The sequence below is a fragment of the Pseudomonas fluorescens genome (assembly GCF_902497995.1).
Lineage (GTDB): Bacteria > Pseudomonadota > Gammaproteobacteria > Pseudomonadales > Pseudomonadaceae > Aquipseudomonas > Aquipseudomonas fluorescens_BK.
Window position 1 is genome coordinate 1 of sequence record NZ_CABVII010000008.1, and the last position, 57,671, is coordinate 57,671.

28 protein-coding genes (1 of these 28 running past the window's edge) are annotated in these 57,671 nt (G+C 62.3%); 13 read left to right on the forward strand and 15 right to left on the reverse strand.

Annotation, left to right across the window (positions count from 1 at the left end; genetic code table 11):
• Positions 1-207: 207 nt before the first annotated feature.
• Positions 208-609: a lysozyme inhibitor LprI family protein gene (locus F8N80_RS11315; RefSeq protein WP_150783874.1), complete on the reverse strand. Its 402-nt coding sequence runs from the start codon at positions 607-609 to the stop codon at positions 208-210.
• A gap of 226 nt (positions 610-835) precedes the next feature.
• Between F8N80_RS11315 and F8N80_RS11320 the strand changes: the two genes are divergently transcribed.
• The gene (locus F8N80_RS11320) at positions 836-1,324 is read left to right on the forward strand and encodes an SRPBCC family protein (RefSeq protein WP_150745385.1); all 489 of its coding nucleotides are present in this window, start codon (positions 836-838) and stop codon (positions 1,322-1,324) included.
• Between the two features lie 640 nt (positions 1,325-1,964).
• On the opposite strand, the gene inhA is transcribed toward F8N80_RS11320, so the two are convergent.
• Complete coding sequence (gene inhA, locus F8N80_RS11330) at positions 1,965-2,660, reverse strand: isonitrile hydratase (protein WP_150783876.1); 696 nt, start codon at positions 2,658-2,660, stop codon at positions 1,965-1,967.
• A 91-nt stretch (positions 2,661-2,751) separates the two neighbouring features.
• Between inhA and F8N80_RS11335 the strand changes: the two genes are divergently transcribed.
• Positions 2,752-3,729: a GlxA family transcriptional regulator gene (locus F8N80_RS11335; protein ID WP_150783877.1), complete on the forward strand. Its 978-nt coding sequence runs from the start codon at positions 2,752-2,754 to the stop codon at positions 3,727-3,729.
• A 324-nt stretch (positions 3,730-4,053) separates the two neighbouring features.
• On the opposite strand, the gene F8N80_RS11345 is transcribed toward F8N80_RS11335, so the two are convergent.
• The 4 genes from F8N80_RS11345 to idi form a co-directional block, all read right to left on the reverse strand.
• Complete coding sequence (locus F8N80_RS11345) at positions 4,054-5,880, reverse strand: glycoside hydrolase family 15 protein (RefSeq protein ID WP_150783879.1); 1,827 nt, start codon at positions 5,878-5,880, stop codon at positions 4,054-4,056.
• A complete protein-coding gene (locus F8N80_RS11350; RefSeq protein WP_150783880.1) occupies positions 5,873-6,673 on the reverse strand; it encodes a glucose 1-dehydrogenase in 801 nt (266 codons plus the stop codon). Before F8N80_RS11350 ends, F8N80_RS11345 begins: the two co-directional genes overlap by 8 nt.
• A gap of 140 nt (positions 6,674-6,813) precedes the next feature.
• A complete protein-coding gene (locus tag F8N80_RS11355; RefSeq protein WP_150783881.1) occupies positions 6,814-7,797 on the reverse strand; it encodes a terpene synthase family protein in 984 nt (327 codons plus the stop codon).
• A gap of 161 nt (positions 7,798-7,958) precedes the next feature.
• Positions 7,959-8,522 carry an isopentenyl-diphosphate Delta-isomerase gene (gene idi / locus F8N80_RS11360; RefSeq protein ID WP_150745378.1) on the reverse strand — a complete coding sequence of 188 codons (564 nt, stop codon included), beginning with the start codon at positions 8,520-8,522 and terminating at the stop codon, positions 7,959-7,961.
• A gap of 388 nt (positions 8,523-8,910) precedes the next feature.
• On the opposite strand from idi, the gene F8N80_RS11365 reads away from it, so the two are divergent.
• The 6 genes from F8N80_RS11365 (at position 8,911) to F8N80_RS11395 (ending at position 36,192) form a co-directional block, all read left to right on the forward strand.
• Positions 8,911-10,083 carry an MFS transporter gene (locus tag F8N80_RS11365; RefSeq protein WP_150783882.1) on the forward strand — a complete coding sequence of 391 codons (1,173 nt, stop codon included), beginning with the start codon at positions 8,911-8,913 and terminating at the stop codon, positions 10,081-10,083.
• A 186-nt stretch (positions 10,084-10,269) separates the two neighbouring features.
• Positions 10,270-11,004, forward strand: coding sequence for a thioesterase II family protein (locus F8N80_RS11375; RefSeq protein ID WP_150745376.1), 735 nt, complete (start codon positions 10,270-10,272; stop codon positions 11,002-11,004).
• Positions 11,005-11,261: 257 nt separating this feature from the next.
• Complete coding sequence (locus tag F8N80_RS11380) at positions 11,262-22,274, forward strand: non-ribosomal peptide synthase/polyketide synthase (protein WP_150783883.1); 11,013 nt, start codon at positions 11,262-11,264, stop codon at positions 22,272-22,274.
• A complete protein-coding gene (locus F8N80_RS11385) occupies positions 22,274-34,036 on the forward strand; it encodes a non-ribosomal peptide synthase/polyketide synthase (RefSeq protein WP_150783884.1) in 11,763 nt (3,920 codons plus the stop codon). The genes F8N80_RS11380 and F8N80_RS11385 overlap by 1 nt, the downstream gene beginning before the upstream one ends.
• Positions 34,037-34,215: 179 nt before the next feature.
• Complete coding sequence (locus F8N80_RS11390; RefSeq protein ID WP_150783885.1) at positions 34,216-35,172, forward strand: alpha/beta hydrolase; 957 nt, start codon at positions 34,216-34,218, stop codon at positions 35,170-35,172.
• A 660-nt stretch (positions 35,173-35,832) separates the two neighbouring features.
• Complete coding sequence (locus F8N80_RS11395) at positions 35,833-36,192, forward strand: DUF6124 family protein (RefSeq protein WP_150745372.1); 360 nt, start codon at positions 35,833-35,835, stop codon at positions 36,190-36,192.
• Positions 36,193-36,430: 238 nt separating this feature from the next.
• Here F8N80_RS11395 and F8N80_RS11400 read toward each other — a convergent pair whose 3' ends face one another.
• The 6 genes from F8N80_RS11400 to pvdM all read right to left on the reverse strand — a co-directional run bounded on the left by F8N80_RS11400 (position 36,431) and on the right by pvdM (position 45,202).
• Positions 36,431-38,899 carry a TonB-dependent siderophore receptor gene (locus tag F8N80_RS11400; RefSeq protein WP_150745371.1) on the reverse strand — a complete coding sequence of 823 codons (2,469 nt, stop codon included), beginning with the start codon at positions 38,897-38,899 and terminating at the stop codon, positions 36,431-36,433.
• Positions 38,900-39,337: 438 nt separating this feature from the next.
• Positions 39,338-40,987 carry a cyclic peptide export ABC transporter gene (locus F8N80_RS11405; RefSeq protein ID WP_150783886.1) on the reverse strand — a complete coding sequence of 550 codons (1,650 nt, stop codon included), beginning with the start codon at positions 40,985-40,987 and terminating at the stop codon, positions 39,338-39,340.
• Between the two features lie 58 nt (positions 40,988-41,045).
• Positions 41,046-41,462, reverse strand: coding sequence for a hypothetical protein (locus F8N80_RS11410; protein WP_150783887.1), 417 nt, complete (start codon positions 41,460-41,462; stop codon positions 41,046-41,048).
• Positions 41,463-41,510: 48 nt separating this feature from the next.
• Positions 41,511-42,389 (reverse strand): dihydropyoverdine dehydrogenase, encoded by an 879-nt coding sequence (gene pvdO, locus F8N80_RS11415; protein ID WP_150783888.1) that lies wholly within the window; start codon positions 42,387-42,389, stop codon positions 41,511-41,513.
• Positions 42,390-42,542: 153 nt separating this feature from the next.
• Positions 42,543-43,823, reverse strand: a complete 1,281-nt coding sequence (gene pvdN, locus F8N80_RS11420) for a pyoverdine-tailoring periplasmic protein PvdN (RefSeq protein ID WP_150783889.1) — start codon at positions 43,821-43,823, stop codon at positions 42,543-42,545.
• A 29-nt stretch (positions 43,824-43,852) separates the two neighbouring features.
• Positions 43,853-45,202, reverse strand: coding sequence for a pyoverdine-tailoring dipeptidase-like protein PvdM (pvdM, locus tag F8N80_RS11425; RefSeq protein WP_150783890.1), 1,350 nt, complete (start codon positions 45,200-45,202; stop codon positions 43,853-43,855).
• Positions 45,203-45,415: 213 nt separating this feature from the next.
• Between pvdM and pvdP the strand changes: the two genes are divergently transcribed.
• Positions 45,416-47,044, forward strand: coding sequence for a pyoverdine maturation tyrosinase PvdP (gene pvdP / locus F8N80_RS11430; RefSeq protein ID WP_150745368.1), 1,629 nt, complete (start codon positions 45,416-45,418; stop codon positions 47,042-47,044).
• Positions 47,045-47,364: 320 nt separating this feature from the next.
• Here pvdP and F8N80_RS11435 read toward each other — a convergent pair whose 3' ends face one another.
• From F8N80_RS11435 to F8N80_RS11445, 3 genes are read right to left on the reverse strand one after another with little or no spacing between them, the layout of a single operon-like run.
• On the reverse strand, positions 47,365-48,759 hold the full coding sequence (locus F8N80_RS11435) for an efflux transporter outer membrane subunit (protein WP_150783891.1): 1,395 nt from the start codon (positions 48,757-48,759) through the stop codon (positions 47,365-47,367).
• Positions 48,760-48,766: 7 nt separating this feature from the next.
• Positions 48,767-50,740 carry a MacB family efflux pump subunit gene (locus F8N80_RS11440; RefSeq protein WP_150749110.1) on the reverse strand — a complete coding sequence of 658 codons (1,974 nt, stop codon included), beginning with the start codon at positions 50,738-50,740 and terminating at the stop codon, positions 48,767-48,769.
• The gene (locus F8N80_RS11445; RefSeq protein WP_150783892.1) at positions 50,741-51,913 is read right to left on the reverse strand and encodes an efflux RND transporter periplasmic adaptor subunit; all 1,173 of its coding nucleotides are present in this window, start codon (positions 51,911-51,913) and stop codon (positions 50,741-50,743) included.
• A 320-nt stretch (positions 51,914-52,233) separates the two neighbouring features.
• Here F8N80_RS11445 and F8N80_RS11450 point away from each other — a divergent pair, with 320 nt between their 5' ends.
• The 4 genes from F8N80_RS11450 to F8N80_RS11465 form a co-directional block, all read left to right on the forward strand.
• A complete protein-coding gene (locus tag F8N80_RS11450) occupies positions 52,234-52,716 on the forward strand; it encodes a sigma-70 family RNA polymerase sigma factor (protein WP_150749112.1) in 483 nt (160 codons plus the stop codon).
• Positions 52,717-52,864: 148 nt separating this feature from the next.
• Positions 52,865-54,202: a lysine N(6)-hydroxylase/L-ornithine N(5)-oxygenase family protein gene (locus F8N80_RS11455; RefSeq protein WP_150783893.1), complete on the forward strand. Its 1,338-nt coding sequence runs from the start codon at positions 52,865-52,867 to the stop codon at positions 54,200-54,202.
• A gap of 501 nt (positions 54,203-54,703) precedes the next feature.
• Positions 54,704-55,339 carry a response regulator transcription factor gene (locus F8N80_RS11460; protein WP_150747336.1) on the forward strand — a complete coding sequence of 212 codons (636 nt, stop codon included), beginning with the start codon at positions 54,704-54,706 and terminating at the stop codon, positions 55,337-55,339.
• Positions 55,340-57,671 carry the 5' portion of a transporter substrate-binding domain-containing protein gene (locus F8N80_RS11465; protein WP_150783894.1) on the forward strand. 782 nt of this gene lie beyond the right edge of the window, so only the first 2,332 of its 3,114 coding nucleotides appear in the window; its start codon is at positions 55,340-55,342; its stop codon lies off the right edge, out of view.

Below are 57,671 nucleotides of genomic sequence, written 5' to 3' on the forward strand. Positions count from 1 at the left end.
ACCACGCAAGCACTGGTGATACTGGCTCGCAAACTCGCTCGAATCGTATTCGCCCTACTGAAAGGGCAGAGCGAATACCAACCGAAAGCAGGTTGAGGCTTCCCCTCAACCATAGAATCTCCCACAGGGTATGAGTTGTTCAAACGAACACCGATAACCTGTGGGAGCGGGCTTGCCCGCGATGATGCCCTGACAGACGCTAGAGAATCAGGCCCCCGGCACCGGACAACTCAAATCCCCCTCCTGACACTTCAAGTAATTCTTGAACGTCTCCACCCGCGCCTTGGTCAGGTCAGTGATGCAATTGCTGAAGATCAGCGGATACACACTGCCACCCCCCACCCCGGACGCCGAGAACTTGCACTCGGCATCCCGAAAAGCGATCCACGCGCGCTGAGCACTGACCATGAGTTTTTTGCTATCCGGATTGGCCGTCAAGCGCGCAGTGATCTGCTGGTACAGCGCATTCAATTCCTTGTCCGCCGCCTTGTGCTGCTGCGCCGCGCACTGGTTCATCGTCGCCTGATCCGCGGCATTGTCGCAGTCCACGGCATGGGCAAGGGAGGTGAGCAGCAAAGGCGACAACGCCAGAAGAACGCGTGGGTGCATGGAGATTCTCGCTGCGGGCATGGACATAGAGGGCAGTGTAGCCAAGCAGGTGGCCAACCCCTAGTTTCCCCCCTGTGCTGTAATGAGAAGTGCAAGGAAATTGCGAACTTACCGCCGTAAATGCAGCCAAATACTACAGACAGGGTTGCTTGCGCAGCCCGATTGATACAACTTAGGGTTGGTCTTGTGGTCTTACAGGCCTACTGTTCAGTACAGGAGGTGACTTATGAATCCAGCATCAGATCGCATCGAAAGGAAGATCCTGCTCAAATCGCCGCGTTCGCACGTGTGGCGTGTGCTGGCCAATGCCGAAGCGTTCGGCCAGTGGTTTGGCGTAGCGTTGGAAGGCAAGCGTTTTGTCGCCGGTGAGTGGACCCAGGGGCAGATCACATACCCAGGTTACGAGCACTTGCTGTGGAATGTACTGGTGGAGCGGGTCGAGCCGGAGCGGGTGTTTTCGTTTCGCTGGCACCCGTATGCCGTGGAGCCGGAAGTCGATTACTCCCAGGAACCCACCACGCTGGTGAAGTTTGAACTCGAGGACATGGATGAGGGCACCTTGCTCAAGGTCACCGAGTCCGGGTTTGATCACATACCGCAGTCGCGCAGGCTCAAGGCATTCCGTATGGACAGCCGTGGCTGGGATGAGCAAATGAGCAATATCGAAGAGTTTCTGAAAGTCAGCGCCAAGGCTCGCGAGCATCAGCAAGAGTGAGGGCGAAATGTCCGGACCCCAGGCTGGCCGATCCGCGGGTATAGCGAATGTCCTACACGCGATAGTAACGATATCGTCTATCAAGGATTGGATCCGAAGCGTAATATCACCTCATCAACTGAAGCACAGGAAGTGCTTCAGGATCATGGATGATCGGCCATCAGCAAGGATTCGCTATCGACAGGGAGTCGACGATGGTCTTGGGAAAAACCCGCTTCGGCGGGTTTTTTGTCGTCTGCCGAAAATGCGGGATCACCGTCCCTGTAGGAGCGAGGCTTGCCCGCGAAGAACGATAACGCGGTCGCTCTGATACACCGCATTGCCTGCTTCGCGAGCAGGCTCGCACACATGGGTCGCGGGCGATTCAGGTCCCGGATGGTCAATCGCTTACACCAGAGCGCTGGTATGTCCTCTGTTTATGCTTCATCCAAGCGCTTATTCTGGACCCATCAACTGAGTAGCAGGATGCACTCAGGATCACGGATGATCGACCATAGGCCTGGATGGCCGCAGACAGGATGTCGCCATGGTCTTGAGAAACCCGCTTCGGCGGGTTTTTTTGTCGGCGATGGAAAGTCCGCTTTGCATCGCTCTGGCCCAAGAGCGCCGACAGCCATGACTGACTGCCGGCCGGAATGGATCAGCGTGCCGACATCCGATCGAGCTTCGCGGCTGCTCGCGCAGTGATTTCGCAGCGTAATTTCAACGAACCGGCCGCCCGTTGCCGGGCTTGCTCCAGCACGCTGCCCGGAGCGGTTTCGGGACTACCGCAAGCGAACGGCGGTGCCGGCGCGTATTCCAGCTGCAGTTGCACCAGCTGCGCCGTGTCCTTATCGAACAACTCAGCCGCCAGGGTCAGGGCAAAATCGATCCCCGCGGTAATTCCGCCACCGGTCAACAGATTGCCGTCGCGCACGACCCGATCCTTCACCGCGATTGCGCCCAGTGGCTCAAGCAGCTCGTGATAAGCCCAGTGAGTGGTGGCGCGCTTGCCTTTCAACAGGCCTGCGGCGCCGAGCACCAGTGCGCCGGTGCACACCGACGTGACATAACGCGCATTAGCCGCCTGGGTCCTGATGAACGCCAGCGTTTCGTCATCCTCCATCAACGGCCCGACGCCACTGCCGCCGGGAACGCAGATCACATCCAGTGCCGGGCAATCGTCGAAGGTCACGGTCGGTTTCAGCACCAGGCCGGTGCTCGCGGTGACCGGCATCAGGTCCTTCCAGATCAAATGCACCTTCACGTCCGGCAGCGAGGCCAGTACGTCGTAAGGGCCGGTCAGGTCCAGTTGCTGAACCTGGGGAAACAACAGAAAACCGATCTGCAACGTCATGGTGTTTTTTCTCATGAAGTGGGTGGACGGCTTAAATTTAGGCTCGTAGGATTTGGCGCATACGCCAATCAACCCACGAATTACGCCAGACATGCCTAAAGCCATTCATGTGCTTGCCTTCGCCGACGTGCAACTGCTCGATGTGACCGGGCCGTTGCAGGTATTCGCCTCGGCCAACGACATCGCCCGCCACAAAGGCATGGCGCTGCCTTATGCGCCGACGGTGATCGCCAGCGGCGGTGGAGCGGTGATGTCGTCGGCGGGGTTGGCGTTGCTGGCCGAGCCGTTACCGGAGGAGGCCAGTGACACCTTGATCATCGCCGGTGGCTGGGGTGTGTATGCAGCGGCGCAAGATACGTCGCTGGTGGCGTGGGTGCGTGAGCATGCGAAGGGATGTCGCCGGGTGGCATCGGTGTGCACCGGGGCGTTTTTGCTGGCAGCCAGCGGCTGGCTCGATGACCGGCGAGTGGTGACCCACTGGACCCGCTGCGAGCAGTTGGCGCAGCAACATCCACGCCTGCGGGTCGAGCCCAATCCGATTTTCATCAACGACGGTCCGGTATGGACCTCGGCCGGCGTCACTGCCGGTATCGACCTGGCGCTGGCCATGGTCGAAGAAGACCTCGGTCGCACTATGGCGCTGGAAGTCGCCCGGCAACTGGTGGTGTTTCTCAAGCGTCCGGGCGGTCAGTCACAGTTCAGCGTGACCTTGTCCTTGCAGAAGGAAGGCAACCGTTTCGACGATCTTCACGCCTGGATCAGCGAAAACCTCAGCATGGACCTCGGCATCCCGACCCTGGCCTTGCAGGCCGGCATGAGCGAGCGCAGCTTTGTCCGCCACTACCGCGCCGACACCGGCCAGACCCCGGCGCGGGCGATCGAACTGATTCGGGTCGAGACCGCCCGACGGTTGCTCAGCGATACCGGACTGCCGATCAAACGAGTGGCGGTGCAATGCGGGTTCGGTAGCGAAGAGACGCTTCGGCGCAGTTTCCTGCGCGCCATGGGCGTGACGCCGCAAGCCTATCGCGAGCGGTTTTGCGTCAGCCCTTCAACCGATCCGGCGTAAAGGTCACCACCATTTTGGTCCTGGAACAGATCAATGCCCGATCTTCACTCAGATCAATATCCAGATCCTCCCCACGAAACCCCTGCCATTGGGCGAGGTACTTGAGGGAGCCGTATTTTTTCGAGTTTCCTACAAGCCGCGTCGTAAAAAGCGACGTTTCTGGCACGTTTTAGCGGACAGTGGCATTCAGTTGGTTTTCTGTTGAGGCTGATGGCCTCTTCGCGGGCAAGCCATGCTCCCACAGGGTTTGTGTCGAACACGCTATGTGCGAACGACGTAAAACCTGTGGGAGCGTGGCTTGCCCGCGAAGGGGGCACCTCGGTCTCACGGCTGCCAGTAATTCTTCACCCCACTCAATTTCCGATCCAGAAAACACGCCGCGCTGATCAGCGCCAGATGCGTCAGCGCTTGTGGTGTGTTGCCCAAGTGCCGGGCATGGCTGTCGAATTCTTCGGCATACAACCCCAGCGGATTGGCAAACCGCAGCAGTTGTTCAAATTCCAGATGGGCCTTCTCCACCTGTCCGGCGCGGGCCAGGCATTCGACGTACCAGAAGGAGCAGGCGGCGAAGGCGCCTTCGGTGCCGGCGAGGCCGTCGATCTGGCTGTCTTCGTTGCGGTAGCGATAGACCATGCCGTCGCGCACCAGGGTTTTTTCGATGGCTTGCAGGGTCGACAGCCAACGCGGATCCTTGGCGCTGACGAAGCGCACCAGGGGCATCAGCAGCATCGAGCCGTCGAGGGCGGTGCCACCGATGTGCTGGACGAAATGCCCACGTTCCTCGTTCCAGAAATTTTCCCAGATGTCGGCGTAGATTGCCTGTCGGGTCTGGTCCCAGCGGGCGAACGGGGCCGGCAACGAGCGTTTGGACGCGAGGCGAATCGCGCGGTCCAGCGCAACCCAGCACATCAGTCGCGAGTGCAGGAAGTGATGTTGTTCGCCACGCATTTCCCAGATGCCGACATCCTTTTGGTCCCAGGTCCCGCAGACTTGATCGACCACTTCCACGGCGTGTTTCCAGCCCTCGTGGGAGATGGCGTCGCCGTATTTGTTGACCAGGTACACCGCGTCCATCAGTTCGCCGAAGATGTCGAGCTGGATTTGATCATAAGCTTGATTACCGATGCGCACCGGCACCGCGCCGCCATGGCCGGACAGGTGCGGCAGTTCGGTTTCCGGCAATTGCTGGCGACCGTCGATGGCGTAGAGGATGTTGATTTTCATCGGCTTGCCCTGGCAATCGCTGACCCGCCCGCGCAACCAGCGCATATAGTCGTTGGCTTCCTGGACGAAGCCCAGGCGCATGAAGGCGTAGACCGTGAATGACGCATCGCGGATCCAGGTGTAGCGATAGTCCCAGTTGCGTTCGCCGCCGGGCGTTTCCGGCAAGCCGAAGGTAGCGGCAGCGAGGATCGCCCCGTGTTTGCGTGAGGTCAGCAGCTTCAGCGCCAGGGCCGAGCGATTGACCATTTCTCGCCAGCGACCTCGGTAACTGGATTGAGCTGACCAGTCGCGCCAGTACTTCAGGGTCCGTTCCAGGCACAGAGTGGCGCCGCCTTCCTTGAAGCGCGGATCGTCGATGCCGCCGAGCAGGAACTCGGCACTCTGGCCCTGTTCGAGGCTGAACTCGGCCACCGCTGCGTTGCCGTCGATACGTAAAACCTGATCCGAAGACAGGCGCAGGGATGGCTGGTCGGCAGCCTCGAAGGTGACGTGTTTGTCATCCATGCGCGCGCGGGTCCGGGCGCGCGCGTAGTCGTGCCGCACGGCGCAACGCATATGAAGGGTGACCCGGCCACTGACTACCCGCACTCGCCGCATCAACACCGGTAGATCATCCTCGCTGTCGCCGATGGGTAGCAGGTCGGTGACTTCCACCACCGCGCGGTCGCTGAGCCAGCGGGTTTGCAGCACGTTGGTGTCGGGCAGGTAAATCTGTTCGCAGCGGGCGTCGGGCAGGTCCGGCGCCAGTTGGAAAATGCCGGCCTCGGGCGTATCCAGCAGCGAGCAGAAGATCGAAGGGCTGTCGAACTCCGGCCAGCAGAAAAAGTCCACGCTGCCCTTGTCGTTGACCAGCGCCGCGCTGCGCATGTCGCCAATGATGCCGTGGGCGTCGATGGCGCTTTGTCGTTCAAGATGATGATCAGCCATTGCCGCGAAACTCCGGGTAGAGGCTCATGCCGCCGTCGATGAACAGGGTGGTGCCGACGATATAGTCGGAGGCATCGGAGGCGAGAAACACCACCGCGTTGGCGATGTCCTCGACCTCGCCGACCCGGCCGTAGGGGATGAGTCTGAGCAGTTCCTGCTCGGCGCCGCCTGCAGTTTCGCAACGGTTGATCGCGGTGCGAATCGCCCCCGGCGCGATGCCGTTGACGCGGATGCGCTGGTGGCTGACTTCCTGGGCGAGGGTTTGCATCAGCATGTCGACGCCGCCCTTGGACGCGGCGTAATTGACGTGACCGGCCCAGGGGATTCGCTGGTGCACCGAACTCATGTGGATGATCTTGCCGGCGGCCCGGGACACGCCTTCGCGGATACCTTGTCGATTGAAAATCCGTAGCGCGGCGCGGGCGCAGAGGAACTGCCCGGTCAAGTTGACGCCGATCACCTGGTTCCAGTCGGCGAGGGTCATGTCCATGGTGGCGGCGTCTTTCTGCATCCCGGAATTGGCCACCAGAATGTCCAGACAACCGAAGGCGTCGAGGGTTTGTGCAAACAGCCGTTCGACGTCCTCCTCTTTGGAAACGTCAGCACCGATGGCGATGGCGCGACCGCCTTCATGATTGATCTGCCGGGCCAGTTCTTCGGCAGGTTCGGCCTGGGAATGGTAGTTGATCACCACCGCGGCACCGGCGGTGGCCAACGCTTTGGCAGCCGCGGCGCCGATGCCGGAGCTGGCGCCGGTGATCAGGGCGATTTGTCGGTCGAGGGAAATCCGCATGAGCATTGCGCCTTGAACTGAGGGCCTAACTAGCTGACTGGCGAGCTGCAGACAGAGTTCAGGTCGAAAAATGAAAAGATTTTCAGTGGCCGATGTCTGCAAACCACAATAGCCCCTCCCGAGCGGGCGCTCGATGCCGATCAGCGCTCGGTGCGATTCAGTGGAATCGGTTCAACCTGGTATCGCGCGCTGTGTTTGTGCCATTCCCAGTTCCCAGCGATCCATGCTTTCAGGCCCGTGAGGTAGCGTTTGAGCAAGGGCGTTGCGCTGATCAGCAGTGTGCGCTCTGCGGCTTCGTAATCGCACATGACATCGTCGTGAATATCGGCAATGTGATCGATCGCCTGTTGCAGGGTGCAATTGTGTCGGGTGGCAAGCAGGTAAGGCAGCTTGAACTCTCCCACCTCGTTCGCGTGTTCCTTATAGGCAGAGTAAAGGTCGTTGACCAGTGTCGTCGCGAGGGACGCCAGTGCGGTGATGCGGTGGACCTCGGGTTGTGAATACAGGTTGGCCGGTACCTCGTACCCGCCAATCGAATCGATCAATACCAGGCAAGGCCAAAAGCTGTTGACCTGTCTGCTGGCCAGATATTCCGCAATTGTCGGTTTGGTGCCGTAGATGCGCCAGGCACCTTCGGCGGCCATGGTCACAAACATGGCGATGCTTATCTGGCGAACCCGCGCGACCTGTGATGGCGTGCAGAACTGTTCAACGCGCTTCATGTAAGCGCGCAGCCCCACCAGAACCGGGTCGCTATCGAGTTGGCGATCCAGGTCCGTGTCGAATGGGCGAGGCAGGTAGACCGGGTCCATGGCTGCGATGGCAAACGAAAGGCGAGGGGCGACCGTTTCGGGGCTACAGCCGAGCGAACGGTCATCGCAAAAATGATCATCGACCGCGAACAGCGCCGCGAGGCACTGGCCCTGCAGCAAGAGTCGCTCAGGATCGTCCGTATCCGCATGACAAAGCATGGCGTAGCGACCGAAGTCCGAATCACGGATTTTATCGAGCTTGCCGGCAAAGATCCCGATGCCCTTGACCCAGGACATCAGTCGATCATTGACCTCCTTTCCGAGTGCTTCATCGATTCGCAGCGGGGGCGGACAGCGCAGCGGGCGCACCACAAAAGGTGCAAGCGTCAGCGCGGGAGCGCCTGCCACCAGGGTCGGCTGATGAGTCATGGGGATCTCCTTTCTTCAGCGGCAGTCTGTATGAGTCACCAGGTTCAAAGTGTTGGTGTGAGTTGCGGTGAATATCGTGTCGGGTATTCGCCGCGCGCAAACGATTAGTTATCGCAGCCGGATTTAAGCGCCGTCTGTGCCAATCGCTTCCAGCCCTTTAAATCGGCAGGACTGGTGGTTTCAAATATCCGGCGGAACCAGATGCTGAACGTGTCGGGGGCAGCCGCAATGCGGGCAGGAATTTGCGAGAGCTCCAACCATTGCCAGCTGTGAGCCTCTTCGGGATTGGCTATGGGGTCGGTATGACTGATGCCGGCGAAGACATGGTCGTACTCATGCTCGATGAGCTGGTTTGACACCTGTTCGTGATAGAGCAACGTGGCAACTTCGTGCAGGGGACAGGTCAGGCCCATCTCCTCCTGCAGACGACGTTGCGCGGCCGCCATCGTCCGTTCGCCAGGCCGGGGATGGCCGCAACAGGCATTCGTCCACAGCCCTTGAGAATGGTACTTGCCCAAAGCGCGTTGTTGCAGCAGGACGCGGTCGTCCTGATCAAAAATGAAAATGGAAAAAGCGCGATGCAGCAGGCCTTGCTGGTGAACCTGCAGCTTGGGGGCGTAGCCCCGTTTTCGATCGTGCGTATCGACCAGAATGAGTAACTCTTCCATAGCTGGACTCCGTTGTGTCTTCGCTACTGGGTGTTACTGCTGACCGACTGCGTAGTGAAAATAAGATAGGTCTCGGGCAAAAAATTAGTTGTAGATGTTCGAGAAATCAAGCGTCTACTTAGATTGTTTGGATGTTGAGTGAGGCCATTTTTCGCTTCTACGAATTTATGTAATTTGTAGAGTTCTAGGGGAAGTTGCTCGCATTGCTTTTTAAATGCTTGAAAGTACTGGGCGGTCATTGCCGTGCATAGGTCAGGTGTGCATCGCAACGCCAGCGTTCGGGGCTGACACGGTGCGGGCGTGCCATTAACAGTCAACCAACAATTACCTGCTTTCCCCTTGATCAACCCTATGGCAACTTGCAGGCCCTTGATGAGAGCTGCAACCTATGCCAAACCCCTATAGCCAGCTGTTCAACGCCCCAGGCGCCCGGGCTTTTGTGCTGGCGGGCATGATCGCGCGCATGCCCATCTCCATGACCGGCATCGGCCTGATCACCATGCTTTCACAGTTGCAGGGTGGCTACGGGTTGGCCGGTGCGGTGGCCGCCACGTTTGCCTTGGCCACGGCATTTTGCGCGCCGCAGGTTTCGCGTCTGGTGGACCGTTTCGGGCAGCGGCGCATTTTGCCGATCTCGGCGCTGGTCGGTGGCGGGGCGTTGTTGCTGGTGTTGCTCTGCACCCGCCTGCAGGCACCGAACTGGACCTTGTTCCTGTTCGCCGCGCTGGCCGGTTGCATGCCGAGCATGTCGGCGATGGTGCGGGCCCGCTGGACCGAGTTGTATCGTGGCCAGCCTGAGCTGCAAACCGCCTATGCCCTGGAGTCGGTGCTCGACGAGGTCTGCTTTATCGTCGGGCCGCCGCTGTCGGTGGGCTTGTGCGTGGTGGCGTTTCCCGAAGCCGGGCCGTTGGCGGCGTTGCTGATGCTGGCGATCGGCGTCACCGCGTTTGTGTTGCAACGCGACACCGAGCCGCCCGTGCATCCCCATGAAGCACATCATCAAGGTTCGATCATTCGTTCCAGCGAGATTCAATGGCTGGTGCTGTTGATGGTCGCCATGGGCACCATCGTTGGTGTGATCGATGTGGTCAGCGTCGCCTTCGCCCAGCAGCAGGGCCAACCGGCGGCGGCGAGCATTGTGCTGTCGGTGTACGCGATTGGCTCGTGTATGGCGGGATTGGCTTTCGGGGCGTTGCGTTCGAAGGTGCCGTTGCCTCGGTTGTTTCTGTACGGCGGGGTGGCGACGGCGGTAACCACCTTGCCGTTGCTGCTGGCGGCGAACATTCTTGGCTTGTCGCTGGCGGTGTTCGTGGCCGGGCTGTTTTTTGCGCCGACCTTGATCGTTGCGATGGCCCTGGTGGAGCAAATCGTCCCGCCGGCCAAGCTCACCGAAGGCCTGACCTGGTTGGTGACCGGGTTGAGTATCGGCGTGGCGATCGGCGCGGCCAGTTCGGGGTGGCTGGTAGATGCCTTTGGCGCCCGTAGCGGGTTTTGGGTGGCGATTGCGGCCGGCGCCGTGGTGCTTGGTTCGGCGGTGCAAAGCTTTCGCCACTTGAAATAGAGATCAAATTGTGGGAGCGGGCTTGCTCGCGAAGGCGGTGGGTCAGTCGATACCAGTGTCGACTGACCCACCGCCTTCGCGAGCAAGTCGGATCGCCGCACCGCCGCTCCCACATTTGGATCTTCGACTAATTCAAGTCCTGCCTCATCCGTTCTCCTATACAGACAACTTTTTGAGGTAAGCCCGGTGACCCAGCTGACATTGCTGTGCCTGCCCTATTCAGGCGCGAGCGCCATGGTCTACAGCCGCTGGCGGCGCAAACTGCCGGAGTGGCTGAAACTGCAGCCGGTAGAGTTGCCCGGGCGTGGTGCGCGGTTTGGCGAACCCTTGCACACCGACATGCGGCGCCTGGCGCTGCAACTGGCCCATGAACAAAAAGCCACACTCAGGGCACCCTACGCTTTGTTCGGTCACAGTCTGGGCGCGTTGCTGGCTTGTGAAATGGCCCACGCCTTGCGCTCGCTGGGCTGTCCGGAGCCGGTGGCGCTGTTCGCTTCGGGCACGGCCGCGCCGACGATGCGTGCCGACTACGATCGGGGCTTCGCCGAACCGAAAACCGATGCCGAGCTGATCGAGCAATTGCGTACCCTCAACGGCACCAGCGAAGAAGTGCTGGCCAACGAAGAGCTGATGAGCCTGACGCTGCCGGTGCTGCGGGCGGACTTTCTTCTCTGCGGTCGATTCGAGCCCATTCAGCGACCCTCGCTCAAGTGCCCGGTCCACGTGCTCGGCGGTACGACTGACCGGGCCACTACCGAGCAGTTGATCGGCTGGAGCAAGGAAACCCGCGGCAGTTTTTCCGTGGACATGCTGGCCGGCGGGCACTTTTTCATCCATGAGCACGAGGCCAAGGTGTTGCGGGTGATCAAGGACCAGCTGGAAGGTCATCATCGGCGGCATGCCATGCCCGCCAGCGCCTGACCCAAAATTTCGAACATCACTCAACCCCTGTGGGAGCGGGCTTGCCCGCGATAGCGGTCTGTCAGTCAGATGCATATTGAATGTGCCGCCGCTATCGCGGGCAAGCCCGCTCCCACAATGTTTTTTTATCGGCTGTTTTTCCTCGTTTTACCCTCCTTTCTGATACTTGTTCTCATTCGCTAATTTTTCCGGTCTGCATTCGTTTTATAGGGACGACGTGCCTTTGTGCTTCCCGCCACTGATCCGGATACCAAGAAATGAACGCTGAAGACTCCTTGAAACTTGCTCGCCGGTTTATCGGGTTGCCCCTGGAAAAGCGCCAGATGTTCCTTGGGGCCTTGCACAAGGAGGGCGTTGATTTCGCCCGCTTCCCGATTCCCGCGGATGTCGAAGCCGAGGATCGCCAGGCGTTGTCGTACGCCCAGCAGCGCATGTGGTTTCTCTGGCAGCTGGACCCGCAAAGCGGCGCGTACAACCTGCCGGGTGCAGTGCGCCTGACCGGGCAACTGAGCCTGCCGGCCCTGGAGCAAGCCTTCGCCAGCCTCGTTGAACGTCACGAAACCCTGCGCACGGTGTTCCAGCGCCAGGCCGACGACACCCTGCTGCAAGTGCCGGCCAGTGCGCCGCTGGTCATTGATCATGTGGATTTGCGCCCATTGCCGGCCGCGGAGCGCGAAATGGCAGTCGCCCAGGCGGCCGAACGACAATCCGTGCTGCCGTTCGATCTCTCGGTCGGTCCGCTGCTGCGCGTCACCTTGCTCAAGCTCGCCGACCAGGAACACGTGCTGCTGCTGACCCTGCACCACATCGTGTCCGACGGCTGGTCGATGAACGTGCTGATCGACGAGTTCATCCGTTGCTACGACGCCTTTGAAGCGGGCACGCAACCGCAGCTCGCGCCGTTGCCGATCCAGTACAGCGACTACGCCTTGTGGCAACGCCGCTGGCTGGAGGCGGGGGAGCAGGCGCGTCAACTCGAGTACTGGCAGGCGCAACTAGGCGACGAGCACCCGGTGCTCGAGTTGCCCACCGATCACCCACGCCCGGCGATGCCGAGCTATCGCGGGACCCGATACGAATTCGCGGTCGACGCGGAACTGGCCGAGCAGCTGCGCACTACGGCGCACAAGCACAACATCACGCTGTTCATGCTGTTGCTTGGCGCCTTCAATGTGCTGCTGCATCGCTACACCGGCCAGACCGACATCCGCGTCGGCGCGCCGATCGCCAACCGCAACCGTGCCGAAATCGAAGGCCTGATCGGCTTCTTCGTCAACACCCAGGTGCTGCGCACCCAGCTTGACGGCCAGACCCGGGTCGACGAGTTGCTGCGGGCCATCAAGGAAACCGCCCTCGGGGCCCAGGCGCATCAGGACCTGCCGTTCGAGCGCCTGGTCGAGGCGTTGAAACTCGAACGCTGCCTCAGCCACACGCCGCTGTTCCAGGTGATGTACAACCACCAGCCGCTGGTCGCCGATATCTCGGCCGTCAGCACCGCATCCGGCCTGGTGCTGGGCGTGATCGAGTGGGAAGGGCGCACCACGCAGTTCGACCTGACCCTCGACACCTATGAAAAGGGCGGCAGGCTGCACGCCGCATTGACCTACGCCAATGACCTGTTCGACGCCGCGACCATCGCGCGCATGGCGCAACACTGGACGCACCTGCTGCACGGCATGGTCAGCGATTCGCAGCAGCGCATCAGTGAGTTGCCGCTGCTGGAGCAAGCTGAATATCAACGCATCGTCCATGACTGGAATCGTGCTGACGAAAGCTTTCAGCAGGACCTGTGCATTCATGAGCTGATCAGCCAGCAAGTCGCAGAGAAGCCGACTGCACTGGCGGTGACTTTCGCCACCCGACAACTGACTTACGCCGAGCTCGACACCCAGGCCAATCGCCTGGCCCACAAGCTGATCGAACTGGGCGTGGGCCCGGAAGTCCGGGTCGGCGTGGCGATGCAGCGCTCCGACACGCTGCTGGTGGCGCTGCTCGCGGTGCTCAAGGCCGGTGGCGCCTACGTGCCGCTGGATCCGGATTACCCGGCCGAGCGCGTGGCCTACATGCTTGAAGACAGTCGCGCCCTGGTGCTGCTGACTGAGCCATCCGTCGCGGCGACACTCAATGTGACGGCCGACACCCAAGTGTTGCTGATGGAAGACCGGGCCTGGGCCGATTACCCAGGCAGCGCCCCGGTCACCCCTGTCACGCCGGACAACCTCGCCTACGTGATCTACACCTCCGGCTCCACCGGCAAACCCAAAGGCGTGGCCATCGCCCACCGCAACGTGCTGGCGCTGATCGACTGGTCGAAATCGGTCTACAGCCGCGAAGACATCCAAGGCGTCCTGGCGTCGACCTCGGTCTGCTTCGACCTGTCGGTATGGGAGCTGTTCGTCACCCTGGCCAATGGCGGCTCGCTGATTATCGCCCGCAATGCCCTGGAGTTGCCGCACCTGCCGGCCCGGGATCAGGTGCGCCTCATCAACACCGTGCCATCGGCGATCAACGCCTTGCAGCGCGACGGCCGGATCCCGCCGGGCGTGCGCATCATCAACCTCGCCGGCGAGCCGCTGAAACAGAGCCTGGTGGAGGCGCTGTATCAACAGTCGACCGTTGAACATGTCTACGATCTGTACGGCCCCTCGGAAGACACCACCTATTCGACCTGGACCCGTCGCGAGGCCGGTGGCCGCGCGAACATCGGTCGCCCGCTCAAGCACACCGCCAGTTACGTGCTGGATGCCGAGCTGCAACCGGTCCCCCAAGGCGTGTCGGCCGAGCTGTATCTGTCGGGTGCCGGCATCACTCGCGGTTACCTGGCACGTCCGGGCATGACCGCCGAAAAGTACGTGCCGAACCCGTTCGCCAGCAACGGCGAGCGCCTGTATCGCACTGGCGACCTGACCCGTTATCAGGCCGATGGCGCCCTGCAATACGTCGGGCGCATCGACCATCAGGTCAAGGTCCGTGGCTTTCGCATCGAGCTGGGTGAGATCGAAGCGCGGCTGTTGCAGCAGGATGCCGTGCGCGAACTGGCGGTGCTGACGCAGGACGGCGTCAACGGTCAGCAACTGGTCGCCTACATCGTGCCGACCGATCCTGAGTTGCTGGATGACATCGACGCCCAGGCGACTCTGCGGGAAACCCTGAAAGCGGCGCTACGGCAGCACCTGCCGGACTACATGGTCCCAGCATTCCTGCTGTTCCTCGCACAGCTGCCGCTGACCCCCAACGGCAAGCTCGATCGCAAGGCCTTGCCGGCCATCGACGGCACTCAACAACAACGGGTCCATGTCGCGCCACGCAGCGCCCTGGAAAAATCCCTCGCCGCCATCTGGCAGGACGTGCTGGCCATCGACAACGTTGGCCTGGAAGACAATTTCTTCGAACTGGGCGGCGATTCCATCGTCTCCATGCAAGTGGTCAGCCGCGCGCGTCAGGCCGGGATTGTGTTGAGCCCGAAAGACCTGTTCCAGCACCAGACCATCTGCAGCCTCGCCCAGGCCGCTCGCAGCGATGAGCAGCAACTGACCGATCAAGGCCCGGCGGTTGGCGCGGTGGCGTTGGCGCCGGTGCAACAGTGGTTCTTCGAGCAATCCATCCCTGAGCGTCAACACTGGAACCAGTCGCTGTTGCTGGTGCCGCGGGAGGCGTTGAACGTCGAGGCGCTGGAGCGCGCTCTAGAGCAGTTACTGACTCATCACGACAGCTTGCGCCTGCGCTACGAACAAAGCGAAAGCGGCTGGCAGCAGGCTTACGCCGCGCCGATAACGGAATCGGTGCTGTGGCAGCGTCAGGCGCAGTCGGTGGAAGCACTCAACGCTTTGTGCGACGAGGCCCAGCGCAGCCTCGACTTGCAGAACGGCCCGTTGCTGCGGGCGCTGCTGGTGGCGATGGCTGACGGCACCGAGCGTTTGCTGCTGGTCATTCATCACCTGGCCGTGGACGGTGTTTCCTGGCGCGTGCTGCTCGAAGATCTGCAGCAGTTCTACAGCGGCAACGGATCAATGGCGAAGACCAGCACCTATCAACGCTGGGTTGAGCGGCTGCAAGCTCATGTTCCAGCCTTTGAAAACAGCCTCGGGCACTGGCAGACCCAACTGCAAGGCGCACCTGCCGATCTGCCCTGCGAGCGCCCGGGCGGCGCACTGGAGAACCGCTTCGAGCACAAGATCGAGCTCAAGTTCGACACCGAACAAACCCGTAAATTGCTGCAGCAGGCCCCCGCAGCCTATCGCACCCAGGTCAACGACCTGCTGCTGACCGCACTGGCGCGGTCGGTGTGCCGCTGGAGCGGGCAGGGCAGCACCCTGATCCAGCTGGAAGGCCATGGCCGCGAAGACCTGTTCGATGACATCGACCTGACCCGCACCGTCGGCTGGTTCACCAGCCTGTTTCCGGTCAACCTGATACCGACGAGTGACCTCGGCGCGTCGATCAAGGCCATCAAGGAACAACTGCGCGCCGTACCGGACAAAGGCCTGGGCTACGGCGCGCTGCGCTACCTCGGCACGGTGCCGATTCGTGCCGGACTGGCAGCGCTGCCGCAACCGCGCATCACCTTCAACTACCTGGGGCAGTTCGATCGTCAGTTCGATGACGCGGCGATGTTTGTCCCGTCCAGCGAAGGCAACGGTGTGGCGCAGGACCCATCGGCACCCCTGGGCAACTGGCTCACCGTCGAGGGCCAGGTCTACGGCGGCGAGTTGTCCCTGAGCTGGGGCTTCAGCCGCGAGATGTTCGACACCGCGACCATCCAGCGCCTGGCGGACGACTACGCGCAAGAACTGAACGGGCTGATCGAGCACTGCTGTGCCCTTGAGGCAACCCAGGCCACGCCGTCGGACTTCCCGTTGGCACGCATCGATCAAGCGCAGCTCGATGCCTTGCCGGTCGAAGTCTGGACCCTCGAAGACCTGTATCCTCTGTCGCCGATGCAACAGGGCATGTTGTTCCACACCCTGTATGAGCCCGAAGTCGGCGCCTACATCAGCCAGTTGCGTCTGGACATCCAAGGCCTGGACCCGAAACGTTTCGCCCACGCCTGGCAGGCAGCCGTCGAGCGTCACGACATTCTGCGCAGCAGCTTCCACTGGCAGGGCCTCGACACCGCACATCAGGCGATTGTCCGGCAGGTGGCGTTGCCGCTCGAAGTGCTGGAAGCGACCGATGCCGACGCGTTGGCCGACGCCGAACGCGCCCAGGGTTTCGATCTGGGCACCGCCCCGCTGTGGCGCTTGAAACTGGTACGCACCGGCGCTGATGCCTGGCACCTGATCTACACCAGCCACCACATCCTGATGGACGGCTGGAGCAACGCGCAGTTGCTCGCCGAAGTGATCCAGCACTACGCCGCTGGCCAATCGCTGCCGTCGCCGTCGGGGCAATACCGCGATTACCTGGGCTGGCTGCAACAACAATCGGCCGCCGCTGGCGAGCAATTCTGGACCGCCGCACTGGCACCGCTTCAAGCCCCTACATTGCTGGCTGAAGCCCTGCGCCCACCAGTCGGCGCCGAAGGCAGCGAGGAGTATCGCGTCGCCCTCGATAGCCGTACGACCAAAGGTCTGGCGGAGTTCGCCCGCCAGCAGAAAGTCACCCTCAACACCTTGCTGCAAGCCGCCTGGAGCCTGTTGCTGCAGCGCTACACCGGCCAGGATTGCGTGGTGTTCGGTGCCACCGTCGCCGGGCGCTCGGCACCGCTGCAGGGGATCGAAGAACAATTGGGATTGTTCATCAACACGCTGCCGCTGGTGTGCGCGATGAAGCCGGATCAAACCGTCAGCCAGTGGCTGGGCGAGTTGCAAGGGCTGAACCTGGCCATGCGCGAGTTCGAGCATGTGCCGCTTTACGACATTCAGGGCTGGGCGGGGCAGCAGGGGTCGGCGCTGTTCGACAGCCTGCTGGTGTTCGAAAACTTCCCGGTGGCCGAAGCGTTGAAGCAAGGCGCACCGGCCGGGCTGTCGTTCGGCAACCTGCACAACCACGAACGCACCCACTACCCGCTGACGTTGGGTATCGAATTGGGCGAAAGCCTGAGCCTGGACTTCAGCTACGACGCGGCGCGATTCAGTGCCGTGCAAATCGCCGGACTGTCTGCCAATCTGCAGCATCTGCTGGGGCAAATCGTTGCGCTGCCGAACGCGGCATTGGGCGAGCTGGAGTTGCTCGACGCGGCCGCAAGGCATGCGCTGCTCGCGATCAGCCAACCGCCTGCGGTCGAGTTATCTACAACCCTGTTGGCGCACGAACAGATCGTCGCCCGGGCTGCCGCCACGCCACAGGCATTGGCGTTGCAGGTCGACGGTCAGTCCTTGAGCTACGGCCAGTTGAATGCGCAGGCCAATCGTCTGGCCCATCGCCTGATCGGCAACGGTGCCGGCCCTGGAAAGCGCGTCGGCCTGGCATTGCATCGCGGTCCGCAATTGATCGTCAGCCTGTTGGCGGTGCTCAAAAGCGGCGCGGCCTATGTGCCTTTGGACCCGAAATACCCGGTGGAACGCCTGGCCTACATGATCGACGACAGCCGCCTCGACCTGCTGCTGTGCGAGTCCGGCCTGCTGGAAGAGGTGCCAGGCGTGCTGCGCCTCAGCCTCGAAGACAACACCAACTATCCGGACAACGATCCGCAAAACCACACGCCCCCTGTAGGAGCGAAGCTTGCTCGCGAAAGCGGTAGCTCAGTCGCCGAAGATCTTGCCTACATCATCTACACCTCCGGCTCCACCGGCCAACCCAAAGGTGTGGCCATCGCCCATGCCGCACTGCGCGAGTTCTGCCAGAGCGCCGCCGACTATTCGCGGCTGTCGGCCTCGGACCGCGTGTTGCAGTTCGCGACCTTCAGTTTCGATGGCTTCGTCGAGCAGTGCTTCCCGGCGTTGTGCGTCGGCGCGGCATTGATCATGCGTGGCGATGACGTTTGGGACGCCGGCCGCCTGGCCGCCGAAATCGTCCGGCACGGCGTGACCGTTGCCGATTTGCCGGCGGCTTACTGGTACTTGCTGGCCCGCGAATGTGCGAGCGGCGGGGTGAGCAGCCTGGGCGATTTGCGCCAGGTTCACGTCGGCGGCGAAGCCATGTCGGTGGAAGGTTTGCGCTTGTGGCACCAGGCCGGTTTGAGCCATGTGCGTTTGCTCAACACCTACGGCCCGACCGAGGCGACCGTGGTATCCAGCGTTCATCAATGCCGTGTCGAAGATGCCAGCGACGCATTTGGCATCCCGATCGGTCGCGCCATCGCGGGTCGTGCGTTGTATGTGCTGGACGCTGCCGGCCAGCTGCTGCCAAACGGCGGCGTCGGTGAATTGTGCATCGGCGCCCCGGCCAGCCTGGCGCAAAGTTACTTCGATCGTCCGGCGCTGACCGCCGAACGTTTCCTGCCAGACCCCTTTGCCCGTGAGCCGGGCGCTCGCCTGTACCGCAGCGGTGACCTGGCGCGTTACAACGTCGACGGCAATCTGGAGTACGTCGGTCGTATCGACCATCAAGTGAAGATTCGCGGTTTCCGCATCGAGATGGGCGAGATCGAAGCCTGCCTGCAAGCCCGGGAAGAAGTGCGCGAAGCGGCGGTCATCGCGCAGGACGGGGCGCAGCTGGTGGCGTATGTCGTCGCCAGCGGTGTGGTGGTTTCCCAGGCGGATTATCTGGAAGGGCTCAAAGCCGTTCTGCGGCAGTCGCTGCCGGAGTACATGGTGCCGAGCCAGCTGATCCTGCTGGCCGAGTTGCCGCTCAACAACAACGGCAAACTCGACCGCAAAGCCTTGCCGCGCGCTGAAGCGGGTGATGCACAACGCGAATTCGTAGCCCCCGCCGAAGGGTTGGAAACGCATCTGGCGCTGATCTGGCAAGAGGTGCTGCAGGTCGAGCAGGTGGGCCGCAACGACAACTTCTTCGAGTTGGGCGGGCACTCGTTGCTGGTGCTGCAGGTGATCTCCCGCGTACGTCAGCAGTTGACGCTGGAACTGTCCGTGAGCAGCCTGTTCTCTGCCGCGAATCTGGCGGAGTTTGCCGAGCGTGCTGCACGGGCAAGCATCAGCGGCCAACCGGTCTTGCAACGTGCAGCGGCCGATCAGCCCCAGATCCTGTCTTACGCCCAACAACGCCAATGGATTCTCTGGCAGCTGGATCCGCGGAGTCCGGCCTACAACATTCCGGCCGCACTGCGCCTCAAGGGCACGCTGAACCGCGCAGCCTTGCGCGAAGCCTTCGCTCAATTGCAGGCCCGCCACCAGACCCTGCGCACCACCTTCGAACAGGATGGTCTGCAGGCGCGTCCCGTACTTCACGAAAACCTGTCGCTGCAACTGCAGGAGCGCCATTGCGATCAGTTGTCGATCGACAGCGCCGTGGCCGAAGAAATCGCCCGGCCGTTCGACCTGCGCAACGGTCCGCTGTGGCGAGCGTTGCTGCTGCAAGTCAATGCCAACGAGCATGTGCTGGTGCTGACCGTGCACCACATCGCCGCCGATGGCTGGTCAATGCAGGTCATGGTCGATGAATTCAGCACGCTGTATCAGGCCGGTGTCGAGGGGCATGCGGCGAACCTGGGTAGCCTGCCAGTCCACTACAGCGACTACGCCCGTTGGCAGCGCGATTGGCTGCAAGCCGGCGAGGGTGCACGCCAACTCAACTGGTGGCGCGAGCAACTGGCAGGCAGTCAGGCACCGCTTGAGTTGCCGAGTGAACTGACCCGGCCGGCCCGTCGCACCGAGCGCGGCGCCAGCCTGGTGCTGAACGTTGACCGCGAGTTGCTGGTCGGTTTGCGTCAACGTGCCCAGGAACAACAGGTGACCTTGTTCATGCTGTTGCTGGCGAGCTTCCAGACCTTGCTCCATCGCCAGAGCGGCCAGTCGAGCATCAGCGTCGGCGTGCCGAGCGCCGGGCGTTCGCGCATTGAAACCGAAGGCCTGATCGGCTTCTTCATCAACACCCAGGTGCTGCGTGCCGAGATCGACGGGCAACAGACTTTCAGCACCTTGCTGCAACAGGTCAAACAGGTTGCCTTGGGCGCGCAGGCTAATCAGGACTTGCCGTTCGAGCAGTTGGTCGACGCCTTGCAGCCGGGCCGCAGCCTCAATCACAGCCCGTTGTTCCAGGTGCTCTACAACCACCAGCAACAGTTGGGTGCCAGCGTCGAGCGCACTGTCGCCGGGTTGCAGGTCGAGCGTCTGCAATGGCAGCAGCACACCACGCAATTCGATCTGGTGCTCGATACTCAGGAACAGGGCGAGGCGCTCGACGCCAACCTGACCTACGCCACGGATCTGTACGACGAGATGTCCATGCAACGCCTCGCCGAGCAGTGGCTGAACCTGTTGCGCGCGGTGGTCATTGATCCACAGCAACGGGTGGCCGAGTTGCCGTTGCTGCAAGCGCCGCAATACGATGCGCTGATCCGGCACTGGAACCCGGCGTTCCAGGCGCAACCGCCGTCGCCAACCTTGCACCAGTTGTTCGAAGCCCAGGCTGCGCAACGGCCGAACGCAATCGCGCTGACCTATGAAGGCGAGCAACTGACCTATGCCGCGCTCAACGCCCAGGCCAACCGCCTGGCGCGCAAACTGCGCGAGCAGGGCGTCGGGCCTGAGGTGCGAGTCGGCATCGCCACCGAGCGGGCGATGCCGCTGGTGGTCGGTTTGCTGGCGATCCTCAAGGCCGGTGGCGCCTACGTGCCGCTGGACCCGCAATACCCGGCCGAGCGCCTGAGCTACATGATCGAAGACAGCGGCATCGCGCTGCTGCTGACCCAGCAACAGCTGATCGACGGCTTGCCGTGCCGCGACGGCGTGCAGGTATTGAGCCTGGAGTCGTTGTCACTGGACGCCTACAGCGCCGACAACTTGTCAGCGCTGGCGGCCCCGGAAAACCTTGCCTACGTGATCTACACCTCCGGCTCAACCGGCCGGCCAAAAGGTGCATTGCTCAGCCATGGCAACGTCGGGCGTCTGCTCACCGCGACGGCTGGCGAGTTCGACTTCGGCCCGGACGATGTCTGGACCCTGTTCCACTCCTACGCCTTCGACTTCTCGGTATGGGAACTGTTCGGCTCGCTGTGCACCGGCGGGCGCCTGGTGATCGTGCCATATTACATCAGCCGCGAGCCGCAGGCGTTCCACCGCCTGCTCTGTGATGAGGGCGTGACGGTGTTGAACCAGACCCCGACCGCCTTCCGCCAACTGTTGCCGATCGCCTGCGCCAGCCCGCGCAATATGGCACTGCGTCAGGTGATCTTCGGCGGCGAAGCCCTCGAAGTCGCCAGTCTGCGTCCATGGTTCGAGCGCTTTGGCGACCAGCGGCCGACCCTGGTGAACATGTACGGCATCACCGAAACCACGGTGCACGTGACGTACCGCGCCATTCGCCTGGCCGACCTCGATGGCAAGGCCCAGAGCCCGATCGGCCTGCCGATCCGCGACCTGCGCTGGTACTTGCTCGACAGCCAGTTGCAGCCGGTGCCGATGGGCGTGGCGGGTGAGTTGTACATCGCTGGCGCCGGTCTGGCCCGGGGTTATCACGGCCGTTTCGGCCTCACCGCCGAGCGCTTTGTGCCGAGCCCGTTCGATGCCGCACAACGCCTGTATCGCAGCGGCGACCTGGCGCGCCAGCGTACCGACGGCAGCATCGACTACCTCGGCCGCATCGACCAGCAAGTGAAGATTCGCGGTTTCCGTATCGAGCTGGGCGAAATCGAAGCCGCGTTGCTGGCGCAGCCGGGCGTACGTCAAGCGGTGTTGAGCGTGCATTCGGGCGATGGCGGACCACAGCTCTGTGCCTATGTCGTCGCCGAGCAAACCCCCCACGACCCGATCGCCTGGCGCGACACCCTGCGCGCCGCGCTCAAGGTCGATCTGCCGGACTACATGGTGCCGAGCCACTGGCGGCTGCTGGAGGCCTTGCCCCTGACCGGCAACGGCAAGCTCGACCGCAAGGCCTTGCCGCTGCCGGATGCCGAGGACTGGCAACGACCGTTCGAAGCCCCGGAAGGCGACCTTGAACGGCACCTGGCAGCGATCTGGGCCGACGTGCTCGGCGTGGCGCAGATCGGCCGACGCGACAACTTCTTTGAATCGGGCGGGCATTCGCTGCTCGCCGCCCAGGCCAGCGCCCGTGTGGAACTGGAACTGGGCATCGAGCTGCCGCTGCGCGCGCTGTTCGAATCCACCGACCTGCAGGCTTATGCCGCCCTGGCCGGGCAACACGCCCCGGCTGACAACGATGCACGTCTTGATGCGCTTGAGTCGCTTCTGGACGAGATGGAGATCAACTGATGGAACACACCACTGCCCAGCGTATCGCCACCCGCTTCGCCGGCCTGCCCGCGGACAAGCGCCGCGAATTTCTGCAACGCATGCAAGAGCAGGGCGTGAGCTTCGGCCAGTTGCCGATTCCGCCCGCCGCCGAGCCGCAAGCGAGCTTCGAACTGTCCTATGCGCAGCAGCGCCAATGGTTCCTCTGGCAGCTCGATCCGCAGAGCCCGGCGTACAACATTCCAGCCGCCCTGCGCTTGCACGGGCCGCTGAATGTCGCGGCATTGCAGCAAAGTTTCGACGTGCTGCTGGAGCGGCACCAGAGCCTGCGCAGCCGTTTCGTAGAAGACGACGGCCAGGTGCTGCAAACGCTGGCCGAATTCAATTCGTTGCCGATCGAACAGATCGACCTGCGCGGCGCACCCCAGGATCAACGCCTCGATCTGGCGATGAAAACAGTCGAGCTAGACATCGCCCGGCCCTTCGATCTGCAGCACGGCCCGCTGCTGCGGGTCAGCCTGTTGCAGCTCGACGCCGAAGACCATGTGCTGTTGCTGACCTTGCACCACATCGTCACCGATGGCTGGTCGATGGGCGTGTTGGTGGAGGAGTTTTCCCGGCTCTACGCCGCCCACTGCCAAGGGCAGAATGCTGCGCTGGAAGCGTTGCCGATTCAGTATTCCGATTACGCCCTGTGGCAGCGCCGCTGGATGGAAGCGGGGGAACTGGAGCGTCAACTCGACTGGTGGCGTGAAACACTGGGCAGCGAACAACCGCTGCTGGAATTGCCGACTGATCGCCCACGCCCGGCGCAGCCGAGCCAGCGCGGTGCGCGTCTGGATTTCGCCCTTGATGCGAGCTTGGCCAGCGGCCTGATGAGCCTGGCCAAACAGCGCGGCGTCACGCCGTTCATGCTGTTGCTGGCAAGCTTCCAGGCCTTGCTCTATCGCTACAGCGGTCAGTCCGATGTGCGCGTTGGCGTGCCGATTGCCAACCGCAATCGCGCGGAAACCCGGGGCCTGATCGGCTTCTTCGTCAACACCCAGGTGATGCGTGCCGAACTGGACGGGCGCCTGCCATTCAGCCAGTTGCTCGACCAGACCCGTGCTGCTTCGCTGGACGCCCAGGCTTACCAGGACTTGCCGTTCGAGCGACTGGTGCAAGCCCTGCAAGGTGAACGCAGCCTCAGCCACAGCCCATTGTTCCAGGTGATGTTCAACCACCAGCAAGCCAAGCCGGCGGCAGTCAGCGGCTTGCTCGCCGGGCTGCGGGTCGAGGCGCTGAACGCCACGGCGCACACCACCCAATTCGATTTGCAACTGGACACGCAGGAGGAGGGCGACAAGCTGTTCGCCAGCCTGACGTATGCCACCGATCTGTTCGATGCCGAGCGCATCGAGCACCTGGCTCGCCATTGGCGCAACCTGCTGGCCGGTGTATTGGCCAACCCGCAAACCCCGCTCGCCGAATTGCCGCTGCTGGATGCCGACGAGCGTCTGCGCATTCTGGATGACCTCAACGACACCGCTCAGGCCTATCCGGGCGAAGTCTGCGTGCAGCGGCATTTCGAAGAGCGTGTGATCGAAGACGGTGACGCCACCGCATTGGTGTTCCAGGGCCAGTCTTTGAGTTACGCCGAACTGAACCTGCGCGCCAACCGCCTTGCCCATCACTTGCGCGTCCAAGGCGTCGGCCCCGAAGTGCTGGTGGGGATTGCCTGCGACCGCTCGTTTGAAATGGTCGTCGGCCTGCTGGCGATTCTCAAGGCCGGTGGCGCCTATGTGCCGCTGGACCCGGAATACCCGCTCGATCGCCTGAGCTACATGATCGAAGACAGCGGCATTTCGCTGTTGCTGACCCAGGAACATCTGCTGGCGCAGTTACCGACCCCGGACAACGTGCGCACCTTGTGCCTGCACGCCGAGGCCGATTGGCTGAGCGATCTGCCGGGCAGTGATCTACCCAATCTGGCCGTGGCAGAAAACCTTGCCTACGTCATCTACACCTCCGGCTCCACCGGCAAACCCAAGGGCGCGGGCAACCGCCATGTGGCGCTGCACAACCGCCTGGAGTGGATGCAGGAAGCTTACAATTTGCTACCGAGCGACCGCGTGCTGCAAAAAACGCCGTTCAGTTTCGACGTGTCGGTGTGGGAGTTTTTCTGGCCGCTGATGAAAGGTGCCACCCTGGTCATCGCCGCGCCCGGCGAGCACCGTGATCCGCAACGCCTGACCGCGCTGATCGTCGAGCAGGCGATCACCACGCTGCACTTCGTGCCGTCGATGCTCTCGGCGTTCATCGGTGCCGAGGAGGCGCTGGCCTGCACCTCGCTGCAACGGATCATTTGCAGTGGTGAAGCGCTGCCGATGGAACTGCAACGCCAGACTTTGCGCAGCCTGCCCCAAGCCAATCTGTACAACCTCTATGGCCCGACCGAAGCGGCCATCGACGTGACCCACTGGACCTGTGTGGAAGAGGGTCGCGACAGCGTGCCGATCGGCCGCCCGATCGCCAACCTGCGCACCTGCATCCTCGACAGCGAACTGCAACCCTTGCCACTGGGCGCGGTGGGCGAGTTGTACCTCGGCGGCATCGGCCTGGCCCGGGGTTACCACCGTCGTGGCGCGCTGACCGCCGAGCGTTTCGTGGTCGACCCGTTCGGCAGCGGCGAGCGCCTGTACCGCACCGGTGACCTGGCGCGCTATCGCGCTGACGGTGCCATCGATTACTGCGGCCGGATCGACCACCAAGTGAAGATTCGCGGTTTGCGCATCGAGCTGGGTGAAATCGAAGCGCGCCTGCAAGAACATGCCGACGTGCAGGAAGCTGTGGTGCTGGCCCTCGACGGCCCGAGCGGCAAGCAACTGGTCGCGTACCTCGTGCCGCAGGATCGCGCGTTGGTCAGCGCCGATGCGGAGCAACAAGGCGCCTGGCGCGAAACCCTGAAAAGCCATTTGCTGGCGAGCCTGCCGGATTACATGGTGCCGGCCCAGACCGTATTGATCGAGCAGATGCCGCTGAGCCCCAACGGCAAACTCGACCGCAAACGCCTTCCTGCGCCGACCGCACAAGTCAGCCAACGTGTCTTCGAAGCGCCGCGCAGCGCACATGAGCAGGTGCTGGCGCAGATCTGGCAGGACGTGTTGGGCGTGGAACAGGTCGGGCGTCAGGACAACTTCTTCGAACTGGGCGGCGACTCGATCATTTCGATCCAGGTGGTCAGCCGTGCCCGCCGTGCCGGCCTGAGCCTGCAACCGCGGGATCTGTTCCAGCAGCAAACCCTGCAAGCGCTGGCAGCGGTGGTCAAGGAGCAGGCCGCACCGCTGGCGCAACAAGGGCCGGTGGACGGCGTGCAAACACTCACGCCGATCCAGCGCTGGTTCTTCGACGAGCCGATCCCGCAGCGCGCGCACTGGAACCAGGCGGTGCTGCTGGTGCCGCGGGAAACCCTCGAATTGCCGCGCCTGCAAGCGGCGCTGCAACGCCTGCTCAAGCAGCATGATGCCCTGCGTTTGCGCTTCAGCCAGGTCGATGGGCAGTGGTCGGCGCGTTATGTCGGAGCCGACAGCGCCGATGTAATCGATATGCTCTGGACCGCCCGCGTGGCCAGCGATGCGTCGCTGGAATCGGTGTGCGACGAAGCCCAGCGCAGCCTCAGCCTGCAAGACGGGCCGTTGTTGCGCGTCGCGTTGATTGCCCAGGCCGATGGCTCCCAGCGTTTGCTGTTGGTCATCCATCACTTGGCGGTGGACGGTGTGTCCTGGCGGGTGTTGCTGGAAGATTTACAGGCGGCCTACCAAGGGCAAGACTTGCCACCGAAGACCAGTTCGTTCCAGGTCTGGGCGGACAAACTCGATGCGTACGCACGCTCCGAGGCCGCTGCCGGCGAACTGGACGGGTGGCAGGCGCAGTTGAGCGTCGCGAATGATTCGCTGCCAGCCGCCAATGCCCAGGCCAGTCAGGCCGGACATCTGCGCCAGGGCGTCAGCATCGGCCTCAATCGCGAACAGACCCGCCAGCTGCTGCAACAGGCGCCGTCGATCTACCGCACCCAGGTCAACGACCTGCTGCTGACCGCGCTGGCCCGCACCCTCAGCCGCTGGACCGGCCACGAATCAGCGTTGATCCAGCTCGAAGGCCATGGCCGCGAAGAGCTGTTCGACGACATCGACCTGACCCGCACCGTCGGCTGGTTCTCCAGCCTGTTCCCGGTGTGCCTGACCCCGACTGCGGACCTTGCCGGTTCGATCAAGGCGATCAAGCAACAACTGCGCGAGATCCCCGGAAAAGGCATGGGCTACGGCCTGTTGCGCTACATGGGCGATGCCTCGACCCAGGCGGCGTTGGCTGCGTTGCCGCAAGCGCGGGTCACCTTCAACTACCTCGGGCAGTTCGATCAAAGCTTCGCCGAGGACGCGCTGTTCACTCCGGCGCGCGAATCCAGCGGTGCCGCACAATCGGCCGACGCACCCTTGCCGAACTGGCTGTCGGTGGACGGCCAGGTCTATGGCGGCGAACTGAAACTGGACTGGACCTTCAGCTGCGAATGCTTCGACCGGCGCGAGATCGAAGCGCTGGCGGCGGATTACCAAAACGAATTGCTGGCGCTGATCGCCCACTGCCTGAGCGAAGGCGCGGGTGGCGTGACCCCGGCGGACTTCCCGTTGGCCCGTCTGACCCAGGCGCAACTCGATGGCCTGCCGGTGCCGCCGGCGCAGATCGAAGACCTGTATCCACTGTCACCGATGCAGTCCGGTCTGCTGTTCCACAGCCTCTACGAATCCGAATCCGGCGCCTACGTGAACCAGCTCAGCGTCGAAGCCCGCGGCCTCGATGCCGAGCGCCTGGGCCGCGCCTGGCAAGCGGTGCTCGACACCCACCCGATCCTGCGCAGCAGTTTCCACTTCCCGGATGGCTTCGAAGCGCCGGTGCAGCTGGTGCATCGTCACCTGCACTTGCCACTGACCTGCCTCGACTGGCGCGACCGCAGTGATCAGGCCCAAGCGCTGGCGCGGTTGATCGACAGCGAACGCCTGCAACTCGATTCGACCCGGGCGCCGCTGATGCGCCTGACCCTGGTGCGCCTGGACGACGAGCGTCAGCAACTGATCTACACCCACCATCACCTGTTGCTCGACGGCTGGAGCAACTCGCTGCTGTTGAGCGAAGTGCTGCAGCGTTATGCCGGGCAACAGGTGCAGGCAACCACCGGGCGTTTCGCCGACTACATCGGCTGGCTGCAACGACAGGACGCCCAAGCCGACGAGCTGTTCTGGCGCGGGCAACTGGCGACGCTGGACAACCCGACCCTGCTGGCCCAGAGCCTGGCCCAGGGCAACAGTAAAAACCTGTCGACGGCGGAGTTTGCCGACCATCGCCAGACCTTCGATGTCGCCACCAGCAAGCGCTTCAGCGACTTTGCCCGGCAGCAGAAAGTCACCCTCAACACCCTGGTGCAAGGCGCCTGGGCGCTGTTGCTGCAACGCTACAGCGGCCAGCGCAGCGTCGCGTTCGGCGCGACGGTGGCGGGGCGCCCGGTGGACTTGCCGGGGGCTGAAAGCCAGCTCGGCCTGTTCATCAATACCTTGCCGGTGATCAGCAGCCCGGAGGCGCTTGAAAGCGTCGAGCAGTGGCTGACCCGCTTGCAGGCGCAGAACCTGGAACTGCGTGAGCATGAATTCACCGCGTTGGGTGATATTCAGCGTTGGGCCGGACGTGCCGGCGAGCCGTTGTTCGACAGCCTGCTGGTATTCGAAAACTTCCCGGTGGCCGAAGCGCTGCAACAGGGCGCGCCGGCCGGTTTGAGCTTCTCGATCCCGCAGAACCATGAACGCACCAACTTCCCGCTGACCCTGGCGGCCACCGCCGAAAGCCAGCTCAGCCTGAACTGGAGCTACCAGTGCGCGCACTTCAGCAGCGACGCCATTGCCCGCATGAGCGAGCACCTGGCTGCATTGCTGGCGGCGATGGTCGCCGCGCCACAGGCGGCATTGAGTGAACTGGACCTGCTGACCGCGCCGGAGCGCGCGCAACAGTTGCTCGAGTGGAACCCGGCGTTCGCCGCGCAGGAAAACCCGCTCTGCGTGCATCAGTTGATCGAAAACCAGGCCGTCATCCGCCCGGACGCCACCGCGCTGATCTTCAACGACCTGGAACTGAGCTTCGACCAGCTCAACCGCCGCGCCAACCAGTTGGCACACCGCCTGCGCGCACTGGGCATCGGTCCGGAAGTGCGGGTCGGCCTGGCGATGCAGCGAACGCCCGAGATGATCATCGGCCTGCTGGCGATCCTCAAGGCCGGCGGCGCGTACGTGCCGCTGGACCCGGCCTATCCGGCCGAACGCCTGCGCTACTTGATGGAAGACAGCGGCATTTCGCTGCTGATCAGCCAGTCGTGGCTGCGGGAAAAACTGCCATTGCCTGAAGGTCTGTCGGTACTGGAAATAGACCGCGAACCGCTGGCGTTCATGGCTGACACCAACCCGGTCAACCTGACCTGCGGCGAGAACCTGGCCTACCTGATCTACACCTCGGGTTCCACCGGGCGGCCCAAAGGCGTCAGTGTGGCCCACGGTCCGCTGGCCATGCATTGCCTGTCGATCGGCGAGTTGTACGGCATGACCCCGGACGATCGCGAGCTGCAATTCGCCTCGATCAGCTTCGACGGCGCCCACGAACGCTGGCTGACGCCGCTGGTGTTCGGTTCGGCGGTGATGCCGCGGGACGACGAGTTGTGGAGCGCGGAGCGCACCTGCGCCGAGATCGAAAAGCACGGCATCACCATCGCCTGCTTCACCCCGAGCTACCTGGCACAGATCGCCGATTTCATGGGCGAAGCGGGGCGTGATCTGCCGATCCGTTCCTACACCCCGTGCGGTGAAGGCATGGCCAAGCACGCGTTCGATGAAGTCCAGCAGGTGCTGCAACCCAAGCGCCTGATCAACGGTTATGGCCCAACGGAAACGGTGATCACGCCGTTGATCTGGCTGGCGTACCCGGATACCGAATTCGACTCGGCGTTCATGCCGATTGGTCGGCCGGTGGGCAACCGCAGCGCCTATATCCTGGATGGCGGCTTGCAGCCGTTGCCGGTCGGCGTGGCGGGCGAGTTGTACCTGGGCGGCGAAGGCGTCGCGCGGGGTTACCACCAGCGTCCGGACCTGACCGCTGAACGTTTCGTGCCGGATCCATTTGTGGCCGGTGCGCGCTTGTATCGCAGTGGCGACCTCGCACGGTTCCGCGCCGACGGCGTCGTCGAGTACCTGGGCCGTATCGACCAGCAAGTGAAGATTCGCGGGTTCCGCATCGAACTTGGCGAAATCGAAGCCTGCCTGCTGGAACACGAAGGCGTGCGTGAAGCCTTTGTGATCGATCGCGAAGGCCCGGTCAGCCGGCAGTTGGTCGGTTACATCGTGCCGCGCGATCCGCTCGCCGATGAGCAGGATTTGCGTGAAGCGCTGACCGCTCACCTGCGCAGCCGTCTGCCGGCGCACATGCTGCCGGCGCATCTGATGTGCCTGGCCGCGTTGCCGCTGACGCCGAACGGCAAGCTCGACCGTCAGGGTCTGCCGGCCCCCGAAGCTTGCCGTGAGACCCACGATCAAGTGGCCGCCGCATCACCGGCCGAAGCCTTGCTGGTGGAGATCTGGCAGGAACTGCTGGGGCTGGAGTCGGTGGGTGTCACCGAGAACTTCTTCGAGCTCGGCGGTGACTCGATCATCTCGCTGCAGGCAGTGAGTCGTGCCGGGCAGCGCGGGCTGGTGTTCAGTCCCAAGCAACTGTTCGAACAGCAGACCATTCGTGCGCTGGCCGCCGTGGCCAGCAGCCGTGAAGCAGCGTTGGTTGAGGCGCCGAAAGTCGACGCTTTCTCATTGGTGGCGCACATCGACATCGCCGCCCGCGAGGGTCTGCAAGACTTGTATCCGCTATCGCCGATGCAACAAGGCATGCTGTTCCATTGCCTCGATTCGCCGGAGCTGAACCCCTACGTCAACCAGTTGAGCGTGGCGGTGGACGGTTTGCAGGTACCGCGTTTCCGTGCGGCCTGGCAGACCCTGGTCGAGCGTCACGAAGTGCTGCGTGCGGCGTTCCGCTGGCGCGATGGCCTGGCGGATCCGCTGCAAGCGGTGTTCACCGACGTCGAGTTGCCGATCGAAGAACTCGACTGGCGCGAGCGTACCGACACCGAACAGGCGTTGAGCGAACTGGCGGCAGCGGAACAAGCCAAAGGCTTCGACCTGAGCTGCCCGCCGTTGATGCGTTTTATCCTGGTGCGCCTGGGCGATGACCGTTACCAGATGATCTGGATCTACCATCACCTGCTGCTGGATGGCTGGAGCGCCTCGCGACTGTTGGCCGACATGCTGCGCCTGTACCACAACGAAAGCCTGCCGACCCTGACCGGTCGTTACGCCGACTACATCGCCTGGCTGCAACGCCAGGACGGGGCACAGGCCGAAGGTTTCTGGCGCGAGCGCCTGGCATTGCTCGAAGAACCGACCATCCTGGCCAAGGCTTCGGGCGCTGCAGGCTCCGGTCACGGCGTGATATACAGCAACCTCGACGCCGAGGCGACGCGCAAACTGCACGCCTTCGCCAAGCGGCAACGGGTAACCCTCAACACGCTGGTGCAAGGCGCGTGGCTTCTGTTGCTGCAACGCCACAGCGGCCAGCGCAGCGTCGCATTCGGCGCCACGGTGGCGGGGCGTCCGACCGGGCTTGCCGGTGCGCAGGACATGCTCGGCCTGTTCATCAACACCTTGCCGGTGATCCAGACCCTCGACCCGCAACAGCCGCTGGGCGAGTGGTTGCGCGCGTTGCAGGATTACAACCTCATGGTCCGCGACTACGAGCACACGCCGTTGTCGGACATCCAGCGCTGGGCCGGACAAGGTGGCCAGGGCCTGTTCGACAGCATCATCGTGTTCGAAAACCATCCGGTAGACCGTGCCTTGAAAGGGGGCGAGGAAGGTGAGCTGCGCTTTGCCGAAGTCGGCAGCGGCGGGGTGACCAACTTCCCGATGGACTTGATGGTCAGCGCCAACGAGGAAGGTCTGGAAGTCGAATACCTGTTCCTGCGTGACCGCTTCAGCGAGCTGGAAGTTGAGCGGATTCGTGCGCAGCTTGAAGGGTTGCTGCGTGCATTGCCTGAGGATGCTACTTGTCTGCTGGGCAATATCGGTTTGCCTGAAGCGGTTATCAGCCTGCCGCAAGCGAGCGATGACCCTGCCGATCTGCTGCACGCCTTCAATCAGCATGTGTGCAACCAGCCGCAGAAAATCGCCTTGATCTGTGAAGATCGGCAAGTCAGTTATGCCGAGCTCGAGGCGCAAGCCAATGGGCTGGCGCAGCACTTGATCGGTCGCGGTATCGGTGCGGAAAGTCTGGTGGCTGTGGCGTTGCCGCGCTCCGAACGCACCATCGTCGCGTTCCTTGCGGTGCTCAAGGCTGGTGCGGCTTACCTGCCGCTGGACCTGGCGTACCCCGCCGAGCGACTGGCCTACATGCTCAGCGATTCTGCCGCCAGCCTGTTGCTCTGCGACAGCGATCTGGGCGAACGACTGACCCTGGCCGACAGCCCGCCACGTCTGTTGCTCGATCAGCTGAGCGTTGGCGACAGTGTTGAGCGTCCTGTTTCCAATCCATTGCCGGGACACCTGGCTTACCTGATTTATACCTCCGGCTCCACCGGCCTACCCAAGGGTGTGGCCGTGGCGCGCGGGCCGATTGCCCGGCATTGCCGTGGCATTATCGACCTCTACGAGCTGGCACCGCGCAGCCGCGAGCTGCACTTCATGTCGTTTGCCTTCGACGGTGCGCAGGAGCGTTGGTTGAGCGTGATGTTGGCCGGCGGCAGTCTGGTGATCCGCGACGACATTCTGTGGACCCCGGAACAAACCCTGGACGTGCTGCATCGTCATGGCGTCACCGTGGCCTGCTTCCCGCCAGCGTATCTGCAACAGATGGCCGAAGTGGCCGAGCGCCTGGGCAATCCGCCGGCGGTCGAGGTGTATTGCTTTGGTGGTGATGCAGTGCCGCAAGCCAGTTTCGAGCAAGTCAAACGTGCTCTGCGCCCACAGCGTCTGGTCAACGGCTACGGCCCGACCGAAACCGTGGTCACGCCGCTGTTGTGGCGTGCCGAAGTCAGCGAAACCTGCGATGCGGCCTATGCGCCGATCGGGCGTGGTGTGGCCGGGCGTGGTTTGTATGTGCTGGATGCCGATCTCAATCCATTGCCGGTCGGTGTCAGCGGCGAGCTGTACCTGGGCGGCGAATGCCTGGCCCGTGGTTACCACCAGCGTCCGGGCATGAGTGCCGAACGTTTCATCCCCGATCCGTTCGAGGCCGGTGGCCGCATGTACCGCACCGGCGACCTGGTGCGCCAGCGTGAGTGTGGGTTGATCGACTACCTGGGACGTCTCGACCAGCAAGTGAAGATCCGTGGATTCCGCATCGAGCTCGGCGAAATCGAAGCCCGCCTGCGTGACTGCGCCGGGGTGCAGGATGCCGCCGTGGTGGTGCACGACACGCCGACTGGCAAGCAGTTGGTTGGCTATGTGGTGGCTGCCGGTGCTGTTGGACTTGATCGCCGCTTGAAGTCTGAACTGCAAGCGCAACTGCCGGACTACATGGTGCCGGCACGGATCATGGTGCTGGAACGCTTCCCGCTGTCGGCCAACGGCAAACTCGATCGCCGCGCACTGCCTGTGCCTGAATGGGCCCTTGGCGGTTATCGTGCACCGCGCAACGCACTGGAAACGGCGCTGACCGCGATCTGGCAAGAAGTGCTGGGCGTGCCGCAAGTGGGCATCGACGACAACTTCTTCGAACTGGGTGGCGACTCGCTGCAGGTGCTCAAAGTGATTTCGCGGGTGCGCAGCCAGCCGCAACTGGGCTTCGACTTGAAGCTGCGCGACCTGATGCAGAAACCCTGCATCGCCGAACTCAGTGGCTATCAGGCGGCCGAGCAGGCGTCTGCGCCGGATCCGCTGCTGGCGCTGAATGCACGAATCCCGAACGTGCCGGCGCTGTTCTGCCTGCACGCCGGTTTCGGCACGGTGTTCGACTACGAACCGCTGGCGCGGCGTCTGGAAGGACGGCGCACGGTGTACGGCCTGCAATGCCGGATGCTGCTCGATCCGCAGTGGCAGGACGCGTCGCTGCTGGCCATGGCCCAGGCCTACACGCAACGGATTCGCACGCAACAGCCCGAAGGCCCGTACTACTTGCTCGGCTGGTCGCTGGGTGGCGCGTTGACGCAACTGGTTGCCCATGAACTGGAATCCCAGGGTCAGACGGTGGCGTTTGCCGGGCTGGTCGACAGCTATGTGGCGGGCACGGCGCAGGCGTCGGACTGGCGAGAAGATTTGGCGGACTTCTTGAAGTTTGTCCTCGGTCAGCCGTCTAAAGAAGCACAGGCGTTGATTGCCTCGAAAGCCGCAGGCCTGAACGAGCGCGAAGGCGCCACCGCAGTGATCGAGGCAGCCATGCACGGCTCCAATGACCACGCGGCGTTGGGCGCCAGTGAACTGACGCAGATCTTCGCCACCGGTTCATCGCTCAAACACCTGTCACTGGCGCAACGACAACTGCCCGCGATCCAGGCCACGGCCCATCGCTGGTGGGTAGCCGGGCGCGACGACGAACGTCGGGTGTTCGAGGCCCAGGTTGGCGGCCATGGCATTGATCGCCTGCTTGCCGGCGGACACTACGAACTGCTGCGCGGTGACGAATTGCTCGACGAACTGCAAGACCTGCTGGAGCACAGGCTGGCTATTGCGTAACCGCAGCCATGCACGAAACCCATGTGGGAGCGGGCTTGCTCGCGAAGAGTGCGTATCTGTGGATATTCATGTCGCTGACACACCGCATTCGCGAGCAAGCCCGCTCCCACAGGTTTTGTGTACATCTCAAGATTGTGTAAGCCCGATCATTGACCCTATTGCGTAAAAGGATTCATCCCATGGCCGTATTGCCAGAGCTTGAAGCATTTCTCGAACTCGCCGAATTCGGCCGCCTGACCGGCAAAAGCCGCGCCATGCATGAACAGTCGCCGCAACAGGCACGAATCGACTTCGAAGCCTCCTCGGCGTTTCTCGACGTGCCGCTCGACAGCGTTGCCTGCGAGGACTTCACCATTGCCGCACGGGACGGCCATAGCCTCTCGGCTCGCCTGTATCGCGACGGCAACCCGGTCGATGGGCTGCAGCCCGTGGTCCTGTATTTCCACGGCGGCGGTTACGTGGTTGGCAGTCTCGATTCCCACGACGCACTGTGCCGGCGTCTGGCAGCCCAGGGCGGTTTCGCCCTGTTGACGGTGGATTACCGCCTGGCACCGGAATGGCGTTTCCCGACCCCGGTACAGGACGCCTGCGATGCCGGCAACTGGCTGGTCCGCGAGGGCGCAGCCCATGGCCTGGACGCAACGCGGGTCGCCGTGGCCGGTGACAGCGTCGGCGCGACCCTGGCCACGGTGCTGTCGATCATGGCCGTGCGTGAGCCAGCAGAATTACTGTTGAAACCCAAGGCCCAAGTGCTGGTGTACCCGGTAACGGATGCCACCACCAAGCGCGCCTCGCACCGCGACTTTGCCGAAGGCTACCTGCTGGAAACGCCGACGCTGGACTGGTTCTACGCCCATTACGCCCGCACAACCCAGGACCTGGCGGACTGGCGCTGCTCGCCGTTGCTGGCGGCTGACCTGTCAGGCCTGGCACCGGCGCTGGTGTACCTGGCCGGCCATGATCCGCTGCATGACGAAGGGCTAGCGTATGCCGAGCTTCTGCGTGCTGCCGGTAATGAGGTGACGTTGCTGGAACAGCCGGGCATGACCCATGACTTCATGCGCATGGGTGGGTTGCTCAGTGAGGTGGAAGGGATTCATGCGCAAGTGGCGGAGTGGGTGCGTTCGCAGCTTTGAATTGAAATGCAAAACGCCGCCATTCCTGGATAGGGGGTGGCGGTTTTTTACATTAAGCAGGAAGATTTTTGGTGGATTTACCATCGCCTTCGCGAGCAAGCCCGCTCCCACATTTTGATCCATGTCGTACACAAATTTTGTGCCTCTGAAGATCAAATGTGGGAGCGGGCTTGCTCGCGAAGACTGCCCGACAGTCAATACAAATCTATAGCTCCAACAAATGCGCGTACTAACAATGCAGGCACTGTTTTTTCCGTTTATGTACATCGCGTGTAAGTACCGTTACCCGTCATTAAACATTGTTTAATTGCGTTTGCTTAATCGCCCGCAAGATGACTTCCTACAAGCTACAACACCTTGCGCCATTGCCTACAGTTACGCCAGAATCCGCCGGCTTGTGCGCCTTGGGTGCGGGCTCTATCGTTTATCGGTCGCTGAAAAACAGCGATCGGGTTTGGTAGCCCGTTTCGTATTAGGCGCATAGCGCCACCTTACGCAGTCGCTTTCTCGGGACTTTGTTTTATGGTGGCCATGCGCAGGGCTCCTTCAGGGGCGCCGGGTTCCTAATGCGACCGGTCTACCAACCCGCGTATGGCCGCCACCTTTCGTTTGGTAGCGAGGGTGATGGCTCCTTTGTTATTCGTATTAGGAGTTTCATCTATGTTCAAGGTCACACCCAACCCGCCAGACACCGATCCGGCATACCCCTACGAAAACCTGGATTCAAAAAAACTCCACGATGCCGCCGAGCGCGCGCTCGACCATCACCTCAATCCGGCCGCCAACATCATGGCCACGCCACGCACACCCGGCACCATGTTCATCGTCAATCCCGAGCTCGATACCGAGACACTGCTGGCCCATGCCTGCGAGTCGCTGGCATCGGCCAATGTCATGGCCATGGACCTGGCGGATCATATGGAGGGGCCGAGTCGCCATTCACTGCTGGGGATTGCGCAGGTCATCATGCTGGGAGAGTTGGCGGTGAATCGGGCGCTGGATCGACTCGACCCGCCTTAGTAGACACTGCCCCTTTGCCGGATGTCTGGTGCCGGGATTTGTAGCAGGGCGGCTATCGCCTTCGCGAGCAAGCCCGCTCCCACAGTTGCTAGATGTGAACATTGAATTCTGTGTTCACTGAAGATTCCCTGTGGGAGCGGGCTTGCTCGCGAAGACGGCATCACAATCAGCGAAATTCTCAAGCCAAAAAAAATGCCCGCATCTCACGACACGGGCATTTTTCATTTCAGCTCAGCGCTCAGAAATCATACTTCGCGGTGACTTGCATGTTGCGCGGCTCGCCGTAGAAGGTGGTGCCGAAGTTGCCAAGGCCGGTCAGGTAGCGCTTGTCGAAGACGTTGTTGGCATTCACGGTGAAGCTCAGGTGATCGTCGTATTCATACCGGGTCATCAGGTCGACGAGGGTGTAGCCACCTTGCTTGAGCGAGGTGCTGCCATCGGTAGGGCTAAAACTCTGGCCGTAAAACGCGCTTTGCCAGCTGACACCGCCACCTACGGTGACCTGGTCCAGCGCGCCGGGCAAACGGTAGGTGGTGAAGGTGCGGACCACGTGTTCCGGTTTGCTGGTGGCCAGAGGGAAACCGTAGATGCGTTGGTGATCCTCGTCGCGGGTACGGGCATAGGTGTAGCCGGCCGATACGTTCCAGTCCTGGGCCAGTTCACCGGCCAGTTCCAGTTCAACGCCGTTGGTGGTGGCACCGTCGACGGCTTGGAAAATGCCGTCGCCGGTGATCTCATTGGTGCCGACCGACTCAGCGACGTTGTCCTGCTCGATGCGGAAGAAGGCCAGGCTGGCGTTGAGTTTGCCTTCGAAGTAGGCCGCTTTCAGACCGGTTTCGTAGGCGTCACCTTCAACCGGGTCCAGGGTCTTGCCATTGATGTCTTTGTTGATTTGTGGCTGGTAAATGCTGGTGTAGCTGGCGTAGACCGAGTAGGTATCGTTCAGGTCATACACTATACCGGCGTAGGGCGTGACGACCCCGTGTTCCTTGTAGCTGGCGTGGGTGTCGGCCAGGCCGGCGCCCGGATAGTAGGTGTAATCCTCGTTGTACTTGTAGGTGCTGACACGACCGCCAAGAATGAACGACAGGTCATCGGTCGGGCGCAGGCGCGTGGCCAGGTAAGCGCCGTTCTGGCTCTGGGTGCGCTCGTACTTGCCGATTTTCGGGAAGTCCGGCTTCGCGATATGGCCTGCCCAGTCAAAGATGTTGCCCGGTACCAGTCCGTCGGAGTCGGCGGCACTACCAAAGTTTGCGCCAGTCTGACGGGAGTGGGCCGCCATGAAACCAGCCACCAGTTCATGCTCGCGACCGCCCAGGGTGAAAGGGCCGGAGACGTTAACGTCGCCTGTGTACTGCTCGCGATGGCCTTCCCAGTGCCCCTGGTAAAAGGACATGCCTTCGCCGGTGTCGCGGTCCGGGAAACCACCGCTGGCCGAGGCCAGTTGAGTATCGTGATCGGTAGTTTTCTGGTCGAGGCTGACCTTGAGTTTCCAGTCGTTGGCCAGCGCCTGCTCCAGGGACGCGAAGTAGGTGGTGCTGTCGAAGTCACGACGGCTCCAGTCGGCGCCCGGGTTGAAGCCGCGGGAGAAGTTGGTTTTGCCGCCGTCAGCGTAGTAAACCGTGTTACCGGTCCAGGAACTGCCGCGAGGGGTGACGCTGGACTTGTCGACGCCCAGGGTCAGCAGGGTATCGTCGGTAAGGTCGGCTTCGAGAACACCGTAATACAGGTCTTTCTTCTGGCTGTAGTGATCGATGTACGAATCTTTGTCCTGCAGGGCGCCGACGAAGCGGCCACGCACGTTGCCGGATTCGGTGAGCGAGCCAGAGACGTCGCCTTCGGTACGGTAGTTGTCCCAGTAACCGGCGGTGGCGCTGACCGAAGCCTTGAATTCCTTGGTTGGCTTCTTGCGCACCAGGTTGACGGTGGCGGATGGGTCACCCGCGCCGGTCATCAGGCCCGTCGCACCCTTGATGACTTCGATGCGGTCGAGGTTTGCAGAGTCGTCGCCGTTGTTCGGGTTTTCACCGTAGACACCGTCATAAGGAATGTTGACGCCATCGTATTGAAAGTTGGTGATGGCGAAGCCCCGCGCGGAAAACTCGGTACGGTCGCTGTCGTACTTCTGCGTTGTAACGCCCGGAGTATTGCGCAAGGCGTCGGCAACGCTGGTGACACCGCGGTCATCCATCTGCTGACGAGTCACCACGGTCACCGATTGCGGCGTTTCACGCAGGGTCAGCGGCAACTTGGTCGCGGTGGTGGTCGCGCCGGTGGTGTAGGAGCCGGTGTCTTCGGTGGTCAGGCCCAGGGCCTGGCCGGAAATGGTGGTCGCGCCCAGTTGCAGGCTCGAGCCGCCGCCGGACACCAGGGTCACGGTGTTGCCGTTGATCTGGAACGAAATGCCGGTGCCCTTGAGCAGTTCCGACAGGGCCTGGGAAGGCTCCAGCGACCCGGACACCGCGCGGGACTTGATCCCGGCGACCTGGTCCGGGCTGTAGAGGATCTGCAGGCTGGTCTGCATGCCCAGTTCAGTCAACGCGCTGGATAGCGGCTGGACCGGGATACTCACTTTTACAGGTGCAGCGTTGGCCATCGAGCTCCCCAGCAAGGTGGCGGTCAGCAGTACGCTGGTGAACAGGGTGCGATGCAAAGTCGGGCGCTGTACGGCCAGCGCGAGAGGTGTGCGGCGGGTTTGAGGTCGCATTACTTACCTGAGCTCCTGAAAAAGTGTTGTGCAGAGTTTTTGTTAATAGGAATGATTATTAGACGCAGCACGAGCGGAAAACCGGAAAGAAACCGGGAAAATAAATTTTTGCGGCTTTTCGGTAGGAGCCAGGCTTGCCGGCGAAGGCGTCCTCAAGATCGCTTCGCCGGCAAGCCTGGCTCCTACGGGCGAAGGCGTCCTCAAGATCGCTTCGCCGGCAAGCCTGGCTCCTACGGGCGAAGGCGTCCTCAAGATCGCTTTCGCCGGCAAGCCTGGCTCCTACGGGCGAAGGCGTCCTCAAGATCGCTTTCGCCGGCAAGCCTGGCTCCTACGGGCGAAGGCGTCCTCAAGATCGCTTCGCCGGCAAGCCTGGCTCCTACGGGCGAAGGCGTCCTCAAGATCGCTTCGCCGGCAAGCCTGGCTCCTACGGGGGGGGTATCAGGCAGGGGCCATTTCGGTGATGACTTTGCCGCTTTCCATACGCACCAATTGATCCGCCACATCGAAATAGCGGTCATCGTGGGAGATCACGATGATGGTCTTGCCCAGGCGCTTGAGGTCCGGCAGCAGCTCGGTGTAGAAGATCCGGCGGAAGGTCGGGTCCTGATCGGCCGCCCATTCATCGAACACCAGCACCGGGCGTTCCTCGAGCCAGGCATTGACCAGGGCCAGGCGCTTGCGCTGGCCGGTGGAGAGGTCGGTGGTGGTGAAATTGCCGTCCTTGACGCTGACCTTGTGCGCGATTTCCAGCCGTTGCAGGTACTTGTTGGCGTCTTCGGGGATGTGCGTATCGCCCTGGACCACGTCATCGAACAGGTAATAGTCGGCAAAAATGGTGGTGAACAACTGGCGATAGTCGTCGCGGTTCTGCGCGTCGATGCCCACGCCGTTGACGCGGATTTCACCTTGCTGCGGCGTGTAAAGGCCCAGTAGCAACTTGATCAGCGTGGTCTTGCCGCAGCCGTTCTCGCCGACGATGAAGGTGATGTCGCCTTGCTTGATCGTCAGGTTCACCGGCCCTAACTGGAACGGCGCGGCACCTTCGGCAGCCGGGAACGCGAAGCGCACATCGGCCAGTTTCAGTTCGTGCACCGCTGGCTGGACGTTGCCCTGGTCGCTGAGCAGCAGATGCGGTTCAGGGGTGGAAAATTGCTCGGACAACTCGGCGATCCGGCGGAAGGCAATCTGCGCACGGCTGACGATGGGCAAGGTGCTGATCAGGTGCTCCAGCGGGCCTTTCATGTACAGCAGCACCAGCACGAAGCCGCTCATCACGGTCTTGTCGGCGCTCGGCCAGTAGGTTTGCAGCGCCAGGGCCAGGCCGATCACCACGAAAAACAGCATCGAGCCGAAGGTCTTGGCGATGACGAAGGTGTTGATCGAGCGCACCTGGGTGTTGCAGATGAACTCGGCGGTGGCCTTGATGCCCGAGACGAACATGCGCTGGCGGCGTGGGCGGTGAATGCGCAGTTCCTTGGCGCCTTCGGCAATCGCGTTGTAGTGCTTTTGCAGTTCGTCTTCGGCATCGCGGGCGGCCATGAAACCCTGCACGCCCTTGCTCTGGGCGTAGGCCTGGATCGCCGTGCCGATCAGGATCGCGGCGACCATGATCAGGAACATCGGCCACGACAGAATCGCCAGGTAGCCCATGCAGCCCAGGGTCACGGTGACGGAAATCGCCAGCGGCGCGAAGGCGAAGGCGAAGTCGCTGATGGTGTCGACGTCGTGGGTCAGCACCGGGATCAGGCGGTGGCTGCGATAGCGCTCGATCTGTTCGATCGGGGCCGACAGGACTTTTTCACCGAGCTGTTTACGCAACTTGGCGATGATGTGCTGGCCGACATAGTTGGTGCCGATGTCCGAGCAGATCGAACTGGCCAGCGCCAGCAGGCACAGGCCGGCGAACAGCGCGACGACGCCTTGGGTCAGGCCGGTTTCCGAATGCAGGGCGTTGTTGATGGTCGCCAGCAATACCGTGACGCTCAGGCCGCCGACCATGCCCAGGAAAATGGACGCGGCGACGATGAGCCGAAAGGGTTTCAACAGGGCGAACAATTCGCCGATGGCGCCACGGGTTGGCTGGGTCATGGAAGACAGTTCCTTGGGTCGTAAAGGCAGATACCCAGTAGAACGTCTGGTGGGAGGCTTAATTTACAAGGGCGCCGACTGGCGGCGAGGCGTTTGGCGCCGATCCCCTGTAGGAGCCAGGCTTGCCGGCGAAGGCGTCTTCATGGGCGGTGCAAGGCTTGAGGCAGCCTTTGCTGTAGGAGCCAGGCTTGCCGGCGAAGGCATCTTCATGGGCGGTGCAAGGCTTGAGGCAGCCTTTGCTGTAGGAGCCAGGCTTGCCGGCGAAGGCGTCTTCATGGGAGGTGCAAAGCTTGAGGCAGCCTTTGCTGTAGGAGCCAGGCTTGCCGGCGAAGGCGTCTTCATGGGCGGTGCAAAGCTTGAGGCAGCCTTTGCTGTAGGAGCCAGGCTTGCCGGCGAAGGCGTCTTCATGGGCGGTGCAAAGCTTGAGGCTGCCTTTGCGGGCAAGCCTCGCTCCTACAAGCGAAGGCGTCCTCAAGACCGCCTTCGCCGGCAAGCCTGGCTCCTACAAGGGGCAGCGTCCGGCTTAGAGGTCGCGCACTATGCGAAAGCCCATCCAGTCGCCACGCTCTTGCGGGTATTGGCTGTTGCGATTGCCGGAGCGCGAGAACACCGGGGCTTCACCCCAGTCGTTGCCGCGAATCCGCACGGTTTCGCACTTGGCCTCGACCCAGGCGCTGCCATCGGTGGGGGCGCCGACGTAGTCCGGGTGTTCGCAGTCTTCGACCCACTCGTAGACATTGCCGTGCATGTCATACATGCCGAACGCGTTGGGCGGGTAGCTGCCCACCGGCGAGCTGTAGCTGTAACCGTCCGCCGGGCCGTAGGTGTTGGCGTGCCTGGCGATGCTGTATTCCTTGCCCTCATCGAACGGGAAGGGGAACGGGCCCTTGCTGCCGCCGCGTGCCGCGTATTCGCGTTGCGCCTCGCTGACCATGCGGTACTGCTGGCCGGTCTTTTTCGACAGCCAGGCGACGTAGTTTTTCACGTCGTCGAAGTTCATGCACACCGCGGGCTGGCGCGGGCTTTGCGGATAGCGCGGCTTGCTGGCAATGCACTCGCGACCGGGGCGGGTGTCGCCGTTGGCGATGGTCACGCCACTTTCGCGCACGTAACTGTCCCACTCACCGGCGGTCACCTGGAAACGGCTCATGGCGAATGGCTTGGCGAAGGTCACTTCATGCATCGGACCTTCATCGGGTTCGCGCCCGACTTCGTCATCAGGGGTGCCCATGGAGAAGGTGCCGGCGGGCAGTACGACCATCTCCGGGCAATCCCGGCAGTCCTTGAATACCTTGCCTGGTTGCGCAGCGGCGGCGGCCTGGGCGGGGGCCGGCAGCAGTGTGGCCATGAGGGCGGTGAGAGCGAGAGCTTTGAGCGGCAGGGTAAGTGGATTGCTGTTCATGAGGTGTCTCGTTAGAAGAAAAAACTGGGGGCATGCGCCGAACCCTGTGGGAGCGGGCTTGCTCGCGAAGGCGGTGTGTCTGTCGATGTAGATATCGCCTGATACACCGCCTTCGCGAGCAAGCCCGCTCCCACAGGGTTCGGCGTCATGCCGTCATGCGGTCTTGTTCAGCACCGCCACGAAGCGGTCGATATCGTTTTCAGTGTTGAGCAGGCCCGGGGCGATGCGGATCACCGGGCCGACGTCGCGCTCGACCGAGTCGCAGACCACGCGGTTCTGCATCAGCTGCAGCGCGACCTTTTCGCAGTCGCGGTCCTTGATCCGGAAGAAGGTAAAACCGGCGGACAGCTGCGGGCTTTGCGGCGTGACCAGTTCGATCCGCGGCTGCTCCAGCAGACGATTTTTCGCGTAGGTGTTCAGCGCATGGATGCGTGCCCGGACCTCGGCCTTGCCCAGGTCCAGGTGCAGCTTGAAGGCTTCGTTCAGGGCCCAGCGGTGCTCGAAACTGTGATAACCGCCCGGGGTCATGATGGTCGAAAAGGTGGTGGCTTCGGAGAAGGTCGGGATGGTCGGCGTGACGTCCTTGAGCTCGGCCGAACGGGCGCAGATGATCCCGGTGCCCCGCGGGCCGAACATCCATTTGTGGGTGCCGGCAATGAAGAAGTCGCAGTGCATGTCGGGGAAGTCGAGGTCCTCGACGCCAAACCCGTGGACACCGTCGACCACATACAGGATGCGGTCCTTTTCCTCGCGGTTGCGGTTCTGTTCGTCCACCAGTTTGCCGATCTCGCCGATCGGCAGTTTCACGCCGCTGCCCGATTGCACCCAGGTCATGCCCAGCACCCGGGTTTCGGGGCGAATGCCTTGGGCAATCGTGCCGACGACTTCGTCCACCGAAAGGCTGTGGCTGTGCTCGAACAGCTTGAGCTTGCGCACCTTGACCCCGTCCTTTTGCTGGCGGTACGCCAAGGCATAGTTAGTGGCGTAGTGTTCGTGTTCGCTGGTGAGGATTTCCTGGTCCGGGCGCACGTGAATGCCGCCGTAGATCAGCGACAGGCCTTCGGTGGTGCTGCCGGTGAGGGCGATCTGTTCCGGTGCGGCCTTGAGATAACGACCGGCCCAGACCCGCACTTCGTGCTCGCGCTTTTCGGTTTCCCCCAGGTCCCAGTCCATGGCCAGGCCGGGGTTGCGGTCGAGGTTGGCGCGGTGCAGGTCGATCGCTTCACGCACGGGTTTGGGGTGCGAGGTCACCAGGAAGTTGGCGAAGTGCAGGTAATCCGGGTCCTGATTGAACAGCTGGCGCAACTGCGCCCATTTGTCCCTGGCCAGCGGCGCCGGGCTGGCGGCCAGCGCCGGCAGATTCACGGCGGCGCCCAGGGGCAGGCTCGCCGCGAGAATGCCGGCCTGTTTGAGGAATGAACGACGGTTGGTCATGAGCTCGGTTCGCTTTTGCAAAAGAGGGGTCAGTGTTTGGCCACAGGCCTGGAGGACTTCTGCACCTGGTCCCAGACTCGCAGGAAATTGCCGCCCCAGAGCTTGGCGATATCGGCTTCGCTGTAACCGCGGCTGAGCAGCTCGGCCGTCACATTGCGCCCCTCGCTGACGTCCTTCCAGCCATCGAGGCCGCCGCCGTCGTTGAAGTCGGAACTGATGCCGACATGGTCGATGCCGATTTTCTTCACCGCATAATCAATGGCGTCGCCGTAGTCCTTCAGCGTGGCCTTGGGTTCTTCGTCGACAATCCCGTAGAGCTCGCTGGCATACTCGCCGAAGCGTTGCTCGGACCAGACGGTGATCACCGGATCGCCTGGCATCAGCGCCATCTCCAGCCCTTGCAGCGGTTGCAGGTCGAAGCGGGCGCGCAGGGCGTTGAGTTTGTCCTGGGTGCCCTGGCTCAGAGGGCGGATGTAGGTCGGGAAGCCGACGATCTGCACCACGCCACCGCTGTTCTTGATCAGCTGCATTTCCTGGTCGCTGAGGTTGCGCGGGATGTCCACCAGGGCCCGAGGCGCCGAGTGGGACGCGACCATCGGGGTGCGGCTCAATTGGGCGACCTGCTCCAGGGCCTTGGTCGACATCTGCGACACATCGATGATCACGCCGAGGTCGTTGAGGCGCTGCACCGCTTGTTTGCCGATGTCCGACAGGCCACCGAGGGCGTCCCGGGAATCGTTGAAAAACGGCAGAGGCCGCGAGGAGTCGGCCCAGGCGTTGTTGCCGACATAGCTGAAGCCGAACATGCGCATGCCGCGAGCCGCCCACTTGTCCAGGGCGTTGAGGTCGTTGCCCAGGGGATAGGCGTTGAGCATGCTCAGGAAGATCGAGAACTTGCCTTCGCCATGCAGGCGCCGGAAATCGTCGGGGGTGTAGGCGATGGCGACCTGGTTGGGGAAGTCGCGCACCATCGTGCTGATGATCTTGTAGCGGGTTTCCTGTTCGAAACGGGCTTCGTCGACGAATCCTTCGGTGGGGCGGTGGGGGGCGTTTTCGCCGTTCCAGATTTCCGGCCAGCCAAAGATCGTCAGGGCCGCGCCGGACAGGCGCCCGCGTCCGCTCTTGACCAGGTCGAACTGGCCGCTGCCGTCCTTGTCGGCTTCGTTGCCGGCGGTGCCGAAATCCATGGGCACGGTGATGTGGCTGTCGAACGAGAGCATGCGTTCCTGCAGTTCATCGGCCTGTTTCATCACCTTGACCGGGTAGCCGGGATTGTCCTTGAACCAATAGTCCCAGACCGCGAAGCCTGCACCGGCGCTGATTGCCAAGGCCAGCGGCAGGCCGATGTAGAGCGCTTTTTTCGAACGTGGTTTTGTCATTGCCGTCTCAGTCAGGTTCGCCGCCCCGGTGCTTGAGTGGGGGCCTTTGCTATCTGGGAAGAACGAGTGACCCAGTGCGAAATTTAGTGAGGCTGATGGCCCCTTCGCGGGCAAGTCGAATCGTCGCACCGCTCGCGAAGCTTTTAAATTTGTGCGGGCAACAAACGTTCTAGCTTGGATAAAGCCTGCTTCATGGCTGACACAGGTAGGGCAATGAAGATTTCTCGACGATGGTTCATGGCAGGCCTGGCGCTGACCGGTGCCGCCGTGCCTGCGGCTTTTTATGGGCATCGCCAATGGACGAAACCGGATCCGACGATCACTCCCGGCGAAGCGTCCTTCGATGTTGCGGATGTCGCCGGCCAGCATTTGGCAAACACCTTGCGCGGAGTCTGGCAGATTCGTTTCGAAGGCCGTGACGCCGGCATCGAAGGTCTGCCCCGGGACGGGCTGGAAGTGTTCCTCGACGTCGGTCATAAAGGACGCGGCCTGATCGGCTTTCTCGATACCGCCGAACGTTTGCGCGCGAGCGAAGAACCCCGTTACCGGGTACTCGGCGACCTGGCCGAGGCCAAGCCCGCCGAATTGAGCTGGCGGCTGGTCAGCGCCAACGCGGCCAACGGCACCCCGGATTACGAATTCAGCATGGCGCTGGACGAAGTCTGGGCTGGTTTCGGCAACGCCGGCAGCGGCACACTCAGTGGTCAAGTGTTGAACCTGGATCGGCCGTTGATGATGACCGCCCAGGACAACCGCTTTATCGCGGTCAAGCGTGTGCTCCCCGAAGCCCGCGAACGCACCGGCCTCAACCCGGCGCTGCTGGCCTGGCTGGTGTCCCCGGAGCATCGTCTGTTTCACCAGCTCTGGCATGCCTCCCGGGACAAATGGCACACCTTGTCCGAAGACAAACGCGGTGCCCTGCGCGGCATTGGCTGGCAGCCGGGGCCGCGGGACAAGGAGCGCGATGCCCGGGGCGCACGCAAGGATCGCAATGGCTCGGGTGTGGATTTTTTCTTCATGCACCGACAGATGCTCGGCAAGGCGCGCTCCCTGCAGGACCTGCCGTCCTGGCCGCATTTCCCCTTGCCACAGCCGGAACTGGCGCGGGATCGCATCGGCTTCGCCAATTATTGCGACAATCACGACGGCACCGCACTGCCGCCGACCTGGCGGGCGGACGACGATGCCGAGTATTCGCAATGGGTCGCCGACATCAAGACCGCCGAGACCTACCACAGCAATTTCCAGGTCTGGGAGTCGCGCTACCGCGATCCACGCTATCTGTCGAAGCTGACCCTGGGCCAGTTCGGTTCCGAGGTGGAGCTGGGGCTGCACGACTGGCTGCACATGCGCTGGGCCTCGGTGCCCCGTGACCCGTCCAACGGCCAGCCGGTGCCATTCGCCCGGGATCCGTCGGACTTTTCCGCGCGCTGGTTTGCCCCGGAAAACGATTTCCTCGGCGATCCTTTTTCGTCCCACGTGAGCCCGGTGTTCTGGCATTTCCACGGCTGGATCGACGATCGACTGGAAGACTGGTTCCGCGCCCACGAGCGTTTTCATCCAGGGGAGGTCAGTCGGCTGGAGGTCAATGGCGTGGCGTGGTTTGCGCCGGGTCGCTGGGTCGAGATCGACGACCCGTGGCTGGGCCCGGGCACCCATGGCTGCAGTACCACGCCGGGGTTGCAGGCGGGCAAGTCAGTGGAGATGGACCCGGAAACCATGAAACTGGCGTTGCGCATTACCTTTGGCGAGGATGAGAAGAAGCTGGCGGATTTGTTCCGCAAAGTGCCGCAGCGGCCTTGGTATGCGCGGCATTTGAAGGCTAAGCCGATGACCAGTTAAACCGGAACACCGCGTTATCGTTCAATCGCGGGCAAGTCGAATCGTCGCACCGCCGCTCCCACAGGTCTTGGGTGTGCCGGATGAATGGGGCATGACACATACCTTGTGGGAGCGGGCTTGCCCGCGATAGCGGTCTGGCAGGCGACATTAATGCTGGATGTTCCGGCCTATTCGCGGGCAAGCCCGCTCCCACAGGTGTTAGGTGCGCCGCATGATTTGGGCATGTCACATACCTTGTGGGGGGGCGCATGATTGGGGCATGACACATACCCTTGTGGGAGCGAGCTTGATCGCGAAGGCGGCCGAATAGACACCGTAAATTACAAAGCCTGCCACCCGCCCCCAAGCGCCTTGTACAACGCAATACTCGCCTGCAACCGCGACAACCGCAGCTGCACATTCAAATCCTGCGCCGCATACAACGTGCGCTGCGTCTCCAGCACCGTCAGCAAGTCCTCGGCCCCGGCCTCGTAACGGCTCTGGGCAATGTCGAACGCCGTCTGCGCCTGGTTCAGCTCTTCCCCTTGCCATTGCCGCTGTTCATCCAGCCCGCGAATGCTGTTCAGGGCTTTTTCCACGTCGGCGAAACCATTGATGATCGCCCCGCGGTAATTCTCCAGCAGCTCTTCCTGGCGCGCCGTGGCCTTGTCGCGCTCGGCGCTCAGGCGGCCGTTGTTGAAGACGGGTGCAAGCAATCCGGCAGTGAGGTTATAGAACGGATTGCGCAGGATGTCGGCGGCGCGGTCGGCACCGGAGCCCAGTTCGGCGCTCAGGGTGACGGCCGGCAACATCGCGGCGCGGGCAACCGTGACATCGGCTTGCGCGGCGGCCAGTTGTGCTTCGGCCCGGGCGATGTCCGGGCGGCGGCTGAGCAGTTCGCTGGGCACGCCGGCCGCGATGGTCGGCCATGACAGCTGGTCAAAGCGTTCGGCGCCCAGGCGCAGTTGTTGAACCGGCCGGCCGAGCAGCGCAGCGAGGCTGATCAATGCGTCCTGGGCCTGTTGCTGCACCAGCGGCAATTGTCGCTGTTGTGCGGCGACCAGGCTCTTCTGCTGGGCCAGTTCCAGGGCGGTTGCCGAGCCCGAGTCAAAACGGGTCTGCACCAGTTTCAGGACATTCTGCGCGTTGGCCAGATTCAACTCGGCAATGCGGCTTTGCTCGCGCAATGACAAGGCTTGCGCGTAACTGTTGGCGACGCCGCTGAGCAGTGTCAACTCCACCGTCGCCTGGTCGAATTCGCTGGCTTGCAAACCAAACTGCGCACTGTCGCGGGAGGCGCGTTGGCCGCCCCAGAAATCGATCTCGTAGGTGGCGCTGAGGTTGGCGTCGAAGTAATCGATGGCCTTGTTGTCGCTGTCGGCATCGAGCTGGCTGTACCCGCTGCCACGCAGCAGTTTTTGCCGATTGGCGTTCAGCCCGGCCTTGACCTCCGGCAGCAACGAGCCGCCGGCAATCACCGTGTCGGCCTGGGCCTGACGTACCCGGGCGATGGCGGCAGCCAGGTCGTAGCTACCGACCCGGGCTTGTTCGATCAGGCGATCGAGCTCCGGGCTGCCGAACTGCGTCCACCATTGCAGGTGGCGGTGCGTGGCATTTTGCGTGTGCGGCGATTGCCAGGACGAAGGCGGCTGGATGCCGCTGTCCGGACGCTGGGCGGGGCTGCCACAGGCGCCGAGCAACAGGCAAAGGGTCAGCAAACTCAGTTGCGGCTTCATCAAGAGATCATTCACTGGTAAGGGCCGTGACCGGGTCGAGCCGGGCAGCTTTGCGGGCCGGCATGAAGCCGAAGACAACACCGGTGATCAGGGCGCAGCCGAAGGCACCGAGCACCGCTATCAAGGAGAACGCGACGGCGACTTCGCTGAGGATCAGCACGCCGCCGACGATCAGCGCCAGGGCAATCCCGGCGAGGCCGCCGACCACCGAGAGCATCACCGCTTCGGTGAGGAACTGGCGCAGGATGTCCCGTTGACGGGCGCCGGTGGCCATGCGGATGCCGATCTCGCGGGTGCGTTCGCGCACGGTCATCAGCATGATGTTCATCACCCCGATGCCACCTACCAGCAGTGATATCGCGGCAATCGAGCCGAGCATCAACGACAGGGTATTTTGCGTGCGCGCTTCGGCCTGGATCATCGCCGCATTATTGGTCAGTTCGAAATCCTTCTTGCCGTTGTGCAGGCGCAGCATCAATTGCTCGATGGCGTGTTCCGTCTCCTTGACCTTGCGCGCATCGGCGGCGGCGATGGCCACGTATTCGGGGTTGTGGCTGCCGAACAGCCGCACACTGGCGGCGGAATAGGGGATGGCGATGCGGTCGTCGCTGTCAGAGTCGCCGGAGCTGGCGCCTTTTTCGGCGAGCACGCCCACCACCTGGAACGGCACGTTCTCGATCAGGATGTACTGGCCGATCGGGTTGGCCACATCCTTGAGCAGCTTGGTCCGCACCTTGTGGCCGATCACTGCGACGGCGGCGGCATTGCGTTCATCGGCTTCGGTGAAGTAGCTGCCTTCGACCACTGGCCAGTTGAAGATCGCCGGGAAGTTGGTGTCGTTGCCGCCGACGTAACTCAAGTGGTCGAGGTTACCGAAGCGCACCCCGGCTTCCTGGCCGTTGACCGGCATGATCCGTGTCACCTGCGGCAGGCTGGCCACCGCGGCGACGTCGTCCAGGCTGACGATGCCCAATGGCGTGCGCGGGTTGGGTGACGAGCCGCTGAGGTAAATGATGTTGGAGCCGAACGCGCCCATCTGTGCCATCACCTGACGCTTGCTGCCTTCACCGACAGCCAGCATCACCACCACCGACGCGACGCCGATGATGATCCCGAGCAGCGTCAGCGCCGTGCGAAAGCGGTTGATCCACATCACCCGCCAGGCCGCTTGTACCGCATCCACCAACTCGCCTTTCCAGGCGCCGGTGGCTTCGGCGCCTTCGCTGAGGCGCTTGCGCAGATCCACCGCTTGCAGCGCACCGGGATTCGCCGAGGTCTGAACGTCGGGATTATCGCGGGCGCTGTCGCTGATGATCAACCCGTCGCGAATTTCGATGATGCGCTTGGCCCGGGCCGCCACCTCGCGGTCGTGGGTGATGAGAATCACCACGTGGCCCTGGCTCGCGAGTTCATCGAGCAGGGTCATGACCTCGGCGCCGCTATGGCTGTCGAGGGCGCCGGTGGGTTCGTCGGCGAGGATGATATGGCCGCCATTCATCAGGGCGCGGGCGATGGACACCCGTTGTTGCTGGCCGCCGGACAGTTGATGCGGGCGGTTGCCGGTACGCGAGGCCAGCCCGAGACGGTCGAGCAGGGCCGCGGCGCGGGCGTGGCGTTCGGCCGCCGGAGTACCGGCATAGATCGCCGGCATCTCGACGTTTTCCTGGGCCGAGCCGGAGGGAATCAGATGGTAACCCTGGAACACAAAGCCAAAGGCTTCGCGGCGCAGCCAGGCCAGTTCGTCGTTGTCGAGGGCGGCGACGTTTTCCCCGGCGAAGCGGTATTCGCCCGAAGTGGGGCGGTCGAGGCAGCCCAGGATGTTCATCAGCGTCGACTTGCCGGAGCCGGACGCGCCGACGATCGCGACGAATTCCCCGGCATGGATCGACAGGTCGATGCCGCGCAACACGTGAACTTCAGGTGCATCGCCACCACCGTAGGCTTTGCGGATGTCCTGCAGGTCGATCAGGGGCGTCAGCATTCAGCCGCCACTCCCGTCGGCCGGGCCGATCAGCAGGTGATCGCCTTCCTGCAAGCCGTCGAGGATCTGTACCCGCAGGCGATCACTGATGCCGGTGCGAACGTCCCGTTGCTCGATGCTGCCGTTTTTCGCGACGACCCGGGCGGTCTGGCTGTCCGCTTGCGTGCCGGTTTGCAGGGCCTCAATCGGCGCGGTGAGCACATTTTTCGCTTGATCGGCGACAAAGAATACTTGAGTGGTCATTTCCGCCATCAGGGCGTTGTCGGCGTTATCGACGTCAAGCAACACGGTGTACAGCACCACGCGCGCGCTGCCGCTTTTGCTCGAGCTGGCCGGGCTGCCGCCGCCCTGGCTGGTCTGGTCCAGCGGCTTGGGCGGCACCGGCAGGATTTGCCGCACGGTGCTGTTCCAGCGACGCTGGCCACCGCTCAGGGTGGTGAACCAGGCCGTCATGCCGGGTTTGACGTGACCGATGTCGGCTTCCGACACCTCGGCCCAGACGGTCATCGGCGACAGCTTGGCGATGCGCAGAATCAGCGGCGTTTGTTGCTGGGCGTTGAGGGTCTGGCCGACCCGAGCGTCGAGTGCGACCACGGTGCCGCCCATGGGCGCATAGATTCGGGTGTAACCGAGTTCGGCCTGATCGCTGCGCAGGCTGGCCTGGGCCTGGCGGATCTGCGCCTGGAACATGTCGATGCGAGCCTGGGTGGCGCGCAGTTCGGCTTCGGCGGTCTGCACATCTTCTTCGCGGGTGGCGCCGCCGGCCTTGAGGTGCTGTTGGCGCTGGTATTTCTGTCGCGCAAGGTCGTGCTGCGCCCGTTGCTCCTGCAGCTGCGCCTTGAGGTTTTCGATGGCGAAACGCCCGGCGTCGAGTTTGGCCTGTTGCGTGGACGGATCGATTTCCACCAGCAACTGGCCTTCCTTGACGACATCGCCGACTTCCACGTGGATCTTCTGGATCTGCCCCGACGCCTGGGCACCTACGTCGACATAACGCCGCGGTTGCAAAGTACCCAAGGCCGTGACGCTGCTTTCGATGTCGCCACGGGTCACGGGGATGGTGGCGAACTGGTCGCGACCGGGGGGGATGATCTGCCAGGCGGCGACGGCGATAACGGGGATCAGACACAGTGCTACAAGCAGGGCGCGTCGGGTCTGTCGGGGACGTTTCATGCAGGGTTCCGGCCAATGAGTATCGGCCCGTCGTTCAACCTGCGGACAAAATCCGGCAACAGATGAACGCTGTCGGGAAGCCGACAGAGACGGGGAGCTGTCCTTTATACGAGAAAAGTCGCGGGGAATTTAGGCGCGGACACATAGCGTTACACCTATGGATCAAGACTATTTGTCGGGCAAGACAAAGCAACACTTTAAATCTATATGAGAATTACTATAAATTACGCGACTCGAATTGCCACTATCGTGCCACTGCCCATTTCGGCCGTCGTCGCGGTGGCTCAAGGATAGAAACCGCACGGGTGCGGCCGGGAGTCATGTTGGAAAACTACTATCGCGAGCTGGTGTGTTTCCTGAACGCCAAGCTGGGCAACCGTCAGGTGGCCGAAGATGTGGTGCATGACGCTTATCTACGGGTACTGGAGCGCTCCAGTGACACGCCGATCGAGCAGCCCAGGGCATTCCTTTATCGCACCGCATTGAATCTGGTGATCGATGACCATCGGCGCAATGCCCTGCGTCAGGTCGAGTCCCTGGAAGTGCTCGACAACGAAGAGCGCTACTTCGCACCCTCGCCACATAACAGTCTCGATCACGGCCAGCGCCTGGAAATGCTCCAGCGCGCCCTGGCGGAACTGCCGCGGCTGTGTCGCGAGAGCTTCCTGCTGCGCAAGATCGATGGTTTGTCCCACCCCGAGATCGCCGGGCAGCTGGGGATTTCCCGGGCGCTGGTGGAGAAGCACATCGTCAACGCCATGAAGCATTGCCGCGTGCGGATGCGGCAGTGGGACGCCCATTGACCTCTCCGGTTCATGAAAAAACTATATTAAATTTTGTTTCATTGTCCTCGTTCCCTATCAACAGACGATCTGCTGTCCTGCTCCAGGCCGGTCAGGTCATTCAGGCTTACGCCCCGCTGCAGGGGGGTTCATCCAGAGGACACTGGAAATGACACAGGCAATTGCATCGCCCATCGTTCACGACCTGATCGGCGTCGGCTTCGGCCCTTCGAACCTGGCGCTGGCCATCGCTCTGCAAGAGCGTGGGTCGAGCCAGGGTGAACTGAATGTCGTGTTTCTCGACAAGCAGGCGGACTATCGCTGGCACGGCAACACCCTGGTGACCCAGAGTGAGCTGCAGATCTCCTTCCTCAAGGACCTGGTGACCCTGCGCAACCCGACCAGCCCTTATTCGTTCGTCAATTACCTCAAGCACCACGGTCGCCTGGTGGACTTCATCAACCTTGGCACCTTTTATCCGTGCCGCATGGAGTACAACGATTACCTGCGCTGGGTCGCCGCGCAGTTCGAAACGCAGAGCCGCTACGGTGAAGAGGTGCTGACGATCGAGCCGGTGTTGCACAACCAGCAGGTCGAAGCGCTGCGGGTGATCTCGCGCGATACCCAGGGTCAGCAGCACGTTCGCACCACCCGTTCGGTGGTGGTCAGCGCCGGCGGCACCCCGCGCATTCCCGAGGCGTTCAAGGCGCTGAAGAATGACGCTCGCGTGTTCCATCACTCCCAGTACCTGGCGAAAATGGCCACGCAGCCCTGCGTGAACAACCAACCGATGAGCATTGCGATCATCGGCGGCGGGCAGAGCGCGGCGGAAGCCTTTATCGACCTGAACGACAGCTACCCGTCGGTGCAGGTGGACATGATCCTGCGCGGCTCGGCACTGAAACCGGCCGATGACAGCCCGTTCGTCAACGAAGTGTTCTCGCCGGAGTTCACCGACCTGGTGTTCCAGCAGGCGAGCAGCGAGCGCGAGCGTCTGGTCAACGAGTACCACAACACCAATTATTCGGTGGTCGACATCGACCTGATCGAACGCATCTACGGCATCTTTTACCGGCAGAAAGTCTCGGGCATCGCCCGTCATGCGTTCCGCACCCTGACCACCCTGGAAAAAGCCACTGCCACCGAGCGCGGCATCGAACTGGCCGTGCGCAACAACGCCACCGGTGAGGTGACGGTGCGTCATTACGATGCCGTGGTGCTGGCCACCGGTTACGAGCGGCAGATGCATCGCAAGTTGCTGGCGCCACTGGAACAATACCTGGGCGATTTCGAAGTGGATCGCAACTACAAGCTGATCACCGACGAGCGCTGCAAGGCCGGCATTTATATGCAGGGCTTCTGCCAGGCCAGTCATGGCTTGAGCGACACCTTGTTGTCGATCCTGCCGATCCGTGCCGATGAGATTGCCGGTTCGTTGTATGACCATGGCAAGGCGCGCGGGCATGGGCGGTCGGTGATGGATGTGTTGCTCGCGACTGCCAGCTAAAATATACAGCGCCTATGTGGCCGCCTTCGCGAGCAAGCCCGCTCCCACAGTTGATCGCTGTCGTACACAAACTCTGTGTCACAGCAGATCCAATGTGGGAGCGGGCTTGCTCGCGAAGAGGCCCTGAAAAACACCACAAATCCACACTCCTGAACCCTTCCTGAAGAACCCCGCAATTCTCCCTCCCCAATCCAGCCTGTACTCGCCAGACACAACTCGCCACCTGACATACATGCCACCGGATGAGGCGCTCCTGTTTTTAGGAATAGTCCTACAGAAAGCCAACCGGGTCTTGCGTAGTCTTGTGCCCTCACGAAACTCACCCCCCTACCGGGATGGCGATCATTGATCGTCGACTACCGTTCGTCGGCACTGTCATTTCTGTCAGGTAGATTCACCCGAAATTCCATGCAACAGTCTCTGCGCAGCCGTTGTGTTAACCCGGGCCTGGCCCAAGGGCATCGATTGCCCACTCGTAGTGCCTTTGCACAGGGAGTTGCCATGAAGTCAGCGAAGTCAGCGCTGATAGCGGACGATCATCCGGTGGTTCGCGCTGCAGTGAAAATCCTGCTTGCACAGGAGGGGTTCAAACAGATCCACGAGGTATCCAGCGGTAACGAGGTCTTGCCGATGATCCGCGAACATAAACCTGATCTGGTGGTGCAGGATCTGATCATGCCCTCGCTGGACGGGCTTGATGTGCTGGCACGGATCCAGGCCGGTGACGTGCCGTGCCGGGTCGTGGTGTTCACTTCCCTGGAAGGCCTGTTTTATCAGGATCGTTGCATGCGTGCCGGTGCCGCGGCGTATGTGTCCAAGTCCAATGAACTGGAACATCTGCACAAGGCCGTGCAGGCGGTCATGGCCGGTTATAGTTATTTCGCCAGGCTACCTTCGAGCTCGGTGTCGCTCAATAGCTTGCAACGCAGCGAAAAAGAGTTGATCGACAAACTCTCCGACCGGGAATTGACGATCTTTCAGTATCTGGCCCATGGCATGAGCAACAAGGCAATCGCCGACATCATGAACCTGAGCCACAAGACGGTCAGCACCTACAAGACCCGGACAATAGAAAAACTCAATGTGCAATCCCCGGTGCACCTGAGGGATTTCGCCCTGCGTAATCATCTGATCTGAATGAGAACCTTGCGGCGTTGGCGCAGCATGACATCCCTCCTGCTAGCGGGGTGTCTCTGGATATCGAGTGTCTGTGCGCAGCCGCAGACACTGACGTTGCTGGGGCGCTCCAGTGCCGAGGGGCATGTCGTCAAACTGTCAGAGACCGATTCACGCTGGCTGCGGCAAAAGGGCCGATTGGTGCTCGCCGTCTCCGCACCGGATTATCCCCCCTTCGACATCACTACCACCGGCACTGACTACGAGGGATTGACGGCTGACTATGCCGGTCTGCTGCAGCAGCTGCTGCACGTAGAGATTGACGTCCAGCGTTACGAATCGCGAGAAGACGCGGTGCGAGCAATCAAACAAGGTACCGCGGATTTGCTCGGCACGGCCAACAGTTATGAGGCCGAAAACACAGAGCTGCGCATGTCCAGTGCCTACGCCGTCGACCAACCGGTGCTGGTGACGCGCACAGAGTCATCGCCGCCGCTGGACCCGGACCTGACCGGCAAACGGCTGGCGACGCTGTACCACTATTTACCTGAGCATAACGTGCAGGCGTTCTACCCCAAGGCCAGCGTCCAGTTGTTTCCCTCTACCCTGAGTGCGGTGGGGGCCGTAGCGTTCCGGCAAGCGGACGTCTATCTGGGCGACGCGATCAGCGCTCATTACCTGATCAGCAAAAACTATCTCAACAACGTGCAATTGGCCGATTTTTCGCGCATGGAGTCCGGTCGCTTTGCGTTTGCGATGACCCGCGACAATCAACAATTGCATCGCATCGTCAACAAGGCGCTGGCGGCGGTGAGCACCAATGAACACATGAGCATCCTGCGTCGATGGGGCGCCAGCGGGACTTCCATGCCGGGAACGCAATCGTTGCAATTGAGCGTGGCCGAGCAACGCTGGCTCGATCGACATCCCCGTGCAAGCGTGGCAATGAACGAAAACATCCTGCCGATTTCGTTTATCGACAGCGATGGCAAGTTCCGCGGCATCAGCGCTGATGTACTGGACAAAATCAGTCTGCGCACCGGCTTGCAGTTCGATATACGGCCTGCCAGATCAATCGCCGAGATGTTGGCATCGCTCAAGACCGGAGAAGTCGATCTGGTGGCGGGGATAAGCCCCAGTATCGAACGTGAGGCCGAGTTGCGCTTCACTCGGCCCTTTCTCACCAGCCCGAATGTGCTGGTGACTCGCCTGGGGCCGAACACTCCCACGACCCTGGATGAAATGGCCGGCAAAACCCTGGCGGTCACCCAGGGCAACAGTGCCGGTGAATTCATTCGTCAGCATTTTCCGCAGATCAGGCTGGTCAATGCACCCTTGACCGCGGATGCGATGGACATGGTTGCCCGGGGCAAGGCTGACGGCGCAATCAACTCGTTGATCGCTGCCCGCTACATGATTTCCCGGCGTTACCGGGATCAGCTGCGGGTGACCAGCACCGTCGGCACCGATCCCGCCCGCAGTACCCTGGCCACCAGTCGCGAGGCCGTTGAGCTGCATTCGATCCTGGACAAGGCGCTGCTGAGTATCGCCCCCGAAGAAATCGATGACCTGACCCTCTATTGGCGCAATGATCTGATGGTGGAGCAAAGCTTCTGGCTGCGTCATCGCCAGGCCATTTTTCAGGCATTTGCCGGCGCTGGCGCCTTGCTGGTGCTCGCCCTGATCTGGATCGGCCATCAGCGCCGGCAGATCCGCCAGCGCCAGCTGCTGCTCAGCCAACTGCAGGACGCCAAGGACGCCGCCGACGAGGCCAATCGGGCCAAGACCACGTTTCTGGCAACCATGAGCCATGAGATCCGCACGCCGATGAATGCTCTGATCGGCATGCTCGAATTGGCGCAGAAGCAGGCGCAGGAGGGCGTTGCCGACCGTGCCGCGATTGAAGTGGCATCGACTGCCGGGCAACAGTTGCTGGCGTTGATCGGCGACATCCTGGACATCGCCCGCATCGAATCCGGGCATTTGTCGCTGAGCCCCGACCGAGCCAACCTGCACACGCTGGTGGAGTCGGTGTGTCGGGTGTTCGAGGGCCTGGCACGGCAGAAGCACCTGGAGTGGCGAGTCGATCTGGACCGGCACAGCGACTGCGACGTGTTGATCGACCCCACGCGCTTCAAGCAGGTGCTGTCCAATCTGTTGAGCAATGCCATCAAGTTCACCCACGAAGGTGAAGTGAGCCTGACGCTGCGGGTCGAGCCTGTCCTGTCGGGGCATCTGGCGGTCAGTGTGTGTATCGAAGACAGCGGCATCGGCATCGGCGCCGAGGATCAGCAACGCTTGTTCAGTCCGTTCGTTCAGGGCGGTAACAGCCAGCAGTCAGGTTGCAGCGGTT

What these genes read in the sequence shown, in the direction of transcription:
- idi (WP_150745378.1), bottom strand. Translation starts at nt 8,522, where the DNA reads ATGGAAGAGTTACTCATTCTGGTCGATACGCACGATCGAAAACGGGGC.
- pvdN (WP_150783889.1), bottom strand. Translation starts at nt 43,823, where the DNA reads ATGACCAACCGTCGTTCATTCCTCAAACAGGCCGGCATTCTCGCGGCG.
- F8N80_RS11345 (WP_150783879.1), bottom strand. Translation starts at nt 5,880, where the DNA reads ATGGCTGATCATCATCTTGAACGACAAAGCGCCATCGACGCCCACGGC.
- F8N80_RS11455 (WP_150783893.1), top strand. Translation starts at nt 52,865, where the DNA reads ATGACACAGGCAATTGCATCGCCCATCGTTCACGACCTGATCGGCGTC.
- F8N80_RS11460 (WP_150747336.1), top strand. Translation starts at nt 54,704, where the DNA reads ATGAAGTCAGCGAAGTCAGCGCTGATAGCGGACGATCATCCGGTGGTT.
- F8N80_RS11390 (WP_150783885.1), top strand. Translation starts at nt 34,216, where the DNA reads ATGGCCGTATTGCCAGAGCTTGAAGCATTTCTCGAACTCGCCGAATTC.
- F8N80_RS11365 (WP_150783882.1), top strand. Translation starts at nt 8,911, where the DNA reads ATGCCAAACCCCTATAGCCAGCTGTTCAACGCCCCAGGCGCCCGGGCT.
- F8N80_RS11350 (WP_150783880.1), bottom strand. Translation starts at nt 6,673, where the DNA reads ATGCGGATTTCCCTCGACCGACAAATCGCCCTGATCACCGGCGCCAGC.
- F8N80_RS11440 (WP_150749110.1), bottom strand. Translation starts at nt 50,740, where the DNA reads ATGCTGACGCCCCTGATCGACCTGCAGGACATCCGCAAAGCCTACGGT.
- F8N80_RS11395 (WP_150745372.1), top strand. Translation starts at nt 35,833, where the DNA reads ATGTTCAAGGTCACACCCAACCCGCCAGACACCGATCCGGCATACCCC.
- F8N80_RS11405 (WP_150783886.1), bottom strand. Translation starts at nt 40,987, where the DNA reads ATGACCCAGCCAACCCGTGGCGCCATCGGCGAATTGTTCGCCCTGTTG.
- F8N80_RS11380 (WP_150783883.1), top strand. Translation starts at nt 11,262, where the DNA reads ATGAACGCTGAAGACTCCTTGAAACTTGCTCGCCGGTTTATCGGGTTG.
- F8N80_RS11435 (WP_150783891.1), bottom strand. Translation starts at nt 48,759, where the DNA reads ATGAAGCCGCAACTGAGTTTGCTGACCCTTTGCCTGTTGCTCGGCGCC.
- F8N80_RS11400 (WP_150745371.1), bottom strand. Translation starts at nt 38,899, where the DNA reads ATGCGACCTCAAACCCGCCGCACACCTCTCGCGCTGGCCGTACAGCGC.
- F8N80_RS11320 (WP_150745385.1), top strand. Translation starts at nt 836, where the DNA reads ATGAATCCAGCATCAGATCGCATCGAAAGGAAGATCCTGCTCAAATCG.
- pvdO (WP_150783888.1), bottom strand. Translation starts at nt 42,389, where the DNA reads ATGAACAGCAATCCACTTACCCTGCCGCTCAAAGCTCTCGCTCTCACC.
- F8N80_RS11335 (WP_150783877.1), top strand. Translation starts at nt 2,752, where the DNA reads ATGCCTAAAGCCATTCATGTGCTTGCCTTCGCCGACGTGCAACTGCTC.
- F8N80_RS11445 (WP_150783892.1), bottom strand. Translation starts at nt 51,913, where the DNA reads ATGAAACGTCCCCGACAGACCCGACGCGCCCTGCTTGTAGCACTGTGT.
- F8N80_RS11315 (WP_150783874.1), bottom strand. Translation starts at nt 609, where the DNA reads ATGCACCCACGCGTTCTTCTGGCGTTGTCGCCTTTGCTGCTCACCTCC.
- F8N80_RS11450 (WP_150749112.1), top strand. Translation starts at nt 52,234, where the DNA reads ATGTTGGAAAACTACTATCGCGAGCTGGTGTGTTTCCTGAACGCCAAG.
- inhA (WP_150783876.1), bottom strand. Translation starts at nt 2,660, where the DNA reads ATGACGTTGCAGATCGGTTTTCTGTTGTTTCCCCAGGTTCAGCAACTG.
- pvdP (WP_150745368.1), top strand. Translation starts at nt 45,416, where the DNA reads ATGAAGATTTCTCGACGATGGTTCATGGCAGGCCTGGCGCTGACCGGT.
- F8N80_RS11385 (WP_150783884.1), top strand. Translation starts at nt 22,274, where the DNA reads ATGGAACACACCACTGCCCAGCGTATCGCCACCCGCTTCGCCGGCCTG.
- pvdM (WP_150783890.1), bottom strand. Translation starts at nt 45,202, where the DNA reads ATGACAAAACCACGTTCGAAAAAAGCGCTCTACATCGGCCTGCCGCTG.